This window comes from Sphingopyxis sp. C-1 (genome assembly GCF_001047015.1).
Classification (GTDB): domain Bacteria; phylum Pseudomonadota; class Alphaproteobacteria; order Sphingomonadales; family Sphingomonadaceae; genus Sphingopyxis.
Map to the genome: position 1 here is coordinate 1 of NZ_BBRO01000002.1, position 55975 is coordinate 55975.

56 protein-coding genes (1 of these 56 cut by a window edge) are annotated in these 55975 nt (G+C 63.8%); 19 read left to right on the top strand and 37 right to left on the bottom strand.

The genetic code is table 11. The features are described 5' to 3' along the window. Positions 1–380, top strand: a 380-nt coding sequence (locus tag SC1_RS14710) for a cytochrome c family protein (protein WP_062184259.1), incomplete at its 5' end; no start/stop codon positions are given. A gap of 87 nt (positions 381–467) precedes the next feature. Here SC1_RS14710 and SC1_RS14715 read toward each other — a convergent pair. After that, positions 468–1340, bottom strand: coding sequence for an LOG family protein (locus tag SC1_RS14715; protein WP_062184265.1), 873 nt, complete (start codon positions 1338–1340; stop codon positions 468–470). A gap of 49 nt (positions 1341–1389) precedes the next feature. Further along, positions 1390–2091: an extensin family protein gene (locus SC1_RS14720; RefSeq protein WP_062184268.1), complete on the bottom strand. Its 702-nt coding sequence runs from the start codon at positions 2089–2091 to the stop codon at positions 1390–1392. Between the two features lie 171 nt (positions 2092–2262). On the opposite strand from SC1_RS14720, the gene SC1_RS14725 reads away from it, so the two are divergent. From SC1_RS14725 to SC1_RS14735, 3 genes are all read left to right on the top strand, one after another. Beyond that, entirely contained in the window at positions 2263–3390 is a 1128-nt protein-coding gene (locus SC1_RS14725; RefSeq protein WP_062186767.1) for a phosphoserine transaminase, read from the top strand. A 107-nt stretch (positions 3391–3497) separates the two neighbouring features. Beyond that, on the top strand, positions 3498–5084 hold the full coding sequence (gene serA, locus SC1_RS14730) for a phosphoglycerate dehydrogenase (RefSeq protein ID WP_062184271.1): 1587 nt from the start codon (positions 3498–3500) through the stop codon (positions 5082–5084). Positions 5085–5137: 53 nt separating this feature from the next. Beyond that, complete coding sequence (locus SC1_RS14735; RefSeq protein ID WP_062184272.1) at positions 5138–6250, top strand: ATP phosphoribosyltransferase regulatory subunit; 1113 nt, start codon at positions 5138–5140, stop codon at positions 6248–6250. Here the strand turns inward: SC1_RS14735 and SC1_RS14740 are convergent. Together SC1_RS14740 and SC1_RS14745 are read right to left on the bottom strand one after the other, a co-directional pair. Next, positions 6247–6624 carry a DOPA 4,5-dioxygenase family protein gene (locus tag SC1_RS14740; protein ID WP_062184275.1) on the bottom strand — a complete coding sequence of 126 codons (378 nt, stop codon included), beginning with the start codon at positions 6622–6624 and terminating at the stop codon, positions 6247–6249. The two genes, SC1_RS14735 and SC1_RS14740, sit on opposite strands and share 4 nt — an antisense overlap. 9 nt (positions 6625–6633) lie before the next feature. Beyond that, a complete protein-coding gene (locus SC1_RS14745) occupies positions 6634–7590 on the bottom strand; it encodes an alpha/beta hydrolase (RefSeq protein ID WP_062184278.1) in 957 nt (318 codons plus the stop codon). 149 nt (positions 7591–7739) lie between these two features. Between SC1_RS14745 and SC1_RS14750 the strand changes: the two genes are divergently transcribed. Next, entirely contained in the window at positions 7740–9029 is a 1290-nt protein-coding gene (locus tag SC1_RS14750) for an adenylosuccinate synthase (RefSeq protein ID WP_062184281.1), read from the top strand. Here the strand turns inward: SC1_RS14750 and SC1_RS14755 are convergent. Further along, entirely contained in the window at positions 9019–9912 is an 894-nt protein-coding gene (locus tag SC1_RS14755; RefSeq protein ID WP_062186769.1) for a haloalkane dehalogenase, read from the bottom strand. The two genes, SC1_RS14750 and SC1_RS14755, sit on opposite strands and share 11 nt — an antisense overlap. Positions 9913–10000: 88 nt before the next feature. Here SC1_RS14755 and SC1_RS14760 point away from each other — a divergent pair, with 88 nt between their 5' ends. After that, entirely contained in the window at positions 10001–10501 is a 501-nt protein-coding gene (locus tag SC1_RS14760) for a murein L,D-transpeptidase family protein (RefSeq protein ID WP_062184285.1), read from the top strand. A gap of 9 nt (positions 10502–10510) precedes the next feature. Next, positions 10511–11101 (top strand): NADPH-dependent FMN reductase, encoded by a 591-nt coding sequence (locus SC1_RS14765; protein WP_062184288.1) that lies wholly within the window; start codon positions 10511–10513, stop codon positions 11099–11101. On the opposite strand, the gene SC1_RS14770 is transcribed toward SC1_RS14765, so the two are convergent. The 4 genes from SC1_RS14770 to SC1_RS14785 form a co-directional block, all read right to left on the bottom strand. Then, on the bottom strand, positions 11098–12402 hold the full coding sequence (locus tag SC1_RS14770; protein WP_083435940.1) for an MFS transporter: 1305 nt from the start codon (positions 12400–12402) through the stop codon (positions 11098–11100). The genes SC1_RS14765 and SC1_RS14770 overlap by 4 nt on opposite strands. 251 nt (positions 12403–12653) lie before the next feature. Next, positions 12654–13409, bottom strand: coding sequence for a class I SAM-dependent methyltransferase (locus SC1_RS14775; protein WP_062184291.1), 756 nt, complete (start codon positions 13407–13409; stop codon positions 12654–12656). An 85-nt stretch (positions 13410–13494) separates the two neighbouring features. Then, positions 13495–13974: a DUF2721 domain-containing protein gene (locus SC1_RS14780; RefSeq protein WP_062184293.1), complete on the bottom strand. Its 480-nt coding sequence runs from the start codon at positions 13972–13974 to the stop codon at positions 13495–13497. Then, entirely contained in the window at positions 13974–15188 is a 1215-nt protein-coding gene (locus tag SC1_RS14785; protein ID WP_058536696.1) for an LL-diaminopimelate aminotransferase, read from the bottom strand. The genes SC1_RS14780 and SC1_RS14785 overlap by 1 nt, the downstream gene beginning before the upstream one ends. Before the next feature lie 115 nt (positions 15189–15303). On the opposite strand from SC1_RS14785, the gene SC1_RS14790 reads away from it, so the two are divergent. From SC1_RS14790 to clpS, 3 genes are all read left to right on the top strand, one after another. Then, complete coding sequence (locus SC1_RS14790) at positions 15304–17082, top strand: alpha/beta hydrolase (RefSeq protein WP_062184295.1); 1779 nt, start codon at positions 15304–15306, stop codon at positions 17080–17082. A 123-nt stretch (positions 17083–17205) separates the two neighbouring features. Further along, entirely contained in the window at positions 17206–17943 is a 738-nt protein-coding gene (locus SC1_RS14795) for a phasin family protein (protein WP_062184298.1), read from the top strand. Positions 17944–18142: 199 nt separating this feature from the next. Further along, the gene (gene clpS / locus SC1_RS14800) at positions 18143–18505 is read left to right on the top strand and encodes an ATP-dependent Clp protease adapter ClpS (protein ID WP_370568768.1); all 363 of its coding nucleotides are present in this window, start codon (positions 18143–18145) and stop codon (positions 18503–18505) included. 1 nt (position 18506) lies between these two features. Here clpS and SC1_RS14805 read toward each other — a convergent pair whose 3' ends face one another. Continuing rightward, a complete protein-coding gene (locus SC1_RS14805; protein ID WP_238586735.1) occupies positions 18507–18977 on the bottom strand; it encodes a helix-turn-helix domain-containing protein in 471 nt (156 codons plus the stop codon). Between the two features lie 87 nt (positions 18978–19064). Between SC1_RS14805 and SC1_RS14810 the strand changes: the two genes are divergently transcribed. Both SC1_RS14810 and SC1_RS14815 read left to right on the top strand, forming a co-directional pair. Beyond that, entirely contained in the window at positions 19065–19796 is a 732-nt protein-coding gene (locus SC1_RS14810; protein ID WP_062184307.1) for an SDR family oxidoreductase, read from the top strand. Next, positions 19790–20392, top strand: coding sequence for a 2-hydroxychromene-2-carboxylate isomerase (locus SC1_RS14815; protein WP_062184310.1), 603 nt, complete (start codon positions 19790–19792; stop codon positions 20390–20392). The genes SC1_RS14810 and SC1_RS14815 overlap by 7 nt, the downstream gene beginning before the upstream one ends. 9 nt (positions 20393–20401) lie before the next feature. Here the strand turns inward: SC1_RS14815 and SC1_RS14820 are convergent, their stop codons facing one another. Together SC1_RS14820 and SC1_RS14825 are read right to left on the bottom strand one after the other, a co-directional pair. After that, on the bottom strand, positions 20402–21322 hold the full coding sequence (locus SC1_RS14820; protein WP_062184313.1) for a DMT family transporter: 921 nt from the start codon (positions 21320–21322) through the stop codon (positions 20402–20404). A gap of 60 nt (positions 21323–21382) precedes the next feature. After that, a complete protein-coding gene (locus SC1_RS14825) occupies positions 21383–22384 on the bottom strand; it encodes a DUF3011 domain-containing protein (protein ID WP_062184316.1) in 1002 nt (333 codons plus the stop codon). Positions 22385–22598: 214 nt separating this feature from the next. Between SC1_RS14825 and SC1_RS14830 the strand changes: the two genes are divergently transcribed. Together SC1_RS14830 and murA are read left to right on the top strand one after the other, a co-directional pair. Continuing rightward, positions 22599–23060: a hypothetical protein gene (locus SC1_RS14830; RefSeq protein ID WP_062184319.1), complete on the top strand. Its 462-nt coding sequence runs from the start codon at positions 22599–22601 to the stop codon at positions 23058–23060. A gap of 43 nt (positions 23061–23103) precedes the next feature. Continuing rightward, positions 23104–24390 carry a UDP-N-acetylglucosamine 1-carboxyvinyltransferase gene (gene murA / locus SC1_RS14835; RefSeq protein ID WP_062184322.1) on the top strand — a complete coding sequence of 429 codons (1287 nt, stop codon included), beginning with the start codon at positions 23104–23106 and terminating at the stop codon, positions 24388–24390. Here the strand turns inward: murA and SC1_RS14840 are convergent. From SC1_RS14840 to SC1_RS14870, 7 genes are all read right to left on the bottom strand, one after another. Then, positions 24377–25645, bottom strand: a complete 1269-nt coding sequence (locus SC1_RS14840) for a S9 family peptidase (protein ID WP_062184325.1) — start codon at positions 25643–25645, stop codon at positions 24377–24379. The genes murA and SC1_RS14840 overlap by 14 nt on opposite strands. Before the next feature lie 35 nt (positions 25646–25680). Further along, positions 25681–26589: a DMT family transporter gene (locus tag SC1_RS14845; RefSeq protein WP_083436050.1), complete on the bottom strand. Its 909-nt coding sequence runs from the start codon at positions 26587–26589 to the stop codon at positions 25681–25683. Between the two features lie 47 nt (positions 26590–26636). Continuing rightward, complete coding sequence (locus SC1_RS14850; protein WP_062184331.1) at positions 26637–27647, bottom strand: low specificity L-threonine aldolase; 1011 nt, start codon at positions 27645–27647, stop codon at positions 26637–26639. A gap of 41 nt (positions 27648–27688) precedes the next feature. After that, positions 27689–28465 (bottom strand): hypothetical protein, encoded by a 777-nt coding sequence (locus tag SC1_RS22280; protein ID WP_238586736.1) that lies wholly within the window; start codon positions 28463–28465, stop codon positions 27689–27691. Positions 28466–28510: 45 nt separating this feature from the next. Further along, positions 28511–28981, bottom strand: a complete 471-nt coding sequence (locus SC1_RS14860; RefSeq protein WP_062184334.1) for a hypothetical protein — start codon at positions 28979–28981, stop codon at positions 28511–28513. Between the two features lie 42 nt (positions 28982–29023). Continuing rightward, on the bottom strand, positions 29024–30241 hold the full coding sequence (locus SC1_RS14865) for an argininosuccinate synthase (RefSeq protein WP_062184337.1): 1218 nt from the start codon (positions 30239–30241) through the stop codon (positions 29024–29026). Between the two features lie 199 nt (positions 30242–30440). Continuing rightward, positions 30441–30992 (bottom strand): hypothetical protein, encoded by a 552-nt coding sequence (locus tag SC1_RS14870; protein WP_062184340.1) that lies wholly within the window; start codon positions 30990–30992, stop codon positions 30441–30443. Between the two features lie 83 nt (positions 30993–31075). Between SC1_RS14870 and SC1_RS14875 the strand changes: the two genes are divergently transcribed. Further along, a complete protein-coding gene (locus tag SC1_RS14875) occupies positions 31076–32035 on the top strand; it encodes a YafY family protein (RefSeq protein WP_062184343.1) in 960 nt (319 codons plus the stop codon). A gap of 51 nt (positions 32036–32086) precedes the next feature. Then, positions 32087–32524: a DUF1801 domain-containing protein gene (locus SC1_RS14880; protein ID WP_062184346.1), complete on the top strand. Its 438-nt coding sequence runs from the start codon at positions 32087–32089 to the stop codon at positions 32522–32524. Positions 32525–32581: 57 nt separating this feature from the next. On the opposite strand, the gene SC1_RS14885 is transcribed toward SC1_RS14880, so the two are convergent. The 3 genes from SC1_RS14885 to SC1_RS14895 are packed head-to-tail and all read right to left on the bottom strand — an operon-like array spanning position 32582 to position 34331. Beyond that, positions 32582–32986: a hypothetical protein gene (locus tag SC1_RS14885; protein ID WP_062184349.1), complete on the bottom strand. Its 405-nt coding sequence runs from the start codon at positions 32984–32986 to the stop codon at positions 32582–32584. Then, the gene (locus SC1_RS14890) at positions 32962–33777 is read right to left on the bottom strand and encodes a DUF1295 domain-containing protein (RefSeq protein ID WP_062184353.1); all 816 of its coding nucleotides are present in this window, start codon (positions 33775–33777) and stop codon (positions 32962–32964) included. Before SC1_RS14890 ends, SC1_RS14885 begins: the two co-directional genes overlap by 25 nt. Further along, complete coding sequence (locus SC1_RS14895) at positions 33774–34331, bottom strand: lysophospholipid acyltransferase family protein (RefSeq protein ID WP_062184356.1); 558 nt, start codon at positions 34329–34331, stop codon at positions 33774–33776. Before SC1_RS14895 ends, SC1_RS14890 begins: the two co-directional genes overlap by 4 nt. A 204-nt stretch (positions 34332–34535) precedes the next feature. Here SC1_RS14895 and SC1_RS14900 point away from each other — a divergent pair, with 204 nt between their 5' ends. After that, positions 34536–35948: a M20/M25/M40 family metallo-hydrolase gene (locus SC1_RS14900; RefSeq protein ID WP_083436051.1), complete on the top strand. Its 1413-nt coding sequence runs from the start codon at positions 34536–34538 to the stop codon at positions 35946–35948. 12 nt (positions 35949–35960) lie between these two features. Here SC1_RS14900 and SC1_RS14905 read toward each other — a convergent pair whose 3' ends face one another. Together SC1_RS14905 and SC1_RS14910 are read right to left on the bottom strand one after the other, a co-directional pair. After that, positions 35961–36776: a ferredoxin--NADP reductase gene (locus tag SC1_RS14905; protein WP_062184362.1), complete on the bottom strand. Its 816-nt coding sequence runs from the start codon at positions 36774–36776 to the stop codon at positions 35961–35963. Beyond that, on the bottom strand, positions 36776–37237 hold the full coding sequence (locus SC1_RS14910) for a hypothetical protein (protein ID WP_152682458.1): 462 nt from the start codon (positions 37235–37237) through the stop codon (positions 36776–36778). The genes SC1_RS14905 and SC1_RS14910 overlap by 1 nt, the downstream gene beginning before the upstream one ends. A 315-nt stretch (positions 37238–37552) precedes the next feature. On the opposite strand from SC1_RS14910, the gene SC1_RS14915 reads away from it, so the two are divergent. Then, entirely contained in the window at positions 37553–38443 is an 891-nt protein-coding gene (locus SC1_RS14915; RefSeq protein WP_062184367.1) for a hypothetical protein, read from the top strand. A gap of 308 nt (positions 38444–38751) precedes the next feature. Here the strand turns inward: SC1_RS14915 and pepN are convergent, their stop codons facing one another. Beyond that, positions 38752–41343 carry an aminopeptidase N gene (pepN, locus tag SC1_RS14920; RefSeq protein WP_062184370.1) on the bottom strand — a complete coding sequence of 864 codons (2592 nt, stop codon included), beginning with the start codon at positions 41341–41343 and terminating at the stop codon, positions 38752–38754. Between the two features lie 46 nt (positions 41344–41389). Between pepN and SC1_RS14925 the strand changes: the two genes are divergently transcribed. Beyond that, positions 41390–42181, top strand: coding sequence for an NAD(P)-dependent oxidoreductase (locus tag SC1_RS14925; RefSeq protein WP_062184373.1), 792 nt, complete (start codon positions 41390–41392; stop codon positions 42179–42181). Here the strand turns inward: SC1_RS14925 and SC1_RS14930 are convergent. From SC1_RS14930 to SC1_RS14985, 12 genes are all read right to left on the bottom strand, one after another. Next, positions 42178–43443 carry a DUF445 domain-containing protein gene (locus SC1_RS14930; RefSeq protein ID WP_062184376.1) on the bottom strand — a complete coding sequence of 422 codons (1266 nt, stop codon included), beginning with the start codon at positions 43441–43443 and terminating at the stop codon, positions 42178–42180. The two genes, SC1_RS14925 and SC1_RS14930, sit on opposite strands and share 4 nt — an antisense overlap. A gap of 70 nt (positions 43444–43513) precedes the next feature. After that, positions 43514–46930, bottom strand: a complete 3417-nt coding sequence (locus SC1_RS14935) for an efflux RND transporter permease subunit (protein ID WP_062184379.1) — start codon at positions 46928–46930, stop codon at positions 43514–43516. 48 nt (positions 46931–46978) lie between these two features. Continuing rightward, the gene (locus tag SC1_RS14940; protein WP_062184381.1) at positions 46979–48145 is read right to left on the bottom strand and encodes an efflux RND transporter periplasmic adaptor subunit; all 1167 of its coding nucleotides are present in this window, start codon (positions 48143–48145) and stop codon (positions 46979–46981) included. Between the two features lie 311 nt (positions 48146–48456). Next, on the bottom strand, positions 48457–48729 hold the full coding sequence (locus SC1_RS14945) for a GlsB/YeaQ/YmgE family stress response membrane protein (RefSeq protein WP_193749200.1): 273 nt from the start codon (positions 48727–48729) through the stop codon (positions 48457–48459). Between the two features lie 117 nt (positions 48730–48846). Further along, complete coding sequence (locus tag SC1_RS14950; protein ID WP_062184385.1) at positions 48847–49110, bottom strand: GlsB/YeaQ/YmgE family stress response membrane protein; 264 nt, start codon at positions 49108–49110, stop codon at positions 48847–48849. Positions 49111–50165: 1055 nt separating this feature from the next. Beyond that, the gene (locus SC1_RS21630) at positions 50166–51287 is read right to left on the bottom strand and encodes a DUF2853 family protein (protein ID WP_083435942.1); all 1122 of its coding nucleotides are present in this window, start codon (positions 51285–51287) and stop codon (positions 50166–50168) included. A 127-nt stretch (positions 51288–51414) separates the two neighbouring features. After that, complete coding sequence (gene nadA, locus SC1_RS14960) at positions 51415–52404, bottom strand: quinolinate synthase NadA (RefSeq protein ID WP_062184388.1); 990 nt, start codon at positions 52402–52404, stop codon at positions 51415–51417. Between the two features lie 71 nt (positions 52405–52475). Next, positions 52476–53186, bottom strand: coding sequence for a hypothetical protein (locus SC1_RS14965; protein WP_062184391.1), 711 nt, complete (start codon positions 53184–53186; stop codon positions 52476–52478). A gap of 66 nt (positions 53187–53252) precedes the next feature. Next, positions 53253–53888 (bottom strand): DUF4230 domain-containing protein, encoded by a 636-nt coding sequence (locus SC1_RS14970; RefSeq protein ID WP_062184394.1) that lies wholly within the window; start codon positions 53886–53888, stop codon positions 53253–53255. Further along, the gene (locus tag SC1_RS14975) at positions 53885–54670 is read right to left on the bottom strand and encodes a hypothetical protein (protein ID WP_062184397.1); all 786 of its coding nucleotides are present in this window, start codon (positions 54668–54670) and stop codon (positions 53885–53887) included. The genes SC1_RS14970 and SC1_RS14975 overlap by 4 nt, the downstream gene beginning before the upstream one ends. Next, the gene (locus tag SC1_RS14980; RefSeq protein ID WP_062186777.1) at positions 54655–55572 is read right to left on the bottom strand and encodes an MBL fold metallo-hydrolase; all 918 of its coding nucleotides are present in this window, start codon (positions 55570–55572) and stop codon (positions 54655–54657) included. The genes SC1_RS14975 and SC1_RS14980 overlap by 16 nt, the downstream gene beginning before the upstream one ends. A gap of 165 nt (positions 55573–55737) precedes the next feature. Further along, a protein-coding gene (locus tag SC1_RS14985) for a M56 family metallopeptidase (RefSeq protein ID WP_062184400.1) crosses the window boundary here: on the bottom strand, positions 55738–55975 show its 3' portion. The gene runs 1448 nt beyond the window's last position; only the last 238 of its 1686 coding nucleotides appear in the window; its start codon lies off the right edge, out of view — the gene reads right to left on this strand; its stop codon occupies positions 55738–55740.

A 55975-nucleotide genomic window follows, 5' to 3' on the forward strand; every position in this document is an offset into this window, starting at 1 on the left:
GTGGCAAGAGCGAAACGCCGGCCGAAGCACCGGCAGCGGGTGAGTCCGCTGTCGAAGCGCCGGCGGTCGAACCGACAGCGGCGATGGGCGAACAGATATTCCGCCGCTGCGTCGCGTGCCACACGATCGACAAGGGCGGCGCGAACGGGATCGGCCCTAATCTGCACGGCGTCGTCGGACGCGCGGTCGCATCGCATCCCGGCTTCTCCTATTCGGGCGCGATGAAAGCCAAGGGCGGCATCTGGGATGAAGCGGCGCTCGGCGCCTATCTCGAAGCGCCGATGAAGAATGTTCCGGGCACGCGCATGGCGTTCGCCGGGGTTATCGACGCCGCCGATCGCAAGGCGCTGATCCTCTATCTGGAAGCCCAGTCGAAATAATCTCGTCGCCCCCGCGCAAGCGGGGGCCGTTGTCGACCTGACTCAACGTCTCTCGCGGCCCCCGCCTGCGCGGGGGCAACGAGATTTTCAATGATGATCGAGTTTCGCGTAGAAATCCTGGATGATCTTCCACGCCTCGTCGGCGGTCTCGACGAATTTGAACAGGTCGAGGTCGCGCGCGCTGACGACGCCTTCCTCGACCAGCGCGTCAAAATTGACCACGCGCTGCCAGAATTCCTTGCCGAACAGCACGATCGGGATCGGCTTGATCTTGCCCGTCTGGATCAGCGTGAGCAGCTCGAACATCTCGTCGAAAGTGCCGAAGCCGCCGGGAAAGACCGCAACCGCGCGCGCGCGGAGAAGGAAGTGCATCTTGCGCAGCGCGAAATAGTGGAACTGGAAGCTTAGTGACGGCGTGACGAAGCGGTTGGGCGCCTGCTCGTGCGGGAGCACGATGTTGAGCCCGATCGATTCGCGGCCTTCGTCTTCGGCGCCGCGGTTTGCCGCTTCCATGATCGACGGCCCGCCGCCCGAACAGACGACGAAGTGGCGACAGCCATTGTCGTCGCACGGATATTGGCTCGCGAGCCGCGCCAGCGCGCGCGCCTCGTCATAATATTTCGCCTTGGCCTTGAGGTGGCGGGCAATGTTGCGCTGCGCATCGTCGGTCGCCGCGGTTTCGAGCGCATCCGCCTGCGAGGGTTCAGGAATGCGCGCCGAGCCATAGATGACCAGCGTCGATTCGATTCCTGCCTCGTCCAGCAGCAATTCGGGCTTGAGCAGCTCGAGCTGGAAACGAACGGGACGCAAATCCTCGCGCAGCAGGAAATCATTGTCCTGAAACGCCAGTTTGTAGGCGGGGTGCGCCGTTTGCGGGGTGGTTGTCGCCTGCTTGGCGAACTGCGCGTCGTCCTTGGCTTTATGGAAACGCGAACGATGGGGTTGTTTGTCTTCTGCCATTAGCGAGCGGCTACTCCCTTAGCGCGACTTTGCCAAGACGGAGGCGTGTTCAGCGGCAGTAGCCGTTGCCGCTCATGTCGAAATGGAAATGATTATAGTGCGCCGCGTTGTAATCGGGGCCAAGCACGGTGCCGAAACGGCGACAGCCCGATTTGTGCAGCGCGCGGAGAAAATCCTGCGACGGTTTGTCGCCCTTCCACCCGCCATCGAGCATGATGCGGCGGCCGTCAGCGAGCACAAAGCCCGACACGTCGATCGCATTCGAAAAAGCGTGCTGCGACATCCGGCCCGATCGGCCGCCATAGATGTTGCGGCAGCTATAGGTACCGAAAGTCTCGATCTTCACGACTTCCTGCCCGAAATATTGCCGCGCTGCGGGCTTCACCGCATATTGCGCCCATGCCGCGAAATTCTTTGCGAGCGGACAGGTCATCGCGCCGAGGCCCGATACCGGGGTACCGATATCGAGCAGCTTCACCGAATCGATCGATGTACAGCCGCCGCCATGATCCTGGTTCGGCAGGGGCGTGAAGCGGACGCCCGCCTGTTTAAGGTCGAACGCGCACTGCTGCGCTTCGGCGCTGGTGAAGGACGGTGTGCCGACGACCTGCGGCCGGCTCGGCTTGCTTGCGGTCGGACGCTTGCCGCCGCCGTTCTTCATTACCTCGGGAGAGCCGAAACAGGCAGATAGCGCCAGCGCCGCGCTGGCGGCGATCAGGATCCGGGGCTTTAGGAAAGTCGGGATCGGCATATCGTCAAAATACCGACGAAATGGTTAACAAGCTGTATACCTTTCCCTCCACTCGTCGAAAATTTCGCGCGGTCCGTGCAATTTGTTTGACAGCCCGCGCGACCGCCCTAAACGCGGCGCCGGGCCACGCGGTCCCAACGCCGCGCGAGCTCTCTGCAAGGAGAGACTATGATGAGTGAAGTGACGACGCCACAGGTGCGCCCGACGCGCCCCTATTTTTCTTCCGGACCCTGCGCCAAACCGCCGGTCTGGTCCCCTGAAAAACTAGCAACCGAATCGCTGGGCCGTTCGCATCGCGCGAAGATCGGCAAGACGCGGCTTGCCCTTTGCATCGACCTGATGCGCGAGATGCTGCAGCTTCCCGACACGCACCGCATCGGCATCGTTCCGGGATCGGACACCGGCGCCTTTGAAATGGCGATGTGGACCATGCTCGGCGCCAAGCCCGTCACGACGCTCGCATGGGAGAGCTTCGGCGAGGGCTGGGTCACCGATGCCGCGAAGCAGCTCAAGCTCGATCCGACCGTCATTCGCGCCGATTACGGCCAGCTTCCCGACCTGACGCAGGTCGACTGGTCGAACGACGTCCTCTTCACCTGGAACGGCACCACTTCGGGCGTCCGCGTCCCGAATGGCGACTGGATCCCCGACGACCGCGAAGGCCTGAGCTTCGCCGATGCGACCAGCGCGGTGTTCGCTTACGACCTGCCGTGGGACAAAATCGACGTCGCAACCTTCAGCTGGCAGAAAGTGCTCGGCGGCGAAGGCGGCCACGGCGTGCTGATCCTTGGGCCGCGCGCCGTCGAACGGCTCGAAAACCATACCCCCGCCTGGCCGCTGCCGAAGGTGTTCCGCCTCGTCAGCAAGGGCGCGCTTGCCGAGGGCGTGTTCAAGGGCGAAACGATCAACACCCCGTCGATGCTTGCAGTCGAGGACGCGATCTTCGCGCTCGAATGGGCGAAGTCGCTTGGCGGTCTCGACGGACTGAAGGCGCGCAGCGATGCGAATGCCGCGGCGCTCGACAAGATCGTCTCGGAACGCGAGTGGCTGAGCCACCTCGCCGCCGATCCCGCCAGCCGTTCGAAGACTTCGGTCTGCCTATCGGTCGCGGGCGCCGACGAAGCCTTCATCAAGAAGTTCGCCGGGCTGCTCGAAGCCGAAGGCGCGGCCTATGACATCGCGGGCTATCGCGACGCGCCTCCGGGCCTTCGCATCTGGTGCGGTGCGACCGTCGACACTGCCGATGTCGAAGCGCTCGGCCCGTGGCTCGACTGGGCCTACGAAACCCTCTCCGCCTAATCATTTTGTCGTCATCCCCGCGAAAGCGGGGACCCAGTTCTGACGTTGGCGATTTGCCGCACTGGGTTCCCGCTTTCGCGGGAATGACGAGGTTAAAGGAAAAACCAATGACCGCTCCCAAAGTTCTGATTTCCGACAAGATGGACCCCAAAGCCGCCGCGATCTTCAAGGAACGCGGAATCGACGTCGACGTCATCACCGGCAAGACCAAGGAAGAGCTGATCGCGATGATCGGCGACTATGACGGCCTTGCAATCCGTTCGGCGACGAAAGTCACCGCCGACGTGCTCGCCGCCGCGACCAATTTGAAGGTCGTCGGCCGCGCCGGCATCGGCGTCGACAATGTCGACATTCCCGAGGCGTCGAAGAAGGGCGTCATCGTGATGAACACGCCGTTCGGCAACAGCATCACGACCGCCGAACATGCGATCGCGATGATGTTCGCCCTCGCGCGCCAGATCCCGGAAGCCAACGCCGGAACCCAGGCGGGCAAATGGCCGAAGAATGACTTCATGGGCGTCGAGCTGACTTCGAAGACGCTCGGTCTGATCGGCTGCGGCAATATCGGCAGCATCGTCGCCGAACGCGCCCTCGGCCTCCGCATGAAAGTCGTCGCCTTCGACCCCTTCCTGACGCCCGAACGCGCGATCGAACTCGGCGTCGAAAAGGCCGATCTCGACACGCTGCTCGCCAAGGCCGATTTCATCACGCTGCACACGCCGCTGACCGACCAGACGCGCAATATCCTGTCGAAGGAAAATATCGCCAAGGCGAAAAAGGGCGTCCGGATCATCAACTGCGCGCGCGGCGGGCTGATCGATGAAGCGGCGCTCAAGGACGCACTCGATAGCGGCCATGTCGCGGGCGCCGCACTCGACGTGTTCCAGACCGAGCCCCCGGCCGCCGACCATCCGCTGTTCGGCGCGCCGAACTTCATCTGCACGCCGCACCTGGGCGCGTCGACCGACGAAGCACAGGTAAATGTCGCGATCCAGGTCGCCGAGCAGCTTTCGGATTATCTGCTGACCGGCGGGATCACCAATGCGCTTAACGTGCCCAGCCTGTCGGCCGAAGAAGCGCCGAAGCTGCGGCCCTATATGAGCCTCGCCGAAAAGCTCGGCAGCCTCGTCGGCCAGCTTGCGCACGACAATCTCACGACCATCTCGGTCGAGGTCGAAGGTGCCGCCGCCGAACTGAACCTCAAGCCGATCACCGCCGCCGTGCTCACCGGCCTGATGCGCCGCTATTCGGACAGCGTGAACATGGTCAACGCCCCGCATCTCGCACGCGAGCGCGGGCTTGATGTCCGGGAAGTTCGTCACGACCGCGACGGCGACTACCACACGCTCGTCCGCGTTACGGTGGCCACGGAACAAGGCGATCGCTCGGTCGCCGGCACCTTGTTCAGCAACGGCGACCCGCGCCTGGTCGAGATGTTCGGCATCAAGGTCGAGGCCGATCTCGACGGCCACATGCTCTACATCGTCAACGAGGACGCGCCGGGCTTCATCGGCCGCATCGGCACCGCGCTGGGCGAGGCCGGGCTCAACATCGGCACCTTCCACCTCGGCCGCCGCGCCGCAGGCGGCGAAGCGGTGCTGCTTTTGAGCCTCGACTCGCCGATGCCCGAACCGCTTCTGTGGCAACTTTGCCAACTTCCGGGCGTGAAGACCGTGAAAGGTCTGAAGTTCTGACCATTCGGCGGGAGCGGTTGAAACGCTCCCGCCACCCGCCTAAGGCCACCTCCATGACCAAGGCCCCTGCCCTGCTGCCCGAAGGGCTGCGCGATCGCCTTCCGCAACAGGCGGAGGCCGCGTCGCGCGTCACCCGCGCGCTCGTCGATGCGATGCGCGCGCATGGCTATGGCCGCGTCTCCCCGCCACTGGCCGAATTCCGCGAAACACTCGGCGGCGAAGATGATCGCACAACGCGCGACCTGCTCCGTTTCACCGACCCGGTGTCACAGCGCACGCTGGCGTTGCGCCCCGACATCACGCGGCAGGTCGGTCGCATCGCGACCTCGTTGCTCGCCAAGGCCCCACGCCCGCTGCGCCTCTGCTACGCCGGGCAGGTCGTCAAACTGCGCGCAAGCCAGCTCCGGCCCGCGCGCGAGATGCTGCAGGTCGGCGCCGAACTGATCGGCAGCGACAGCGTCGCTGCGGCGCGCGAGATCGTCACCGTCGCGATCGACGCGCTCGAAGCCGCTGGGATCGGCCCGGTCACGATCGACTTCACCCTGCCCGATGTCGTCGACCTGCTCGCGGGTGGCCCGCTGCCGGTCGATGCCGATATCCAGCAGCTGCGCGACGAACTCGATGCCAAGGATGCCGGCGCGCTTACGCGGCTTGGCGCCGAAGCCTATCTGCCTTTGCTCCGCGCAACCGGCCCGTTCGATCAGGCGGTTGCCGATCTACGCGCGTTCGATACGTCCGGCGTGCTCACCGCGCGGATCGATGCGCTCGAAGCCATCGCGGCGCCGATCCGCGACCGCGTCACGCTGACGCTCGATCCGACCGAACGCCACGGCTTTGCCTATCAAAGCTGGTTCGGTTTCCAGATTTTCGTGCCGGGACAGGGCGACGCGGTCGGCCGCGGCGGCGGTTATTCGATCCCGGTCGGTGAACAGGAAGAATCGGCAGTCGGCTTCTCGCTTTATCCCGATCCGCTGATCGACGCGGGCCTCGGCGCCGAAAATGATGCCGAGCGCCGCATTTTTCTGCCGCTCGGCCATGACCCCGCGCTCGCGGCCAGCCTGCGCGCCGACGACTGGCAGACGGTCGCGGCGCTGTCCGAAAACGACGATGCAAGGGCACTCGGCTGCGGGTTCATCCTCGGTCCCGACGGACCGGTCGAAGCCTAAAAGTCCGAAACACCGAAACGCGGGATGCCCTGGTTGACCCCGGGCGGGTCGAGCACTGTCACATCGAGTTCGACGGGTTCGCCAATCCACTGCGCCAGCGTCGTATGATCGGCAAGATCGTCGTCGGTCAGCGGATGCACCAGCGCGCGTAGCCCCGTCGCCTCGATCGCCGCGACCACGGCGTCCTGCGACCGGGCAAGGAAATGAACCTCATATTGCGCGATCGGATGCGGCCCTGCCGCACCGTCGGTCATGGCGCCGACGAACAGGATCGCGCGGTCTTCACTGAAGGCATCGCGTAACGCGACCGCGGCGGACCGCTCCGCAGGGTCGTAATAGATATGGGCGTGATAAGGCGCGTCGAGGTTCGTCATGACGTAACCCTATCGCAGCGATAAGCGCGCGAACAGCCGTTTCAGCCAGTCGTCGACCGCTGCCGTCGGCGCATAGGATGGATCGCCCAGCCGCCGGTTGATTTCGGCATGACCCTGCAGACCCTCACCAGGAAAACTGCCATGTTCGACAAGGCTGCCGCCCGCCGTCAGTGCATCGCCGAATGCTTTCGCCTGCCGCACGCCGTCGGGACGCTGAACATAGAGAAGCATGAATTGCGGCGCATTGGGCGCCGCCGCCTGCAAGGTCGGCGACAACGCTTTCTGTCGGACCGGATCAGTCCCGAATGCCTGTTTGTAGGTTGCCTGCATGATCGGTGGCCCGTCCCTCGTCTGCGCTGGCACATCATAGGCGGCGCCATCGATCGGGACGACACCGGCGATATTGGCGAACGACAGTCCGGCGCCTTTCAGATAGCGCTCGTCGGTGCCGACCAAGGCGGCAAGATGTGCGCCAGCGCTATGTCCCATCAGCACGATCCGCCGCCTGTCGATGCCGAGTGTATCCGCTCGATCCACCAGTGCCCTGACCGCCGACGCGACGTCCGCCGCCTGCTGTTCGACCGTTGCGCCCGGGACAAGGCGATAATCGATCGACGCAAAAGCATAGCCCTTTTCGGGATAATGCAGGGCTTTGAAGCGTCCCGTCGCATTGTCCTTGCTGCCGCGTTTCCAGCCGCCGCCATGGACAAAGACAATCAGCGGTGCGTGGGTGTCCGCCGCCTTCGCCCGCCAGACATCAAGGCGTTGGAGCGGATAGCGGCCATAAGCTATTGTCTCGCTCTCCGGCGCCTTCGGTCCCTCGTCGGCGCCCATCCGGCTGGCGAGCCGTTCGCGCAACCGGTCGCGCATCGTCTCGCGCGCATCGGCGAAGGGCGCGGGCACATTGACGCTCGCGACCACAAATGCCGCCAGCGCGGCATATCCAAACCAGCTTTGTTTCGTCATCGCGCGTCTCCACAGGGCCCGGCGCAAGCAATCTTGCCCGCAAATGTCGCAAAATCATCCCGCTTTGGGTTGCCTCTGCGGCCAAATCCGCTAAGGCCGCGCCGGGCCGGCGCTGGTCGTTTTGTGGCCCAGTTCAGCAGGACAGCATCATGGCAAATGTTACCGTCATCGGGTCGCAATGGGGCGACGAGGGCAAGGGCAAGATCGTCGACTGGCTCGCCAGCCGCGCCGACGCCGTGGTCCGCTTCCAGGGCGGTCACAATGCCGGCCATACGCTCGTCGTCGGTGAACAGGTCTACAAGCTGTCTTTGCTCCCCTCGGGAATCGTCACCGGTACGTTGTCGATCATCGGCAACGGCGTCGTGCTCGACCCCTGGGCGCTGCGTGACGAGATCACCAAGCTGCGCGGCCAGGGCGTTGCGATCAACCCCGAGAATTTCGCGATCGCCGACAATTGCGCGCTGATCCTTCCCTTCCACCGCGACCTAGATGCGCTGCGCGAAACGGCTGCGGGCGCGGGCAAGATCGGCACCACCGGCCGCGGTATCGGTCCCGCCTATGAAGATAAGGTCGGCCGCCGCGCGATCCGTGTTTGCGACCTTGCGCATCTCGACAAGCTCGAACCGCAGCTCGATCGTCTAACCGCACATCATGATGCGCTGCGTGCCGGCTTCGGCGAGCCGCCGATCGACCGCGAGCGCCTGATCGCCGACCTCACCGAAATTGCCGACTATGTGCTCGAATATGCGCAGCCCGTCTGGAAGCGCCTGAAAAAGGTCCGCAAGGCCGGCGCACGCATCCTGTTCGAAGGCGCGCAGGGCGTGCTGCTCGACGTCGATCACGGCACCTATCCCTTCGTCACCAGCTCGAACACGGTCAGCGGCACCGCCGCCAGCGGCTCGGGCCTCGGCCCCGGTGCTGTCGGCTTCGTGCTCGGCATCGCCAAGGCTTATACGACGCGCGTCGGCAGCGGCCCCTTCCCGACCGAGCTTGAGGACGAGATCGGCCAGCGGCTCGGGGAGCGCGGGCATGAATTCGGCACCGTCACGGGCCGCAAGCGCCGCTGCGGCTGGTTCGACGCGGTACTCGTGCGCCAGAGCTGCGCTGTGTCAGGCGTCACGGGCATCGCGCTTACCAAGCTCGACGTCCTCGACGGCTTCGACACGATCCGCATCTGCACCGGTTACCGGCTACGTGGAAAGATCCTCGACTATTTCCCGGCGCACGCCGCCGACCAGGCCGAAGTCGAGCCGATCTATGAGGAAATGGACGGCTGGCACGAATCGACCGCGGGCGCGCGGAGCTATGCGGACCTGCCCGCTCAGGCGATCAAATATATCCAGCGCGTGCAGGAACTGATCGAGACCCCGATCGCGCTCGTGTCCACGAGCCCCGAGCGCGAGGACACAATCCTGATCCGCGACCCGTTCAGCGATTGACGCCGGCAGCGGCGACGTCGCGGATCGCCGCGACGAAGCCCACCGGATCATCCTCCTGAATGAAGTGGCCGCCCGTCAGCGTGCGGTGCGACATGCCCTGCGTTCCGGGTACACGTCCGGTGAACAGCGCATCGCCGCCGCGCGTGATCGGATCGCCATCGGAGAAGCAGCAGAGGAACGGCTTGTCGAACGCCTGAAGCGCCGCCCACGTGCGTTTCTGATCGGGGACCGCGACATTGTCGCCGAGCGGAACGAATGAGGGATAGATGCGCGCCGCTACCTTTGATGCCCGCGTGGGGAATGGCGCATCATAGGCCGCGATTTCCGCATCGCTCAATTCGCGCTTGGCCCCCGCCTTGACGATCTTGCCGATCGGGAAGACCGGACTGTAGCGCGAGAAGGCGCGCCAGATCGCGAACGCGCGAGGTGCTGGCTGGCCTTCGGGAAGGCCGCCGTTCGAAAGCGCGACTCCGGCGAAGCGCTCGGGCATTTCGGCCACAAGGCGCAGCCCTATCAGCGAACCCCAGTCCTGGCATGCGAGCACGATATTTCGAAGGTCGAGCGCCTCGATCCATTGCCGCATCCACGCGACCTGCGCGGCATAGCTATAGGCATCGCGGTCCAGTGGCTTGTCCGAACGGCCGAAACCGATCAGGTCGGGCGCAACGACGCGGAAGCCCGACGCGGTCGCGGGGCCGATCATATGGCGCCAAAGATAGGACCAGGTCGGCTCGCCATGCAGCATCAGCACCGGCTGCGCATCGGTCGCGCCCTCATCGACATAATGGACGCGAAGACCGCCCTCGATCTCGAGATATTTCGGTGCATAGGGCCAGTCGGGCAGCCCTTCGAAGCGCGCGTCCGGCGTACGATATATGGTCATGATGTCGATCCCCCCAAAACCCACCTTAGCCCGCGGCGACGCACTGGCAACCACTTGCCGGACGCCCCCAAAGTCTTAGGGTTATACGATGCGTTTGACCGCCCTTTCCGCCTGCCTGTTCCTCGCCGCCTGCGGCGCCGCGAGTTCGCAGCCTGCGCTGCCCGCGGGCACCAAGGCCGACCGGCTGCTCGTCGACAAGAGCGATCGCGTGCTGATCGCCTATGCCGGGAACCGCGAGATCGTCCGTTACAAGAATATCCGCGTCGGTGACGCGCCGACTGGGCACAAGCAATTCGAAGGCGACGAGCGCACGCCCGAGGGGCGCTATACGATCAGCGGTCGCAACCCCGGGAGCGCCTATCATCTGTCGCTGCGCATATCCTACCCCAACCCCGCCGACGGCGCCTATGCAAAGTCGAAGGGGCGCTCGCCCGGCGGCGATATCTTCATCCACGGCCAGCCCAATGCCTGGCCCGGCCCGCCGATCGCGCGCGACTGGACCGATGGCTGTATCGCGCTGTCGAACGCGGAGATAAAGCAGCTATGGGATATCGTCCCCGACGGCATCCCGATCACCATCCGACCCTAGGAACCCACAATGTCCCGCCACATCCTCGTTTTTTATGGCAGCTATCGCCGCGACCGGCAGGGGCTGAAGCTCGTGAACTGGCTGGTCGATGCGATCAATACGCGCGGCGACCGCGCCGAACTGATCGACGCCAAGGCGGTCGACCTGCCGATGCTCGACCGCATGTACAAAGAATATCCGAAGGGCGAGGCACCGGCGGCGATGGAGGAACTCGCGGGCAAGATCCGCGCCGCCGACGGCTTCCTGTTCGTCACCGGCGAATATAATTGGGGCCCTCAGCCGGGCCTCAAGAACCTCACCGACCATTATCTGGAGGAATGGTTCTGGCGACCCGCGGCGATCGCCTGTTATTCCGCCGGCTCCTTTTCCGGGGTGCGCGCTATGATGGGGTGGCGCGACATTTTGGGCGAGATGGGAATGGCGGTGATCTCGTCGATCCTGCCTGTGGCGCGCATCGGCAAGCTTTTCGACGCCGACGGCCAGCCCACCGGCGACGATGCGAAGCAGCTCGAACGGCTGTTCCCGCGCTTCGCCGACGACCTTAATTGGTGGATCGACGCCGCCAAGGTCCAGCGCGCAAAGGTCGACCCGCCCTATTAACCGGACTTGAGTTCGGCATTGAGACGCAGGCTCGCGCGCCAAAAGAAGAAGGCGGGGATGAGACCGAGCCACGCCGCGCCATAAAGGACATAGCGCACACTCTCGACCCCGACCGAGGGCTTGAGCATTTCCGACGCAATGCCGAACAGCAGCGGCCCGAGCCCGAGCCCGATCAGATTCTGCAGGAACAGCATCACCGCACTTGCCATCGCGCGCGCCTGCGGCCGGACGAGGCCGTGGACGCATGCAAAGGTAGGCCCGTAATAAGCGGCATTGAGCACCGTCGGAATGAACAGCAGTGCGATGGCAATGTGCCATTCGTCGACCCAGTATCCGAGGAACAGGATCGGCGCGGCGATCGCCATGCCGACCGCAGGCGTCGTCAGCATATGCCGCCGGTCGACCTTGCCGAAACGGTCGGCAAGATAGCCGCCGAGCCAGGTACCAAAAATGCCCGCGATCCCGAGCGCGACGCCAAGCAACAGCCCCGTCTCGCCCGGACTGAGGCCATGCGAGCGCTGAAACAGGATCAGCGCCCACACACCCTTGCCATAACCAAGAAAGGCGGTGATCGAAGAGGCGATCGCGATGTAGAGAAAGGCGCGCGTGCCGAAGACTTCCTTGAGCGCGCCCGCGACGCTGAATTCCGTTGCCGGCGCGGGCGCGTCGGCCGGCGCCTTGTGACGGACTTCCTTGATCATCATCGGCAGAACCAGCGCCAGCAGGATTCCGGGAACGCCGACGACCATGAAAGCGACGCGCCAGCCCCATTCGTCGGCAATCAGGCCGCCGACGATCAGCCCGAGCAGACTGCCGATCGGAATGCCAAGACCGTAAAAGGCAATCGCTGACGCGCGCTTGGCGGGATCGACGCGGTCGGTGATCAGCGAATGCGCCGCGGGCGTGCAACCCGCCTCGCCCACCCCGACGCCGATCCGCGCGAGAAGCAATTGCACGAAATTTTGGGCCATGCCGCACAGCACGGTCATCCCCGACCATATCGCGAGCGAGACCGAGATCAGTCCGATGCGGTTCGTCGACGGCTTGTCGGCGTAACGCGCGATCGGAATGCCAAGAAAAGTATAAAAGAGCGCGAAGGCCAATCCGGTGAGAAGCCCGATATCGGCGTCCGAAAGCGACAGGTCACGCGCGATCGGTTCGGCGAGAATGTTGACGATCTGACGATCGAGAAAGTTCAGGATATAGACCGCGAGCAGCACCCACAGCATCCGCCGGACTGGTGTCGCCGCACTTCCCGCAGGCGCCGTCGCTGCGGCCGCCATCGCGTCATTCTGGCTCATCATTTTCTCCCGTACCGCCATGGGAGCAGACGCGCGCCCTTCATGTCAACGCCATTGCGCGGCCCTGCCATTCGCTGTTTGCAATTGCCGCTACGGCTGGCGGCGTGCAGCGCATGCAAAAAATTTCGCTGCTTGCCGCCGCCGCTTCCCGAGGTCGAGGGCAAGGACGCGGCGACGCTGCAGGCTGAAATGGAAAGCGGCATGCTGTACGACGGGCGCCGACCTATCGGGCCAGCACCGCGCCCTGATGCTCAAGCCGGCTTTTTGAACCGCATCATGAAGCGGTCGGTCTTACCGCGGATCGCGGGGTCGAACACATTCTTGCTGTGATCGTCGGCCGTGATGCGCAGCGCTCCACTGTCGCCGTCAAAGACGAAACCCGCGCGCTCCATGTCGGCGCGCACTTTCGCGGGGTCGATCCGGTGCAATTTCTCGACCAGCTCGCGCGTGTCGCCCGCCGGGCCGACATGGTCGACGACGATTATCGATCCGCCAGGCCGCACCGCGCTGAACCAGTTGACGAGCATCGCATCGACCTCGACGCGCGGGAATTTGAACTTTTCGCTCTGCCAGTAGAGGTCATGATAGGCGAGGTGGGTAAAAATCATGTCGACGCTCTTTGGCGCCAGCACGATCGTGTTCACCGGGCGCACCATCGGCGCGATGTTGGGATAGGCCTTTGTGATCGTGGCCCAGGTTTCCGGCTCATGGAAACCCGACGGGTTCATCGGGATGACGGTACCCTTGGGCCCGACGAGATCGGCCAGCATTTCGCTGTAATAGCCATTTCCGGCGAGCAGGTCGGCGACGGTCGAGCCGCGCTTGACCTGAGCGAAGGCGAGCACGTCGGCGGGGTGACGACCGTCGTCCAGCTTGCGATTTTCGGCGAGGCGGCTCTTGTCGGCGACCGCCGCGGCCACGGCCTTGTCGGGTGCGGCGGCGACGACGGGCACGGCTACCAGCATTGCAGCCCCGACGAGCGGCGTCAAAAGTCGATAGTTTCGCATGACATCTCTCCCCTGTCTCACCCCAAGGTGGCGGAGAAATGCGGCGCTGGCGAGCAAGCTTCGACCAGCCGCCGCCCTGTGTCTATCAGCGCCGGTCGCGCCGCTTCTTCCAGCCTTCTTCAAGCTCGAGCAATTCCATGGGCACGTGTATCGCGCGCACCGCCAGCCGGACCTCGACAAGGAAGAGGATCAGCGAAACGAGCAACAGCACCATCGCCAACGCAAAGGCCCACGACGCCGCGACACCAAGGTTGATGCCCGTAAAGGCCTGCGTGAACAGCAACGCGACGAGCAGACACACGACGATCCCGCACGCCACGGCGGAGAGAATCGAATTGTTGATGATCCCCATGCGCCGGTCGGCGATGCGCAGTTCGGCAACGATGCGCTCATGCTCAAGGCCCTCGGTCTCTGCCCAGCGCTCTATCAGATTGCGCGAACGGTCGACGACACGCGCCAACCGCCCGGCAATGACGTTGAGCAGGCTGCCGGTCGCCACCAGCAGAAACACCGGCGTGACCGAAAGCTGGATCGTCTGCGCAATCGCGCCGGCGTCGAGATCCATCATCCCCCGGCGGCAACCGACGGCGTGTTCACGCCATGCATCGCGAGGAATTTCCGGACATTGCGCGCCGCCTGCCGGATGCGCTGTTCATTCTCGACCATCGCGATACGAACATAGCCTTCGCCATCCTCGCCATAACCGACGCCCGGCGCGACCGCGACCTTGGCATGGGTGAGCAATTGCTTCGAAAATTCGAGGCTGCCCATTTCCTTGAGCGCCGGCGGCAGCGGCGCCCAAGCGAACATCGACGCCTTCGGGCTGGGAATGTCCCAGCCGGCGCGACCAAAGCTTTCGACCATCACATCGCGGCGCTTCTGGTAAAGATCGCGGTTCTTCTGGACGATATCCTGCGGGCCATTGAGCGCCGCGCAGGCGGCCGCCTGAATCGGGGTGAAGGCACCATAGTCGAGGTAGGATTTGACGCGCGTCATCGCTGCGATCAGCCGCTTGTTGCCGACCGCAAAACCCATGCGCCAGCCCGCCATCGAGTAGGTTTTCGACATCGAGGTGAATTCGATCGCGACGTCCTTCGCCCCCGGCACCTGCAGGATCGAGGGGGTCGGATTGCCATCGTAATAAAGCTCCGAATAGGCAAGGTCGCTGAGAACCCAGACCTTATTCTCCTTCGCCCAGGCGACCAGGCGCTCGTAGAAAGCAAGGTCGACGGCTTCGGCGGTCGGGTTCGACGGATAGTTGACGACAAGGATCGACGGCCGCGGCACGGTGAAGGCCATCGCGCGGTCGAGGGCACGCCAGTAATTCTCGTCGGGCGTCGTCGGGACACTGCGGATCGTCGCACCGGCGATAATGAAACCGAACGTGTGGATCGGATAGCTCGGGTTCGGTGCGAGCACGACGTCGCCGGGGCCGGTGATCGCGGTCGCCAGACTCGCGAGCCCTTCCTTCGACCCCATCGTCACGACGACTTCGGTTTCCGGATCAAGGTCGACGTTGAAGCGGCGGCCGTAATAATTGGCCTGCGCGCGGCGAAGGCCCGGAATGCCTTTTGACTGCGAATATCCGTGCGCGTCGGGCTTCATCGCCACTTCGCACAGCTTTTCGATCACATGCGCCGGCGGCGGCAGGTCGGGATTGCCCATCCCCAGGTCGATAATGTCCTCTCCCGCGGCGCGGGCGGCCGCACGCATCGCATTCACTTCAGCGATGACATAGGGCGGCAGGCGCTTGATGCGGTAGAATTCATCTTCGGACATGGGAAACTAGAACAACTCCTTTGCGTTACTTGTGGGTTGACGCGAGCGGCAGCCTCGCCAGCCGCATCGCGGCTTGTTATAGGCATATTATCCGCACTGACCAGCAGGAACGAGCATGAGCGATACGGGTAAAGACGACACGATCGAGACGCCGAATCCCTTCCTGCCATCCCCCGAAGACATGCAGCATTGGGCGAGCGTGATCGGCCGCGCACAGCAGATGATGCTCGATTATGCGCTGGGCCAGGTCAACGAAGGCAATACAAGCGCCGCCGCGCTGTTCGACCCCGCCAAATGGATCGACAATCCGGCGACGCAGATGTGGACGCAGCAATCGTCTAAGATGTGGGATCAGGGGGTCGCCTTCTGGACCTCTCTCGCCAGCATCGGTCAGCCGATCGCCCCCGACGCGCCGCCCACCGATGCGAAGGACCGCCGCTTCGCCGATCCCGACTGGACCGGCAATCCGGTGTTCGCGATGATCCGCCAGACCTATGGCCTGCTCGCCGAACAGATGCTCGCGACCACGCGCCAGCTCGACGGCCCCGATCCCGCCGCACGCGCGAAAATGGAATTTGCCGCAAAATCGATGGCTGACGCGATGGCACCCACCAACCTTGCCCTCACCAATCCAGAGGTGATCAAGCGCGCGGTGGAGACCCGGGGCGAGAGCCTGCTCAAGGGCCTGAAGCATATGCTCAACGATTTGTCGCGAGGGCAATTGAGCCATGTCGATCCCGACGCGTTCGAGGTCGGGGTCAATATCGCGACAACGCCGGGCAAGGTGATCCACGAAACCGACCTTTACCAGCTGATCCACTATGCGCCGACGACAAAGGACGTCTTTACCGTCCCGCTCATCATCTTCCCGCCGTGGATCAACCGCTTCTATATCCTCGATCTGAACCCCGCGAAGAGCTTCGTCGCCTGGGCGGTCGAACAGGGGCTCAGCGTATTCATGGTATCGTGGAAGTCGGCCGACGCGTCGATGAGCGAGATCGTCTGGGACGACTATATCGCAGGGCAGGTCGACGCGATCGACACGGTCCGCGAGCTTCTGGACGTGCCGCATGTCCACACGATCGGCTATTGCGTCGCGGGCACCACCCTCGCCGCCACGCTCGCGATGTTGGCGGCGCGCGGTGAAGCCGACAAGGTGAAGTCGGTGACCTTCTTTACTGCACAGGTCGATTTCGAACATGCCGGCGACCTCAAGATGTTCGTCGACGACAGCTATCTGGCGCTGCTCCAACAGCTATCGGCACCGGGATTCCTCGACGGGCGCTATATGGCGGCGACCTTCAACAGCTTGCGCGGGCGCGATCTGATCTGGAACTATGTCGTCAGCAATTATCTGCTCGGCAACGACTATCCGCCGTTCGACCTCCTCTACTGGAACGGCGACGTTACCAACCTGCCCGCCAAATGGCACCGCCAATATCTGGTGGACCTTTACCGCGACAATCGCATGGTAATCCCGAACAGCCTGTCGGTGATGGGCACCCCGGTCGACCTCAAGAAGATCGAGACCCCCGCGTTCATTCAGGCGGGACGCGAGGATCATATCGCCCCGCCCGCCAGCGTGTGGCGGTTGATGGATCATCTGTCGGGGCCAAAGACCTTTCTGCTCGCGGGCTCGGGCCATATCGCCGGCGTGGTCAACCCGCCCGCCGCGGGCAAATATCAATATTGGACCGGCGACAGCAACGCCGCAACGCTCGACGAATTTGTTGCAGGCGCCAGCGAGACCAAGGGTAGCTGGTGGCCGCACTGGATTGACTGGATTACGCAGCAGGACGGCGCAAAAACCCCCGCAAAGGGCGCGCGCATCCCCGGAAAGGGCGGCAGAAAAGCGATCGAGGATGCCCCCGGACGCTACGTCAAACAGCGGTAATATCTCGCGAATATAATCCCATCGGGCCGGCGCTCGGACTATTTTTGTGCACTGCACAAAATTTCTCTTGAAATCGCCGATCCGCTCCTATATTGTGCAGTGCAACATAAAGGAGTTGTTCCGATGGCTACCAAGATGGATAGTGCCGAAAAGGCTTTCGAAGCCGCAACGCTGGAAACCCCCGCCAAGCCGGCGGCGACTCCTGCGGCCCCGGTTGTTGCTGCTCCGGCAGCCGAAAAGACTGCGGCGCCCGTAAAGACCAAGACCGTCACGGCGAAGGCCAAGCCGGTCCAAAAGAAAGCCGCAAAGCCGGCAGCAAAAAAGGCCGCCCCCAAGGCGGCTGCCAAGACCATTGCCCCAAAGACCAAGGTTGCGCCGAAGCCGGTTGCTGCCGCCACCAAAGGATTCAAGACCATGAACGACACCGTCAAGAAGTTCGCCGACGAAGCGAAGACCCGCGCCGAAGCCCTGACCGCCGACTTCAACGAGAAGGCGAAGGAAGCGATGAGCAAGACCAGCAAGCTCGCTGAAGAAGCCGTCGAATTCAACAAGGCGAACGTCGAAGCGCTCGTCGAAGCCGGGAAGATCGCTGCCAAGGGCATCGAAACCCTGGGCCAGGAAGGCGTGACCTATGCTCGCAAGAGCTTCGAAGACACGACCGCTGCGCTGAAGGGCTACACCGCCGTCAAGACCCCGGCCGACTTCTTCAAGCTCTATGCCGAAAACAGCAAGAAGGCGTTCGACGCCGCTGTTGCGCAGACCTCGAAGACCAGCGAACTCGTCGTCAAGCTGACGAACGACAGCTTCGCGCCGATCTCGAACCGCGTTTCGGTTATCACTTCGAAGATGAAGGCCGCCTAAGCGACTTCACCTTCATTTCGTTGGCGCGGGCACTCTCCCCCTCCCCTCCCGTCTGCGCCGACACCCCAAGGCCGCTCGCTTCCTCCGGGAAGCGGGCGGTACTTGTTTGGGCGCCCCGATCCGGCTGGCGAACAAGAGGTTAAAATCCGCGACCGCACCTCTTGCGCTTCGCCCGCGGCTTGCGATATTCCTGAGCATGATGTTTTCAGTTTCGACCATGCATCCGGTCCGCGCCATGTCGGACAAGGACGACGGCTCGCCCGGCACCCCCGGCGTCGGGATCGCGACACGCACGCGCGCGAAGGCGAAAAAGCCTTCGATGTACAAAGTGCTGCTGCTCAACGACGATTACACGCCGATGGAATTCGTCGTGATGGTGCTCCAGCGTTTCTTCAACATGGATATCGAACAGGCGACGCAGGTAATGCTGCACGTCCATCAGCAGGGCGTCGGCGTGTGCGGCGTGTTCAGCTATGAGGTCGCCGAAACCAAGGTCAATCAGGTGATGGATGCCGCGCGGCAGAACCAGCACCCCCTGCAATGCACGCTGGAAAAAGCCTGACCTAGGCCGTTCGTGCGGCCTGTTCGGCCTTGAGCGCCGACGAAGGCTCGCCTTTCAGATCGCCGTAACCGAGTTCCGCGCCGCACCCCGGACAGATTTTCGCGGTCCCGACGTCAGCACCGCATGTCCGGTGAACATAGCGGATCGCGGGCCCGTCCTGGATTTCCCCCGCGGCATAGGCCCAGCGCTCGGACCAGTTGCGCATCGCGTACAGGACATCGAACAGCGCCTTGCCCTTGTCGGTCAGCCAATAATCATGGCGCAGCGGCCGTTCGCTGTACACGCGACGCTCGGCGACCCCTTCCGCAACGAGCATCTTGAGCCGCGCCGATACCAGTTGCGGTCCCAGCCCTGTGTTCGCCGCGATCAGTTCGAAGCGCCGACGCCCGAACAGCAACTCGCGCAGAATCAACAGCACCGCGCGATCGCCGAGAAGCTCGGCCGACCGGCCGACGGGACATAGGGTATCCAATAAATCCGCGCGTTTGGGCAAAGGTCACCTTTCCTCTTGTCACTATGATTATCATAGTTACTATGCCGCGCAAGAGGAGAGTCGCTCATGCCTAATCCCGCAGCCGTCATCATCGGAGCAGGCGACGCCACCGGCGGCGCCATCGCCCGCGCCTTTGCCGCCGAAGGACTGACGGCCTGCGTCAATCGTCGGACACGCAATGCCGACCAACTCGAAACGCTCGCGCAGTCGATCCGTGACGCGGGCCATCAGGCGCGCGCCTTCCCCGGCGACGCACGCGAAGAAGATGACATGATCGCACTGTTCGACCAGGTCGAAGCCGAGGTCGGCCCGATCGAAGTCGCGGTGTTCAACATCGGCGCGAATGTGAATTTCCCGATCACCGAAACGACGGTCCGCGTTTACACCAAAGTCTGGGAAATGGCGTGCCTCGGCGGTTTCCTGATGGGGCGCGAAGCGGCGAAACGCATGAGCCCACGCGGCCGCGGCACAATCATCTTCACCGGCGCGACCGCGTCCCTGCGCGGCGGATCGGGCTTTTCCGCTTTCTCGGGCGCGAAGGGCGCACTCCGCATGCTCGCCCAATCGATGGCGCGCGAACTGGGGCCGCAGGGCATCCATGTCGCGCACACGGTCATCGACGGCGCGATCGACACCGAATTCATCAAGGGCCGTCACCCCGATTTTGACAATGCCAAGGTGCAGGACCTCATTCTCAATCCGCAAGCCATCGCCGCCAATTATGTGATGCTCCACAAGCAGCCCAAAAGCGCGTGGACGCATGAACTCGACCTCCGCCCCTGGGGAGAAAAATGGTGACCAAGAGCCTCGAACTCATCTTCGATTTCGGCAGCCCCAACGCCTATCTTTGCATGAAGGCGCTGCCCGAACTGCTCGATCGCACCGGCGCCGATCTGGTCATCACGCCCTGCCTGCTGGGCGGCATCTTCAAGGCCACGGGCAACAAGGCGCCGATGATCCAATATGCCGACGCACCCGCAAAGCTGGCCTATGAAAATCTGGAGATGCGGCGCTTCATCGCCAAGCACGGCCTCGTCAAATTCCGCATCAATCCGCATTTCCCGGTGAACACGCTGACGATCATGCGCGGCGCGATCGTCGCCGACGACGAGGATAATCTCGACGATTATGTCGACGCGGTGAACCGCGCGATGTGGGAGGAGGGGCTGAAAATGGACGATCCCGAGGTCATTGCGACCTTCCTCTCGGCAAACGGTTTCGACGGCCCCGCGCTCCTGGCGCGCACGCAGGAACCCGCGATCAAGGCCAAGCTCGTCGCCAATACCGAGGCCGCGGTCGCGCGCGGCGTGTTCGGCATCCCGACCTTCTTCGTCGGCGGCGAGATGTTCTTCGGCAAAGACCGTCTTGCGCAGGTCGAGGAAGCGCTCGCCTAGGGCCTGACCCTAGCCTTGCTCGGCAGGCTGCGGGCGTCCGGCAACCAATATTCCGGCAACGATCAGGGCCAGCCCGGCGACGTGGAAAAGGTGCAGCTTCTCACCAAGGAAAAGCATCGCAAGCCCCGCCCCCATCAGCGGCATCACATTCATATATTGCCCCGTCGCCGCCGAACCGATCAACTCGACCCCGCGATTGAAGAAAAGATAGGCGAGAAACGAGGGAAAGATCGAGACATAGGCGATGGCGAGCGCGCTGCCGGTCGCCGGCACGATCAGCCGTCCCGACCACAGCTCATGCGCGTAAAAGGGTGCGATCACCGCGATACCGACCGCCATCGATGCGGCGAGAAAACTCAGAGGATGGACAGCAGGCCGGCGGCGGAGCAGCACCGAATAGAGTGCCCAGAGCAGCACCGCACCGCCGATGATCGCGTCGCCGATATTGAGCTGCAACCCCCACAGCATCGCCGCGTCACCGCGCGCGATGATCGCCAGCACGCCGGTAAGCGAAATCAGAACGCCCGCGATCTGACGCGGGGTTGTGCGGTCGCCCATCACCAGCGCGCCGACGACCAGCACGAGCGCCGGCAACGCCGATTGAATCAGCATCGAATTAAGCGCCGTCGTGCTTTGCAGGCCCGTGTAGAGCAGGATGTTGAACGACCCGATCGCCAATGCGCCAAGCAGCGCCACGATCTGCCAATTCGCGCGCAGCACCGGCCAGTCGCGTTTGAGGTGCGGCCAGGCAAGCGGAAGCAGCAAGGCGAGCGCGAAAGTCCAGCGCCAGAAGGACAAGGCGGCGGGCGGCACCAGATCGCGTGCCGCACGCCCGACGATCGAATTTCCGGCCCAGCAAAGCGCGGTCACCGTCAGCAGCGGGTAAGCCCGCGACCATAGCGCGGCGGCCGGACCGCCTTCCTTCATCATTCCGCTGCGCTCCGCTTTACTCGAAATTCGCCACCCGAATAGCGGACGCCCCTCCCCTGTCTAGGTAAAGTCGAGTTGGATGATGTCGGTCGGCGTCGCGCGGCAATACATTTCGATCTGCTTCGCGCCGTCAGGATAGGTCGCGGTCATCGCCGCGCGGATGCGCCAGCCGCCATTGCCCTGCTCGAGCGAGATCAGCTTGTCGTACGACAGCCGGGTGCCGCCCGTGATGCCGATCTGGCGGGCCGCATCGTTCATGCAGTTGAGCACCGAAGGCCGCGATGCGCTGGGCAGGCTATTGAGATTGGCGCTGAGCGTCGCCGGCCCCTTCGCCGGATGCGTCGTCGCGCTTTCCTCGGCCGCGCCGTCGGCCTTCTTCTTTTTCTGGCTCGCAAGCAGCGCAAGCAGCCCGCCCGCCACGACGATACCACCGATGATCAGCCCCGTGCTCGGTCCCTTGTCCTTATCCTTCTCGGGCGGGCGGACATTGCGATAGCCATAGCCGAATTCGGCGCGGCACCCCTTGTCGACCCAGATATAGTCGCTGGTGTAACCCCATTGGCGCCCGGCATTGCACTTGCCCGCAATCTTGCGCGTGAGTTCGACGCGATCATTCGTGCGGACGTTGCACTGTTGATAGCTATAGTTCCACGATTCGCAGTTTATCGTGCCTGCATAATCTTCGACAGGTTGCGGAAGCGGCGTCGGATAGCCGCCGTCATTGGCATAGCCATAAGCGAATTCGGCGCGGCAGCCACCCGACACCCATATCTGGTTGGCGGTGAACCCCCAATCGCGGCCCTTCGAACAACGTCCGCCGATGACGCGCTGCAGGTCGACACGATTGCTGGTGCGGACATTGCAACGCTGCATCTGATTGTTCCGCGATTCGCAGCGGATCGTCCCCGCATAACCATCGCCATAGCCGGGGCGCGGTGGCTGGATCTGCGGTCCGCCGGGCGGCGGGTACGGCAGCGTCGTCGCCTGCGGCATCGCAGGAACGGCAAGCTGGCTGGCAATAAAGGTGGCTGTGGTGACGATCGTGACGACATTGTTCCGCATGATCTTAACTCCCCTGTGAAAAGCCGCTTTCCGTTTACGCTGTGCTTGTTCGACCCCACTATCGGCGCGAATAGTTTCATATTTTCACCGCCAACGCCATGAAGAAAGCCGAGCGCCGCCAGCAACAACCTGACCATGCGCGCGGCTTCCCTTATTTCACCACATCGACTATTCTATTCCTTCCCCGGGTCGCACCACAGCAGGGGATCCAATCATGCCTACCTCGATCATCGACGGCCGCATCGAAGCTGCCGACCTCAGGCGCGCCAAGGGTGGCGCGACGATCTTTCGCAGCATTACCTTCCAACAGGATGGCGTCGGCACCCGTACGATCCGCAATGCCGTCGTAAAGGACAATGTCGCGGCCGAACTGGTACCCGGCGCAAGCGGCCGTTTCTATCTCTACAACGCGTTCGACCTGAAGGGCGTCCATGGCGTCCGCACCACGGGTGGCCGCGACGTTTATGGTTTTGCCGGCAACAATCAGAAGATTTTCCTGATCCTCGGCATCTTCAATATCATATGGATCATCTTCACGATCGCGGTGCGCGGCGGCGTCCCATTGCTCGGCGCCGCATTGCTGGTCCTGTCGATCGTCGGCTATATTTTCATGGGCAAGGGGCAGCGCGAGGCACAGGAACAGTTCGATGGCGACGCCGGCTATCGTTCCACATAGCTAGTCCGCTTGCGCGGTCCCGCGCATGCGCTAAAGACAGCCGATGGATCAGATCGTCATTCGCGGCGGCCAGCGACTCAAGGGCCGTATCCCCATCTCCGGCGCCAAGAATGCGGCGCTCACGCTGCTGCCCTGCGCGCTGCTCACCGACGAGCCGTTGACGCTGCGCAACCTGCCGCGGCTCGCCGATGTCGACGGGTTCGGCCACCTGCTCAACCAGCTCGGCTGCTCGACGACGATCGAAGGATCGCGGCCCGAGGATTTCGGCCGCGTGATGACCGCGCGCACGACGACGCTGACCTCGACCGTCGCGCCCTATGACATTGTGCGCAAGATGCGCGCATCGATCCTCGTGCTTGGACCGCTGCTCGCTCGCGCTGGCGAGGCGACGGTGTCGCTGCCCGGCGGCTGCGCGATCGGTAACCGCCCGATCGACCTGCACCTGAAGGCGCTCGAAGCCTTTGGCGCCGAGATCGAACTCGCGTCAGGCTATGTAAAGGCGAGTGCGCCCGGACGCGGACGCTTGCCCGGCGGCAAATTTACCTTCCCCGTCGTTTCGGTCGGCGCGACTGAAAATGCGCTGATGGCCGCGGTGCTCGCCAAGGGCACATGCGTGCTGGAAAATGCGGCGCGCGAGCCAGAGATCGTCGACCTCTGCAACTGCCTCGTCGCGATGGGCGCGCATATCGAGGGTATCGGCACCGAAACCCTGACGATCGAGGGCGTCGACCGGCTGCACGGCGCGACCTATCGCGTGATGGCCGATCGCATCGAGGCGGGTAGCTATGCCTGCGCTGCCGTCATTACCGAAGGCGATGTCGAACTGGTCGGCGCCAAGGCCGACGAGATGGAAGCGACGCTCGCCGCGCTACGACAGGCGGGCGCGACGGTCGAAGAGACCAAGGGTGGCATTCGCGTTGCCATGTCGGGCCGCGCCGAACCCGTCACGCTGTCGACCGCGCCCTATCCAGGCTTCGCGACCGACATGCAGGCGCAGTTCATGGCGATGGCAACGCTCGGCAAGGGCGCGTCGCTGTTCACCGAGACGATCTTCGAAAACCGCTACATGCATGTCCCCGAACTCGCGCGCATGGGCTGCGACATCGACGTGCGCGGCCGCAGCGCTGTGGTGCGCGGCGTCGACCATCTGGTCGGCGCGCCGGTGATGGCGACCGACCTCCGCGCTTCGATGAGCCTGATCATCGCCGGCCTCGCTGCGCAGGGCACGACCGAGGTCAACCGCGTCTATCACCTCGACCGCGGTTACGAGCGGCTGGAGGAAAAGCTGCAGGCGGTCGGCGCCGATATCGAGCGGATCAGCGCCGGGTAAGGCGTTCGGCGCGACCATAGGCGCCGCGCGCGTCGCCCTTGATCCAGTCGCCGAGCAATTTCAGATAGCCGTTGGTGATGCGCGTGACGTCGCGCGATCCGTCGGCGTTCGTGGTGAATTCGAACATGCCATGGTCGGTGTCGGGGAACAGGTAGACATCGACCGGCTTACCCGCTTTCGCCAGCCCGAGCAGCGCGCCGCGCGTCGTTTCGATCGGCGCTTCGCGATCCTCGCCCGCGAGCACCCAGAGCAGCGGCGTATCGAGCTTTCGGAGCGCCGCGACGGCGTCATAGTCCCAGATGAGTTCCAGATTGTCGACGCGCGCGCGGCCGATCCGCTTGAGTTCGTCGTTCGGCATGCGCGCGATGGCGCCGCTATATTCGCCTTCGACCTTCGTCGCCCACGGTTTGTCGCTCATCTCGGCGCGCACGGCGTCGAGCGCGTCATAGCCTGAGCGGAAATCGGACAGCAGCAAGCCTGCGGTCGCTTGCGACAGGCGGCTGACCAGTGCTTCGGCATCCTTGCCCAGCCCCGCCGCGCGAACTTCCGATACCATCTGCTCGCGATCTTCCTCGATCGGCGAGGCGACAAGGCCGAAACCGATGGCGACGAAATCGGCCTTTGTCCGCGTCGCGGCGAGCGGTGCGACCCAGCCGCCCTGGCTGCCGCCGAAAAAGCCTGCGCGTCCAAAGCGCGCCGTCGCCATGCCGCGTGCATGGTCGAGCGCCCTTGCCGCATCCTCGGCGAGCAGCTCGAAATTCTGGGTATATTCGCCCTCGGAACCGCCGGTGCCGCGCTTGTCGTACAGGAAGACCGAAATCCCCTGCGCCGCCACCGCATAGCCATAGACGCCCCCGATCGGCGAAGTGCGTTCGGACCCATGCACCATCACGACAAGCGGCCGCTTGACGTCGGGCGCACCCGGCGGCTCGATCAGCACGCCGTTCATTTTCGTGCCGACGCTATCAAAGGTCGCGGGCGTCTCCCGGAAGGCGATCGGCGTCCACGACTTGCCGTTCACCGTCACATCCTTGGCACCGCACGTCAGCGGAACGCCGGCGTCGCTCGTCGCGCCGCGGCGGCCGTCGCGAAACAAGTAACGCAGCCCCGGCGCCGCCACCGCCGGCGACTTCACCATCACGACGAAGTCGCCGTCGGGCGCGGCATAGGTGCCGGGTGTGCAGGCCGTCTGTGCAAAGGCCGGTGCCGCAGAGAGAGTGGAGAGGAGGGCGACTGCGCCGAGGAGATATTTCATACCGCTGTACTATCCAAACAATACAGCAATGGCAACTAGCTTTCGGGATCGACCGGTACCGACACCATATTGCCGCTGACCGACGGTCGTTCGGGCCGTTTCGCGACCGCGATCACCAGCCCGATCAGCGCGACGATACCGCCCGCAATCGACAGCGTCGCCCAGCGATAGCCCTCGAAAGCGGTCGAAAAGCCCATCGCGATGATCGGGATCAGGACGCTGGACCACGCCGCCTGCCCCGGCCCGACGGCACGGATGATGTTGAAATAAAGCGGGAAGGTCACGGCGCTGGCGATCACGCCAAGATAGAGCACACCGCCGATGTAGGTCGCGGTCGGCTCGATCGTCGGCGGTCCGGTCGTGATCCACGCGTAACTGCCGTCGGCGAGCGCCCCGAAAAGCATTGCCCACGCAATCATTACCACCATCGACTGCGCGCGTGCGATGCGCGTTCCCTGCATGACATTGGCGGTCGACGCGCTCATCACGCCGGCGAGAGTCAGCATGGTGCCCAGCAGCACCTCACCCGCATCCAATGCCGCGGCGCGATATTCGTGGAGGATCATCAGCCCGACGCCGATGATCGCGATGCCCGCGCCGGCAAGGAAACGCCCCTCGAGCGGCGTCTTGAGGAAGGCGCGGCCAAGCAATGTGTTGGGGACGATCAGCAGCGCGAAAAGCACGGCCACCAGGCCCGAGGTGATATGCTGCTCGGCGCGGTAGACGAAATTGAAGTTGAAGGTGAATTGCGCGACACCGAGCGCCACAGCAAAGGCCATCGCCCCCGGCTCAAGCCACAACCGCTCCCGCCGTATGATGGCAAAAGCGAACATCGCGATCGCCGCAACCGCAAAGCGATAGGTCACCGACCAGCTAGGCGGCACGACGCCGAGTTGTCCCGTGATGACGATCCAGGTCGACCCCCAGATCAACGTCACCAGCATGAAGGGCAGCAGCACCCTTGGGCTGAGCAGCGTCGGCTGCTCGCTGCTCACAGCGCGCCGATCGCGGCCGCCAGCGGCGCGACCGCCTCGGCGTCCTGATCCCAACTGACGACAAGGCGCGCCGCGCCTTCGCCCCAGTCATAGAAATCGAACCCGGCAGCGCGCAGTTTCGCGGCTTCCTCGACCGTCAGGCGGACGAACAGCTCGTTCGCCTCGACCGGATACATCAGCCTGCCGCCGCATGCCGCCGCCAGCTTGGCGGCACCGGCGTTGGCGGCACGCGCGTTGGTGAGCCACAGGTCGTTCGCCAGCATCGCGCGGATTTGCGCCGCAACGAAGCGCCCCTTGCTGAGCAAATGGCCGCCGCGTTTCTTGAGTTCGCGCACGCCCGGTCCGCCGCTGCCGCCGAAAAAGACGATCGCTTCGGCCATCATCGCACCATTTTTGGTGAAGCCGAACGACAACGCGTCGACCCCCGCGCGCCAGGTCACATCGGCGGGCGAACAACCCAGAAACGCAACGGCATTGGCAAAGCGCGCGCCGTCCATGTGAAGCTTCATGCCCGCGCCCTTGGCGATCTCGCTGATCTCGCCGACTTCGCCCGCGCGCCACGACAGGCCATATTCGGTCGCGTTGGTGATGCTGATCGCCGCGGGCTGGACCTGATGCACATCCTTCCGGATTCCGGCGATTCTTGTCTTCAGCGCCTGGGCATCGATCTTGGCCCCGCGGCCGGGCAAGGTCATCAGCTTGGCGCCGCCCGAATAGAAGGTCGGCGCGCCGCATTCGTCGACCTCGATATGCGCTTCCTGGTAACAGAGGATACCCTGCCACGGGCGCACGAAATGGGCGAGGATGATGCTGTTCGCCGCGGTTCCGGTGGGGATCCACACGACTTCGCAGTCGGTTTCGAACAGGTCGGAGAATGCGGCATCGAGCGACTGGCTGAGCGCGTCGCCGTCATAGGCTGTGTCGACATGATTGGCAGCCGCCAGCGCCTCCATCACCACGGGATGAACGGTTGCGGCATTATCGGAGAAGAAACGGGTCGCAGTCATGCACCGCGCCTTAGCGCAGGTGCGGGCCGCTTGCTAACCCCTCATTTCTGTTGCGCTTCGCCGGATACGTCTGCGGCTTCGTCGGGCGTCGATCCGCGGGCGAGACTAGCGCCGCCAGCAACGCCAAGGCCGCCCGCCATACCCATTCCGCCGCCACCCCCGCCACCGCGTCCACCGCCCCCGCCGGCCCCGCCGCGCGCCTCGTTGCTGCGGCCGCCGGCCTTGCCGCCGCCGCTCGACGGGCGTGTCGGGCCTTGGGCGGGGATGACGACGTCGGCCGGAACCGGATCCAGATCGAGCGCTTTGCGGATGAAGTCGCGCAGTTCGACCACAAGGTCGTGGACATGCACCGGTCGCCCCTCGGCAAGTTCCTGCGCCGCGCGGCTGGCAAGCCGTACCTGCGCCTCGGTGCCGAGCAGGATGATGTCGGAGAGCGCGGCCTCGACAGCGTCGCGAATGCGGCGCGGCCGGTCCGATTCGCCGGGCGCATCGTCATCCGGCGCGGCCTCGTCCGACAGGTCGACGGCCAGTTCGGCGCCGCTCGCCTGACGCTTGATGTCGCGCAGATGGCGCGGGTCGACCATCAGATCGCCGGTAAACGAGCCACCGAGCGTCTTGTATGCCGCCATCAATGTGCGGAGTCGCTCGTTGATCTGGCGATTCATCCGTTCGCGGCGCTGCTGGATCGTCATCATGACCATCAGCCGGATACCGACGCCGATCAGCGTCACCAGCGCGAGGCCCAGCAGCGTCGTCCCGACGCTTTGCCATGATGAAAAATCGAAGAAGCGCATGTCGGCGATTGTGCCGACGATCACCCGTTCGCGCCACCGATTTTCCGTACGGCGCGGCGGCGTCCAAAATCAGATGCCAAGACCATCCGAACAATCGAGCGCCGAAGCGAGCTTGCCGCGAAAACCGGAGGTGTCCGATCCCGTATCGACGAGCACCGCGTCGCCCGCATCGAGCCGCTCATGAAGCGCGATCGTCAGCGAATCCTCGCTGAACAGATCGCCGACGAAGCGGTTGTGCGCCACGAAGCGAAGACGCTGCGGCGAGGATTCGATCACCACCGCGCGCCATGCGGGGCCATAGCTCGACTTAGCCCACAGTTTCGCGCCCACGGGCAGCGCACGCGTCGGCTTGCCCGTCACGACCGCCACATTGATCATCGTGCGGTCGGCGTCGTTGAACGCCTGACGAATCTCGATCGAGCCAGTGCCGAAGCGTGCGACACATTCGCCCGCGGTGCGGTTCACATAGCCGAGGTCGGCATAGGAGGCGTCGTTGAACGCGGGCGTCAGGCTGGCGGCCGCCAGCAAAAGCGAGAACATGGACCAAGGCTCCTGTCGAAGTCGGGCCCGTGCCCGGCCGCTTTATTGACCCTGTTTTGCCAGCAATTTCAAGCGCAAGGCGTTCAATTTGATGAAGCCTGCCGCATCCTTTTGGTCGTAAGCGCCGGCGTCGTCCTCGAAGGTCACATGGCGTTCGCTGTAGAGGCTGAGCGGCGACTTGCGCCCGACGACGCTGGCATTGCCCTTGTAGAGCTTGAGGCGGACGGTGCCGGTGACATTCGTCTGGCTGTGATCGATCGCCGCCTGCAGCATCTCGCGCTCGGGCGCGAACCAGAAGCCGTTGTAGATGAGCTCGGCATATTTCGGCATCAGCTCGTCTTTCAGGTGCGCCGCGCCGCGATCGAGCGTGATGCTTTCGATGCCGCGGTGCGCACGCGCATAGATTTCGCCGCCGGGCGTTTCGTACATGCCGCGCGACTTCATGCCGACGAAGCGGTTTTCGACGAGATCGAGGCGGCCGATGCCGTGCTTGCGGCCAAGATCGTTGAGCGCTGCGAGCAGCGTCGCGGGCGACATCGCCTGCCCGTTCAGCGCGACGCCGTCGCCGCGTTCGAAATCGATCGTGATATATTCGGGCGCGTCAGGCGCGTCTTCCGGATTCACCGTGCGCGAATAGACATAGTCGGGGGTCTCTTCCCACGGATCCTCGAGCACCTTGCCTTCCGACGAGGTGTGCAGAAGATTGGCGTCGGTCGAAAACGGGCTTTCGCCGCGCTTGTCCTTCGGCACCGGGATCTGATTCTTCTCGGCAAAGTCGATCAGCGCGGTGCGGCTGGTCAGGTCCCATTCGCGCCAGGGGGCGATGACCTTGATGTCGGGGTTGAGCGCATAGGCCGAAAGTTCGAAGCGCACCTGGTCGTTGCCCTTGCCCGTCGCGCCATGCGCGACCGCATCGGCACCGGTTTCCTTGGCGATCTCGATCAGACGCTTCGAAATCAGCGGGCGGGCGATCGAGGTGCCGAGGAGGTAATCGCCCTCGTAGCGCGCATTGGCGCGCATCATCGGGAAGACGAAATCGCGGACGAATTCTTCGCGCACATCGTCGATATAGATATGCTCGGGCTTTACGCCCATCAGTTCGGCCTTGGCGCGCGCAGGCTCGATCTCTTCACCCTGCCCCAGGTCGGCGGTGAAGGTCACCACTTCGCAGCCATAGGTGACCTGCAGCCACTTCAGAATGACGCTGGTATCGAGGCCGCCCGAATAGGCGAGGACGACGCGCTTGAAGGACTCGGACATTTTGACACCTTTGGCGAGGGAAGGACGCGGGCGCGGCTAGCAGGCCAGCCTTGATCGCGCAATGCATGTGTATTGGCATACATGCACCGCGCCCCCGCGAAAGCAGGGGCCCATCTCCCATCGCCGCGAAGCAAATCAACGACCGCGTTCAGTCCTTAGTGTCGGTGCAGGCCACCTGCCTTCGCAGGGGCGCGGCATCTTATGAAACGCGCGTCCAATCCATGAACCAGCTATCGTCCCACGTCTTGCCGCCGTCGCGCGAAGTCCCCTGGAACCCGCGGCAGCTTTTCGGGGTGATCCGGTCCCATACGCCGCGATAGAGTTCGGGCCCCTCCGCACCCTCGCCTTCGGACAGAAAGGTGCCGGCGCCATCCTCGAATACGCCGAGTTGGCCGGGCACCGCGACGACGCCCGACTTGGCGTTGACCCAATGGTCGGACCAGATCTTCTTTTCGACATCGAGCAGGCGGAGCCCCATTCCCGAAAAGCCGCGCGCGGGGATGCGCAGTTCCTCGACGCTGGCGATGCCCCCGAGGATGCCGACGACGGTCGCTTCGCCGGGGAATTCGATCCACTTTTCGCCTTCGCGGAATTTATTATGGATGCGCCATTCGCCGGTGAGGAAATCGAAATCGCCGGGCTTGCCGACGGGGGCTGGATTGATCGCAGCGGATACCGCGGCGGGAATGACAGTGGACATAAGGGCTCCTGCGCTAAGGGCGATGACGGTGCGGCGGTCGATATTGGCCATGGGGTCCCTCCCTCGGTGACCAGCCCCTGCTACGCCCGCTATCCTGACATTCTCTGTCAGTTATTTTCTGCTACAGCGAAAAAATGCGCGCGAGCCGCCTCCTCTCGATCCTGATCCTGTTGCAACTGCGCCAGCGGCTGACGGCGGCCGATCTTGCCGCCGAGTTCGAGGTGTCCGAACGGACCATCTATCGCGACATCGATGCCCTGTCGGCGGCGGGGGTGCCGGTATATGGCGATCGCGGCCCAGGGGGCGGTTTCCAGTTGCTCGACGGCTATCACACGCGGCTGACGGGACTGTCGGCGGAAGAGGCCGAGGTGGCGACGATGATCGGCCTGCCCGGTCCCGCCGCCGAACTGGGACTTGGCGCGGCGACGAGCGCGGCGCGCGGCAAGTTGCTTGCTGCGATTCCGGGTGGCGGCGGGGCGGTCGCCGACCGGATGGCGGCGCGGTTTCACCTCGATCCGGCGGGCTGGTACCGAAGCCGCGAAAGCCTGCCGTCGCTGCCGACGATCGCGCGCGCCGTGTTCGACCAGCGCCTGCTCGCGATGCGATATGACAGCTGGCAGGGGCTGCGTGACTGGACGGTCGAACCGCTCGGCCTCGTGCTAAAGGCCGGCGTTTGGTATCTCGCGGCGCGCGGCGCGGGAAAGATCCGCGTCTTTCGCGTCTCGAACATTTTCGATCCCAAAGCGGACGAGGCGACGTTCGAATGGCCGAAGGATTTCCGGCTGCCGGCATGGTGGCAAGGCGAACAGGCGCGTTTCGAGGCCGAACTTTTTGCCACCGCCGCGACCGTTCGCGCATCGCCCGAAGGTTGCAAGCGGCTGGCTCAGCAATCGCCGCGCGGCGCGGATGCAGTGGCGACGGCAGGCGCACCCGATGAACGCGGCTGGCGCGAAATGACGTTGATGGTCGAGGATAGCGACCATGGCGCGCGCGAGATGATTGCGCTGGGCGCCGAGGTCGAAGTGGTGGTACCCGACAGCTTTCGTGCGCGCATCGGCACGCTGGCGCAGGCGATTGCGGTCATGCACGGCTGATTGCTTCGCGCCGTGGGCGCGCTATTCTCATCTCACGGCGGGAGAGAGGCGATGGGCAAGGATGAGATCAAGACCAAGGCGACCGAAGTGAGCGTCGCCGACTTCATTGCCGCCGTCCCCGACAGCCGGCGGCGCGACGAGGCAGCCGTGATCGACGCGATGCACCGCCGCGTCACCGGCCTCGAGCCCAGGATGTGGGGGCCGTCGATCATCGGTTATGGCAGTTACGACTATCTCTATGACAGCGGCCGGTCGGGGACGATGTGCCGCGCGGGCTTTTCGCCGCGCAAGGCTGCGATGACGCTTTATCTGATGGGCCATTACGAGAAGCGCCAGCCCGAGGCCGATGCCCTGCTCGCCAAGCTTGGCAAATATAAGAATGGCAAGTCCTGCCTCTACATCAACAAGCTTGCCGACGTCGATCTGGACGTGCTCGAAAAGCTGGTCGTGCTGAGCTGGGACGTCATGAACGAACGTTATCCGGGCTGATCGAATTCCACGTCGACGAGACGAGGATGGAGGGAGTCGCTCCCACGCGAAACCAGCCTATCGCTCCTCCCAAAAATCGAACACCGCCTGCTGCTGCTCGCGAATGAAGCGCGCCGCCGCGGCCCCCTCCCACGGTCCATCATAGCCGAGCAACAGCGCGGTCCCGCCGACCCACCAGCCTTGGCCGGGCAGACGGTCGCTCTCGCGCACCACCAGCACCGCCAGATCGGGTTCGCCGTCCAGCGCGCTGAGGCGGTCGACTTCCTCCAGCGTCCGGCACACCGCGCGCATCTTGGGCCGCGTGAAACGGAAGCCGAGGTCGCCCAGCAATTCGGAATAGCTGACGCTTCGCCCTGCGCGCGCAGCGGCAATCAGGATCGCGCGAATGCGCGGCGCGTCGCCCAGCGCCGACACATCGGCCGGGCTTTCCTCGCCGCCTAAGCCCCGGTCTTTGGCGGCCACGGAATGAATCCGGAAGTGCGCGCGACATAAGCGGCATAGTCGGGCCGCGTCTTGTGCAGCCCCTTTTCGAGCAGGGCCTTGCCCGACCATTTGGTGAGGGTGAAGGTCAGGAAGACAGGGCCGATCAAGCTCGCGAGCGCGGGCGCCCAGCCGATGTCGGCGACCACCAGCCAGATGCCCCACCAGGTCAGCGCGTCGCCGAAATAATTGGGGTGGCGCGTATAACGCCACAGACCGGTGTCGAGCACCTTGCCCTTGTTCGCCGGATTCTTGCGAAATGCGTCGAGCTGCGCATCGCCGATGCTCTCGAATGCGATCCCGGCGAGCGCCGCGGCGGCGCCTGCCCATCCAAGGATGCCGATGTCCTGCGGACCGAGCGCACTCGCCCAGATGCCAAGCTGTGCAGGCAGGCAGGTGACGAACAGCAACGGCGCCTGGGTCAGGAAAACCATGATCAATGCGGTCTTCGCCCAGCTCCATTTTCGTTTTTCGCCCGTGTAAGCGAGGATTTTCTTGTAGCGCGGATCTTCGCCATGGCCCGCCCAGCGGATCGTCAGATGGATCGCAAGCCGCAGACCCCAGAGCGTGGTCAGACCCAGCAGCAGCTTCGCATGCGGTGCCTCGACACCGACCTGCCAGGCGGTGCCCCATGCGAGCAGCACCATGCCGAACGCCCAGAAGGCGTCGATGAACGACACATCGCGGATCACGACCGAAATGCCCCACAGGACCAGAATTACGCCGAGCAACCCCGCGAAATTGGTCGCCAACAGCAAAAGGGCATCGATCATGCGCGCATATCCGGTTCCTCGTCGACACCGACTATATCATCGATCGACTGGACCGCGCGCTCGGGAAATTTGGGAATGCAATTTTTATAGGTTTCCAACACCTTCAGCATGTCGGCGCGAAAATCGCCGGTGGGCCAGATCAGCGGGCCGAGCCCACCCGTCTTCTTGCTGTAATCCATGAAGCCGACGACCAGCGGTACCTTCGCCGCAAGTGCAATCTGATAGAATCCGGTGCGCCATTTCTTCGTCTTGCCGCGCGTCCCTTCGGGCGCGACGGTCAGGATGAATTCGGTGCGGCGCGCGAACTCGCCTACCATCTGCTGCACGACGTTGGTGCCGCCGCGACGGTCGACCGCAATGCCGCCCATCTGTTTCATGAAGCCGGCGAGCGGCCAGCGGAACAGCGACAATTTGCCCATGAAATGCGGCTTGATACCCAAGTCGCCGGCAACGCCGAGGAAATTGACGAAGTCCCAATTGCTCGTATGCGGCGCGGCGATCAGCACGAAGCGGCGCGGTTCGGGCACGCTCCCGACCGCTGTCCAACCGCGCATCCGGTACAGCAAAAGCAATAATCGGCGCACGCCGCGCGCCACCAACCCCGGCGGGTGGTCATCTAGTCTCGTCACGCTGGCTCCTGTCCCCCACGGACACCCGATTGCGCGAAAGCCCTTCGCGGCGCAAGAGGCTGCGCATCGCGGCTTGCAGTCGCGCGGCCTTTCTGCTCCCTTCGGCGCAATCAAATGGGGGAAATAATGATGAAAAGACTGTCCGCGCTGCTGGCGTCCACCTTGTTCGTCGCGGCGCCCGCGATCGCCGCCGATGCGGCGCCGCGGCCTGATCAGCTCGCCTTCCGCGATCTCTATAAGGAGCTTGTGGAGACGAACACGACGCTGTCATCGGGCAGTTGCACGCTCGCCGCCGAACGCATGGCGGCGCGGCTCAAGGCGGCGGGCATCCCCGACAGCCAACTCACCCTTTTTGCGACACCCGAAAATCCCAAGGAAGGCGGCCTCGTCGCCGTCTATCCGGGGACCTCGAAAACCGCGAAGCCGATCCTGCTCGTCGCGCATATCGACGTGGTCGAGGCGAAACGCGCCGACTGGGAACGCGACCCCTTCGTCATGGTCGAGGAAAATGGCTATTTCTATGGCCGCGGCACCGCCGACGACAAGGCGCAGGCCGCGGTGTGGGTCGACACGCTGATCCGTTTCCAGCAGGCCGGATACAAGCCGAAGCGCGCGGTCAAGGTCGCGCTGACCTGCGGCGAGGAAACCAATGGCGCGTTCAACGGGGTCGAATGGCTCGCCGCGAACAAGCGCGACCTGATCGACGCCGAATTTGCGCTCAACGAAGGCGGCGGCGGCGACAGCGACGGCAAGGGCAAGGTCCTCGGCCAGTCGGTGCAGGTCGGCGAAAAGACCTTCGCCAATTTCCGCCTCGAAACGCGCAACCCCGGCGGCCATAGTTCGGCGCCCGTGCCCGACAATGCGATCTATGAACTTGCGCGCGCGCTGACGAAGATCGGCGATTATGACTTCCCGGTCGAAATGACCGACACGACCCGGCGCTTCTTTGCCGAGGCGGGCGCGGCACGCGGCGACGAGACGGGCCGGGCGATGGTCGCGCTCGCGAAGAACCCCGCCGACAAGGCGGCCGAGGCGATCGTGAACAAGGACCCATTCCTGCATAGCAATCTGCGCACGACCTGCGTCGCGACGCTGCTCGACGGCGGCCATGCGCCGAACGCGCTGCCGCAGCGCGCGGGCGCGAACATCAATTGCCGCATCTTTCCGGGCCACAGCATCGAATCGATCAAGGACGAGCTCGCAAAGGTCATCGGCGACCCGGGTGTCGCGATCACCCAGCTAGCCCCGAAACGCCCCGCCCCGCCCGCGCCGCCGCTCGACCCCAAGATCATCGGACCGATGCAGAAGCTTGTCGACAAATATTGGCCGGGACTGAAGGTCATCCCGTCGATGGCGAACGGCTATACCGATGCGACCTTCCTCGGCGCCGCCGGCATCCCCACCTATGGGATACCCGGCATGTGGGGCGATCCCGACGGCAACGGCGCCCACGGCCTCAACGAACGAATGGAAGTCAAATCGGTCTATGTCGGACGCGACTATATGTTCGATCTGGTAAAGGCCTACGCCGACAAGCCCTGACGGGATTTGGCCCTAACCGACGAACGCGCGCTCGATGACGAAATCGCCGGGCGCGGCGTTCGATCCTTCCTTGAAGCCCAGCCCCTCGAAACGGGCCTGCAGGTCGCGGATCATCGCCATGCTGCCGCACATCATGATGCGGTCGGTCGCCGGATCGAATTCGGTCGGGCCGGTCAACGGATGACCAAAGAGCGAACCATCGTCGATCAGCGCATCGATGCGGCCCGTCGTGCGGAACGGCTGGCGGGTCACCGTGGGCAGATAGTGGAACTGGAGCAGCGCCTGGTCCTGCACCAGCGGATCGCCCGCAAGCTGGCTTTCGAGTTCGTCGCGGAAGGCGAGGTCGCTGACCTGCCGCACGCAATGGACGATCACGATCTGGTTGAAGCGCTCATAAATGTCGGGATCGCGCGCAAGGCTTAGGAAGGGTGCGAGCCCCGTCCCGGTCGAGAGCATGAACAAACGCCGGCCGGGGGTCAGCGCATCGGCGACGAGCGTCCCCGTCGGCTTGCGGCCGAGATAGACCGGATCGCCGGGCTGAATCAGTTGGAGCCGCGAGGTAAGCGGGCCGTCGGGCACCTTGATCGACAGGAATTCGAGCTCGTCGGCATAGGCGGGGCTGGCGATCGAATAAGCGCGCAGCAGCGGGCGGCCCTCGCCCGGCAGGCCGATCATCACGAACTCGCCCGAGCGGAAGCGGAAGCTCGGCGGACGCGTGATCGTGAAGCTGAACAGATGCTCGTTCCAATGGCGCACCGACCTTACTTCCTCGACGGTCAACGAGGCGGAGGGGGCCAGCTTGGCGGCTTCGGCAATACGGTCACTCATCACTTTGAACTTTCCTGATGCGTCATGGAGCCGGCCGCGAGGGCCGGCATATCGAATCCCGCCGCGAGCAGCCGGTCGACCGCCGCGCCCATCGCCTTTGCGATCGGGCCGACGCTGTCTCCCTCGGCCATCAAGGCCAACGTCGCGCGGGCATTTGCGGCATCCCCAAGCGAAAAATCGCGCCAGAGTCCAAGCAGAATTGCTTCATCCTCTGAAATCTGGAGGCAGGGCATCGGTGCGAGCACCAGCGTTTCGACCGCGTCACCGCCGAGCAGCGCCATCGCGATATGGAAATCGGGAAGCGCCCCGGCGGCATCGACCGCCGCAAAACCGCGAAACAGCATCTGCGGCGGACATTGCCCCCGCTCCGCCGCTGAAACCCACCCGCGCATCGCCCAGAGCAGGAAACGACCGCCATTGCAGAGGTTTTCCACCGGCCGGTCGACAAAGGCGTACATCATATCCCTTTCCAGCGCGCACGACATGCCGCTGGCGGGCTTATATGTTATTGCGAGTCATTTGCAATTCAGATTTTCTTTGCGCCATGATTTTCGACAGCAAGAAACATCGCCCCGGGTCGCTGCCAAAATCCGCTTGCACGAACATTTCTAATCGGGCATTAATTTTCCTATTGGATAATTTGTTGCAGATGGGGATCATTCATGAAAAGCGCGAAGCGTCTGACTATTGCCGTGGCGGCCTTGACGATGGCTGCGCCCGTGGCGGCACAGGAAGCTCCGCGGTCGTTTCAGGGGCTCTCGCTATTGGGAGAGCCCATGTATACGGACGACGTCAATCCGACCAATGTCACCGATACCCAGACGCTGCTCTGGGCTGTCGCCGACGCAAAGGCTGCGGCAGAGCGCGAACCGACGATCGACAATATAGTCTGGTATGGCCGCATGCTCGGTTACCAGACGCTGGGCCGGGAAGCGGTTGCGGTGTTCACCGAAGGGCTCAAACGCTATCCGAACTCTGCCAAGCTCCTGCGCCACCGGGCGCACCGTTATTTCAATCTTCGCGAGTTCGATCTCTCGATCGCTGACGGTCTGAAGGCGGCGGCGCTATATGAAGGCCAGCCGCTGGAGCGCGAAAAGCTGGGGCCCAGCCAGTTTCCCGGCACGCCGGACATCGTCCAATTCTATCTATATTATCATCTCGGCGGCGCCTATTTCGCAAAGCGCGACTATCGGAATGCCGAAAAATGGTTCGACAGAGCCTATCAACTGATCCTGTTGACCGGAAACCCTCAGGACATCGCTGCCCCGCTATATTGGCGATATCTTGCGTTGATGAAGCTCGATCACACGATCGAGGCGGACGAATTGCTCGCACGGTATAAGTTCAGGGCCGAGGATCTATCGCCGACAGGCGAAGGGCCGTTCTATTTCAACGCCATTCAACTCTTTCGTGGAAATCGGTTTACCGAGGATTACTACACCGAAAGGGATTCAGGCCGGCCGTTCGGCGGAGCGGATGGCGCGAAATCCTCGTCGAGCTACACATTGGCCATGTACTGGCTGATGCGCGGCGAGAGGGAGAAGGCCAAACCCTGGCTTGCCCGCGCGATCGACATCAAGACTTGGGCCTATTTTCCGCGCATTCAGGCCGAGGTGGAATGGAAAAACCTTTATGGCGATGAAAAGCCTGTCGTGACTGTGCCTTGAATGATGAAGGGCGGATAACGACCGGGAGCTGCCCTCTCCATATCGTCACCCCGGACTTGATCCGGGGTCCCGCTTGAAGTCGAAGTCGGTGAGTGCGTCAAAAAGCGGGATCCCGGGTCAAGCCCGGGATGACGAAGTGGGGTGACGCAACGTCCGCTCTCCACCTCATATCCGCCGTTCACCGCCAATCTGGATGGAATGACGGGAACCGACCGATTGCCGCGCTATCTTTCCTCGTCATCCCGGGTCAAGCCCGGGATGACGGAAGTGGGGTAAACGCAAGACAGCTCCCCACCGCCTGCCGGACATCAACCCAAAAGGCTCTTCGACGCCTGTTCGGTCACGTCGCGCGACAGGCCGGGCTGCGCGAGGATGCGTTCGAGTTCGGCGCGCATCAGCGCCTGCCGCGCGTCGCCGAAACGTTTCCAGCGGCCGAGCGGGGGGATCATCTTTGCCGCGGTCTGCGGGTTCTTCGGATCGAGCGCGATGACGAGATCGGCGATCAACCGGTAGCCCGCACCATCGGCACGATGGAACGCCGCCTGATTGCCCGTCAGCGCACCATAGAGCGAGCGGACGCGGTTCGGGTTCGCCAACGTGAAATCGGGATGCTGCGCAAGGCCCTTCACCGCATCGACCGTGTCGGAACGCAGCGACCACGCCTGTACCTGGAACCATTTGTCGAGCACGAGCGGATTGTCGCGATAGCGTTGATAGAAGATGTCGAGCGCATGAGCACGCTCATCGCTGTCGCCGTGCGCGAGCGTCGCCAATGCCGCCTGCCGTTCGGTCATGCCGTCGGCATTGGAGAAGATGTCGAACGCAAGCGCGGGCGCATCGTCCGCCCCGGTGGCTGCGAGATAGGCAAGCGCAACGCCGCGCAGGCGGCGGCCGCCCTTGGCCTTGCGCGATAGGTCGGTCGCGGGCGGCGCCTTGCCGGCAAGGATGGACCGCCATTCGCTTTCGAGCGCGGTGCCGATCGCCGCCTGCAACGCGAGCCGTTCGCGGCGGATCGCGTCGGGATCGACGGTGAGCATCTGGTCGCCGATGAAAGCTTCGCTGGGCAGCAGCACCGCTTCGGCAACGAAAGCCGGATCGCTGGCCGCCCCCGCGAGCGTCTGCCCGACGGCGTCGATCACCGCGCGGCGGTCGCCCGCCTCACCCGATACCGCGGCGACAAGCGTGTCGAGCATGAGCTGCTGCAACGCTTCGTAGCGCGCGAACGGATCATCGTCATGCGCGGCCAGCCAGGCGAGTTCGCCGGGGCCACGTTCGAAATCGACGATGATCGGTGCGGAGAAAGTGCGGTTGACCGACAGCGCCGGGCGCGCCGCAAATTGTCCAAGCGTGACACGCTGTGTTGCGCCGGTTACCGTGACCAGCGTGTCGGCAAGCGCGTCGCCGCTGCCGTCCATCGCAAAGGCAGCCAGGCGCAGCGGCAGCATCATCGGCTGTTTCTCCGGCTGGCCGGGCGTCGGCGGCACCATCTGCACGATATCGAGCGACCAGTCGCCAGCCTCTTCGACCAGCGAAAGCTTCAGCCGCGGTGTCCCCGCCTGTTCGTACCAGCGGCGAAACTGCGCGAGGTCGATGTCCGCGCCGTCCTCGATCGCGCGCACGAAATCCTCGCACGTCGCTGCCTCGCCGTCGTGACGGTCGAAATAGAGGTCGGTGCCTTTGCGGAAGCGTTCGGGTCCGACCATCGTCGCCATCATGCGGATGATCTCGGCGCCCTTGTTATAGATGGTCGCGGTATAGAAATTCGAGATTTCCTGAAAGCTGTCGGGGCGGATCGGATGCGCGAGCGGCCCCGCATCCTCGGGGAATTGCGCGGCGCGGAGAAGGCGGACATCCTCGATCCGCTTGACCGGCGGCGAGCCCATATCGGCGGAGAAATTCTGGTCGCGAAAGACGGTGAAACCCTCTTTCAGGCTGAGCTGGAACCAGTCGCGACAGGTGACGCGATTGCCCGACCAATTGTGGAAATATTCGTGCGCGACGACGCCCTCGACACCATCATAATCGACGTCGGTCGCGGTGTCGGGGTCGGCAAGGATATAGCGGGTGTTGAAGATGTTGAGGCCCTTGTTCTCCATCGCCCCCATGTTGAAATCGCTGACCGCGACGATGTTGAACAGGTCGAGGTCATATTCGCGGCCATAGACCTCCTCGTCCCATTTCATGCTGTCCTTCAGCGCCTGCATCGCGTGGCCGGTGCGATCCTGATCGCCGCCGCGAACCCAGATGCCCAGTTCGACCTTGCGACCCGACATCGTCGTGAAGCTATCCTTGTTGACGACAAGGTCGCCGGCGACGAGCGCGAACAGATAGGAGGGTTTCGGCCAGGGGTCTTCCCACAGCGCCCAATGATCGCTCCCCGCTTCGCCCTGATCGATGCAATTTCCGTTCGACAGCAGGATCGGGAACGCCGCCTTGTCGCCCTGCATCCGCACCTTGTAGCGGCTGAGCACATCGGGGCGGTCGGGATGAAAAGTGATGCGGCGAAAGCCCTCGGCCTCGCACTGGGTGCAGAGCAGGCCGCCCGATGCATAAAGCCCCGAAAGCTGCGTATTCGATGCGGGGTCGATCACCGTATCGACCTCGACCGTCGCCGCGGTCCGTTCGCCGAGATCAACGACCAGGTCGCCGCCGTCCATCCGCCAGTCGTTCCATACCTCGCCATCGACGCGTACCGCCGCCGCAGTCAGCCCGTCGCCGCGCAGCAGCAGCGGCACCGGCGCATCGGCATCGCGCACCACCGACAGCGTCGCGCGGACCTTCGTCGCGTCGATCCCCAGCGCGAAATCGAGCGCGATGTCGGGGATCTGCCATTCGGGCGCGCGATAGTCGCTGCGATAGATGGTGACGGGAATGGCGGGCGTAGAGGAAGCGTCGGTCATCCGATCGATCTAGGCACAGCGCCGCCGACGCGCAATAAGGCGCGCGATGGGACAGATGCTGATTTTCGGAATGGGCTATGCCGCGAGCCACCTCGCCGGACGCTTGCGCGCGCGTGGCTGGGACGTGGCGGGGACGACACGCGACGGCCGCGAGGGCAGCATCGCGTTCGACAATGAGATCGCCGTGCGGCGTGCGGTTCGCGAGGCGACGCATATCCTGTCGTCGGTGCCGCCCGTCGAAGGGGTAGACCCCGTCCTCGCCCGCTATGGCGAGGCGATCGCCCTCTCCGCCTCGATATGGACCGGCTATCTCTCCTCGACCGGCGTCTATGGCGATACGGGTGGCGCGTGGGTCGACGAAAGCGCGCCGATCAAGGGCCGCCGCGCGGATCGCAATGCGGCAGACGCGGCATGGCGGGACTTGCGCAGCGACGTTCGCATATTTCGCCTTCCGGGCATCTACGGACCCGGCCGCTCGATCCTCGGGCGCATCGCCGAAGGCCGCGCGCACCGCATCGACGTGCCCAGCCAGGTCTTCAGCCGGATTCATATCGACGATATCGCGGGCGGCGTCATGGCGTCGTTCCGCGGGCAAGCGGGCGTCTATAACCTCGCCGACGACGAACCCTGCCATCAGAACCGGCTCGTCGAATGGGGCTGCACAATGCTCGGTGCGCCATTGCCGCCGCTGCAATCGCTCGGCGAAGCCGGCCTGTCGCCCGCCGCTCGCGCTTTCTATGCCGAGAATCGCCGTGTGGCGAACGGCAAGGCGAAGCGGCTGCTCGGCTGGGCGCCGCGCTATCCGACCTTTCGTGAGGGGCTGGCGGCGAGCGCCTAGATCAGCACGTCGACCGTGTGGATCAGCACGCCGACCAGGCCGCCGACGAGCGTGCCGTTGATACGGATATATTGCAGGTCGTCGCCGACAGCATTTTCAAGCCGGTCGGTGATCGTCTTCGCATCCCAGCCGCGGATCGTGTCCGACACCAGCTTGAGCGCGGTTTCGCCATAGCTGTCGACCATGCCGACGACGGCGCGGCGGGCGTAGCGGTTGAGCGTGCGCTTGATCCCCGCATCCTCGCCAAGCATCGCGCCGAACTGCGTGACGAGTTCGCCGATGCGGCCGGCGAGCATCGTGTCGGGGTTGCGCGCGGCCTTGAGCAGCGCGGTGCGGCCCTGTTCCCACAGGCCGTCGAGCCAGCGCTTGACCGCCTTGTTTTCGAGCAACTCGTCACGAACCTTCGCGACCTTCGCCTTCACTTCGGGGTCGTGCTGCAGGTCGAGCGCCATCTTGGCGAGCCCTTCCTCGACACGGATGCGCAGCGGGTGCGTTTCGTCGACCGCCATTTCGCTGAGCAGCTTCGACAGGCCCGCGACGATGCGGTTCGAGATGCTTTCGTCCAGCCCGGTGAAGCGCACGATCGCGTTCGAATTGTCGTGCACCATCTGGTGGATCAGATGCTCGTTGAGTTCGAGCGTCTTCGACCCCCATTTGACCATCGCATCCAAAAGCGGTTGATGCCGCCCCTCGGCCAGCGCCGCCTGCAGCGCCTGTCCAAGCAGGGGCGCGACGTCGAGTTCGCGCAAGCGATCGGCGATCGCCGATTTGACCATGCCGCCCAGACGCTGCTGATCGAGTGCGCCAAGGCCGTCGGCAATGATGCGCGACGCACCGAGGCGAAGCCGCCCGCCGCCCTCGCCCGGTTCGGACAGGAATTTGCCGACCGCGCCCGCGACGTCGACCGCTTGCATCTTGCGTGCAATCAGGCGCGGCAGCAGGAAATTGGTGAGCAGAAAGCGCGCGAGCGTGTCGCCGATGCGGTTCTTGTTGCGCGGAACGATGGCGGTGTGCGGGATCGGCAGCCCCATCGGGTGGCGGAACAGGGCGGTGACCGCGAACCAGTCGGCAAGCCCACCGACCATCGCCGCCTCGGCAAAGGCGCGGAGAAAGCCGATCGCCGGATTGACGTCCTGAAAATATTTCGCGCCGATGAAGACAAAGGCCATGACGACGAGCAAGCCCGTCGCAACGACGCGAATGTTCGATGCTCTGGCCGGAATGGCGACACCAATCGGCAGGGAGAGCGTGCGGTCGGTCATGCAAACCAAATGGCGAAATGCCGCAAAGGTTGCAACCGGCGCAGTGGCTTACCGCGCCGGCCGATCCCCATTACTCCGCCGGTTCGGGGGTCGGCGCCCCGTGCGGTTTCGTATCGTCGCCCTTCCGATAGGTGAGCAGGTTGCTCGAGAAGAAGCGGCCAAGGCGCTTTTCGATGCTGTCGGCAAGGCTGAAGCCCGCCGGAACGATGAGCAATGTGAGCATGGTCGACAGGATCAGGCCCCCGATCACGACGACGCCCATCGGCTGTCGCCAGGCACCGTCGCCCGACAGCGACAGCGCGGTCGGCACCATGCCCGCGACCATCGCGACCGTCGTCATGACGATCGGCTGCGCGCGCTTGCGCCCGGCATCGAGCAGCGCGGCATCCTTCTCGACGCCATGGTCCATCTCCTCGATCGCGAAATCGACGAGCAGGATCGAGTTTTTGGCGACGATACCGAGCAGCATGAGCAGGCCGATATAGACGGGCATCGAGACTTCCATGCCGGTGATCCAGAGGCCGAGCAGCCCGCCCAGCGGCGCGAGCAGCAACGACGACATGTTGACCAGCGGCGACAGGAATCGGCGATAGAGCAGCACTAGCGTCGAGAAGACGAGCAGGAGTCCGGAGACGACAGCGATCATGAAGTTGGTGATCAGTTCGGCCTGCCACTTGGCATCGCCCTGGATCACCTTGCGGATGCCCTGCGGCATCGTCTTGACCGCGGGCAGCGCATCGATCTTTTTCTGCGCGTCACCCGTCACCAGCCCCGGCGCCAGGTCGGCACCGATCACGATGCGCCGCGTCTGGTTGTACCGGCGCAGCTCGGTCGGCCCGGCACCGAAACCGATCACCGCGACCGATTTCAGCGGCACCGTCGTTCCGCGCGCAGTCGGCACGGGCAGATTCTCGATCGTCGCAAGGTTGCGGCGCGAATCTTCGGACAGCAGCACGCGGATCGGGATCTGGCGATCCGACAGCGAGAATTTCGCGGCGTTCTGATCGATGTCGCCGAGTGTCGCGATGCGGATCGTCTGACTGAGCGACGAGGTCGTCACGCCGAGTTCGGCAGCGAGATCGAGCCGGGGCGTCACGATGATTTCGGGACGCGGGATATCACCCTCGATCCGCGAACCGCGAAGTTCCTTCAACTTTTCCATCTGCGACACGATCAGGCGCGCATGTTTTTCGAGCGCGACCGGATCGTCGCCGCCGATCACGAAAGTGATGTCGCGTCCCGAGAAACCGCCCGACTGGCTCTGGAAATTCACGCGCGCGTCGGGGATCGCCGCCATTTTGGGCTGCAGGCTGCGTTCCCAATCTACACTGGTGACCTCGCGGTCCTTCTTCAGCGTGATATAGACACCGCCGTCGCCGACATTCACTTCGTAAAAGGCGTTTGCGACAGTCTTGTCCTTTGCCAGGATCGCGTTGATCTGGTTCGAGATATGCTCGCTCTGCGCCAGCGTCGAACCCGGCGGCAGTTCATAACGGATCTGGCTATAGTCGCTGTTGATCGTCGGCTGGAACTGCTGCGGCAGGATCATCAGCAACACAACGCTCAGCCCCAGCGACAGGACGCCGATGCCGACGATCCAGACGCGATGGTCGAACAGGCGCGCCCAGGCGCGCTGGACCATGAACTTCGCCCAGTTGGTGATGCCCGGCCCACGCACCCCCACCACCCAGGCAAGCGCACCGAGCAGGATGATGAGCAAGGCGACGCCCAGATAGGTCATGATTGCTTCGACCGGCGTCTTCAGCAGGAAGTACATCGCCGTATTGGGCTTGTCCTGCCCGATCGGCACCGGCTGGAAATAGGCATAGATTGCGTAGAGCACCGACAGCCCGGCAAGGATCAGCGGAACCGCCAGATAGGCAAGCTTCGTCGGGTGCGCCTCGTAACGCGCACGCACCGCATGATGCTTTCGATTGTCGAGCGTCCAGGCAAGGATGCGCTCATAACGGTCGACCCATGGGCCGGACGCATGGTCCTGCTCGCCCTGCGCCGACAGGAAATAGGCGGCGATCATCGGCGTGATCATACGCGCGACCGCAAGGCTGACGAGCACCGCGAATACGACGGTCAGGCCGAACTGGATGAAGAACTGGCCCGAAACCCCCGGCATCAATGCGACGGGCAGGAACACTGCGACGATCGACATCGTCGTCGCGACGACCGCCAGGCCGATTTCGTCGGCCGCGTCGATCGACGCCTGATAGGCGGTCTTGCCCATGCGCATGTGTCGGACGATATTCTCGATCTCGACGATCGCGTCGTCGACGAGCACGCCGGCCACCAAGCTCAATGCGAGCAGCGACAGCCCGTTCAGCGAAAAGCCCATCAGGTCCATGAACCAGAAGGTCGGGATTGCCGACAGCGGGATCGCGAGCGCGCTGATCAACGTCGCACGCCAGTCGCGCAGGAAGAGGAACACGACGACGACGGCGAGCACCGCGCCTTCGATCATCGCCAGCATCGAGCTGCGATATTGTTCCTTCGTATATTCGGTCCGCGTGAACAGGATCTTGAATTCGACCTGCGGGTTCGACTTCTTGATCTCGGCGAGTTTCTTCATCGTCTCGTCGTGGATCGTGACGTCCGACGAGCCCTTCGCCTTCTCGATCGAGAAAGAAAGCACCTGCTTGCCCTCGATCTTCGCAAGGTTGCGCTGCTCGGCATAGCCATCGGTGACCTTCGCGACATCGGCGAGGCGGATGGTGCGGCCGTTGCCGATCGAGATGCGCGTTTCGCCGAGCTGGAAAGCGTTTTCGGCGTTACCGAGCACGCGTACCGCCTGTTCGGAACCGGCGATTTCGGTGCGCCCACCCGCGGCATTGACGTTCACTTGCCGCAGTTGCTGGTTCAACTGACTCGCCGTCAGGCCATAGCTTTGCATGCGTGCGGGATCGAGGATGACGCGGATTTCGCGATTGACGCCGCCCGAACGGCTGACCTTCGCCATGCCGGGGATCGAAAGCAGTTCCTTCGCGACCGTGTTGTCGACGAACCAGCTCAATTGTTCGAGCGTCATGTCGGACGTTTCGACCGCGAAATAGGTAATCGGGCCGCCCGCGGCGTCGACGCGAACGACCTGCGGCTCAAGAATGCCTTCGGGCAGATCGCTGCGGATCTGCTGCACGGCCTGATTGACGTCGTTATAGGCGCGGTCGATCGGGGTACCGATTGCGAACTGCACCATCGTGCGGCTGTTGCCCTCACCCACATAGGATGAAAGTTCATCGACACCGCTGACGGCGCGTACCGCAGCCTCGATGCGCTGGGTAACCTGCGTCTCCAGCTCCGACGGCGCTGCGCCGGGCTGGACCACGACCACCTGCACCATCGGAAATTCGACGTCGGGATTGTCGTTCACGTCCATCCGGTTGAAGCTGACGACGCCCGCCAACAGCAACAGAATGAACATCACGATCGGCGGCACCGGATTGCGGATGCACCAGGCGGAAATGTTGCGAAAGCTCATGATCAAACGCCCTTGTGCACTAAATCTCTATGCGTGCCGTTCGGCCGATTATTGCGAGGTTTTCTGAACCACCGGCTTCACCTTGTCGCCAGGGTTGAGGAACGCGCCAGCCAGCGCCACGACCTTTTCGGTGCCCGTCAGGCCCGACGCGATCGACACGCCGCCATCGGTCACGGTGCCGACCTTCACCGGCTGCCGCTTGATGACGTTATTGGCATCGACGATCAGCACGAAATTGCCCTCGGGACCGCTCTGCACCGCGCTTTCGGGAAGCAGCGGAGCTTCGGCGGTTCCCGCGATCAGCCGCGCGTCGGCGAAACCGCCCGGACGCAAAGCCTCGCTGTACGGGACCGCGATGCGGACCGTGCCCTGACGGGTATCCATGTTGATCACCGGCGACTTCTGCCAGACCTGCCCGGCAATCTGAGCATCGGTGCCGACCGGCGTCACCGTCGCGCGCGTACCGACCTTGACGCGGGCCAGATCGGCCTCTGCCATTTGCGCCAGCATCTCCATCTCGCCGCCGCGCGCCATCCGGAACAGGATGCCGCTGCCGGCGCCGACGATCTGGCCCGGTTCAACCTGGCGCGTCAGCACCAGGCCTGCCGCGGGCGCGACGATGTTCAGGCGCTCGTTGCGTGCGGTGGCCTCGCCATATTGCGCCTGCGCGACACGGACGCGCGCATTGGCGGCATCGCGCGTTGCGCGCTTGCGATCCATGTCGGCTTTCGAGATGAAGCCGCGTCCGACAAGCGCCTGCGCGCGTTCCAGTTCGGCTTGCGCCAGATTGGCATCGGCCTGCGCAACGCGGATCGATGCCGCGAGGCTCGCCGCCTGCTGCGTCTGCACCGAGCGATCGATGACCGCCAGCGCCTGTCCCGCGCCGACCCACTGGCCGGGCTCGACGAGCACGCGAACGACCTGTCCGCCCTCGCCCGCGACGCCGACCGGCATTTCGCGACGTGCCGCGATCGTGCCGTTGGCGGAAATCACTGCTTCGACCGACACACGGCCGGGAATGACCACGGTGACATTCGGGATCGCCGCCGCGCCCTGCCCTCCGGCATCAGCCGCGCCCTTGCCGTGGGTAAAGGCGTAATAGGTGGCGCCGAGCGCGAGCGCGATCAACACCAGCGCCACGATCAGAAATGTCCGTTTGCGGCGGCTGTCGTCCGCCTCCTGATAATAGCTCTGCGTGCCCGCCAGGCTGTCCATCGCTTCCACTTTCCGCTCGTAGTTCACGCCTAATCCTCCCTGTCTCGCGCGGCATACCGGCGCGGCAGGCGCAACCGCGCCTGTCCCCTCAACCCCGCACGACAGGATCAAATCCCGTATGAGGTGTATTACCTAATTAAATCACCACTGGCAAGAGGCGAAACTTCGCCATCCCCCCGCGCCCCGGATCGCGGCTCATAGGCTTGTCTTCGTACAATTTCCAGCGTTTACAGGCGTGAAAAAGGGCGGCGCGCCTTGCGGCGGCCGCCCCTTTCATCGCGCCGATCGCTTGACGGACCGGCGGTTGGCGATCAGCGAACCCGGCCGCGCCTGATGAGGTTTACGATCGCGAGCAGGATGATCGCGCCAATGAAGGCCGTTACCAGCGTCCGCCAATCGAAAGCGTCGCCGCGCAGGTGACCGCCGCCGAAGACACCGCCGAGCAACAGCCGGCCGAGGATTGAACCGACGCAACCGACAATGATGTTCAGAAAGATGCCTTGCTGGGCATCGGTGCGCATCACGATGCTGGCAAGCCAGCCGATGACGCCGCCCATGACAAGTGCGATAATGAAATCAATCATGTTCTGACCCCCTACGATCATTATGGCGCCTGATAGAACAGGCCCAAGGATGCTAACTCAAATATCTGCAATCGCCTAGTGAAATGGCGAAAGCGGATTTCTCGACCGCCCTGCGTTTCAGCGAACGCTGCCACGGCGGAAAAGGTTGATTATACCCAAAAGCACCACCGCGCCGATGAAGGCCCAGAGCAATCCTATCGGACTGAAGGCGTCGAGGCTGGCGCCCATGCCGAAGAAGCTGCCGAGGAAATTTCCGAGGAATGCGCCGACGATCCCGACAACGATATTCAGAATGATGCCCTGTTGCGCGTCGGTGCGCATGACGATGCTCGCCAGCCAGCCAATGATGCCGCCGACGATCAATGTGATGATCAGACCCATGTTTTTCCCTTCCCTGGCCCGGCCGGGAACACGCCGGCGACGGGCGATTATCGAAACGTCCGGTCGTGCCTGGACAACGCCTGAGCGATATCGAGACAATGCCGTTCGGAAGCGAAAGGTTCCCAGCCGGCCCGTGTGAGCTCGGCCGGGAAAGGGGGATCGGTTCCTGATCGGGAACGTCTCCGGGTCGCAAGACGCCACTAAGCAGCCGCGTTTGACGCTGGTGTGACGAAAGTCACAGGGTCGAAAATAAATGGAGGGTCCAGGGCCAGGGCCTGGCAGGTTGCGGTTGCGGTTGCGGTTGCGGTTGCGGTTGCGGTTGCGGTTGCGGTTGCGGTTGCGGACCGTGATGCGCGGCGTTTGGCGCGATGCGCAAACGAAATGGGGGCCGGCATCGCTGCCAACCCCCACTATCCGGCTTTGCCCCACGCACTCCGCTCCACTTCATCCCGGTCCGCTTCTCTTTCGATCAGCAGCCCGCAAAACGATGCGTTGCGGCGCACGCCGGAACAATCCGGCGACGGTTTGGTCGGCCCCCTTTCGGGGGCCGGCCGCACCTGGAAAGCCCTTCATCATCTCTTCCTGCGTCTGCCGAAGCAGTCGCTGCCCAAGCGATGGACTGCATTTCCTGTATCCGATCGGGTTCGCATCAACTCGTGGGAATCGCTACGTTCCGTGACCAGACTATCGTTAGAGTTCCTCGTCAATCCGTCCGTTCTCTTCTGGCTAGTCTTGCAACTACCCTTGATGTCCCGGTGGTCTGTCGTCTCTGTCTTCCGATGATTTGAAGCTGACATGAAGCTTTCGGGTCGCCAACAAAAAATGCGCGAAAACCCAGCCCGAACCGCGTGCGCTTGTGGATAAGTCCGGCATTAGCAACAAGCGGATTCATCGCAGCATTTTTGTAACAGCGATGCAGCATTTTCGGATTCAAAATCGGGACCGACTCGCGAAGCGGGGGGCCCGGGCCGAGTCGATTTTCGGTCCTGCGAGTCGCGACTCAACAAAAAAAAACGGGACCCGCGGGCCCCGCTTTCTTCACGCTCGATGAGCGATCAGCCCTTCACGGTAACCTCGACACGGCGCGCCGCCGAATTATCGGTTCCCGTGGTCGTCGCCTCGGCCGGCTTTTCGAGCAAGACCCGGTCGGCCGCGAAGCCGAGCTTCTCGAGCGCGGCCTTGACGCTCTGGGCGCGATTCTTCGACAATTCGGCGTTGGCCGCCGCGTTGCCCGTCGGGTCATTATAACCCGACACCGCGATCGTCGCCGCCGGGTTGCCGTCGAGATAGGCCTTCACCGCCGATGCCGCGGTCGTCAGATCGTTCGACACCTCCGATTTGCCCGTATCGAAATAGACCGTCAGCATCGGTTTGCCCTCGCGGTCGGCCGCGACGACGCCGGAACCCTCGGGGATGGCAGCGACCGGGGCCGTTGCCGGTTCGGTGGGCGCGACGGTCTCGCTGATCGCGGCCTCGTCGGCGGCCGGGGCCACCGCGGCCTCCTGCTTCGAACAATAGCGCAGGCCAAAGAACAAAAGCGCCGCGAGCAACAGCAACAGCAAAAGCCATGGCAGCCACCCCAACCCACCCCCCTTCCCACTGTCTCCGTCTCCGCCCGAATAGGCTGTTTGCGGACTGGCTGCCGACGGAGCCGGAGCCGCCACCGACGGTGCGGGAGCAGGCGAAGCAGCGGGTGGCGGGGCCGCTGCAGCCGGAATGGCCGACGCACCGGCTAGACCCGCGGCGGCGAGCGGAACGGCCGATGTCGTGTCATCATCCTTGCCCGAATCGTCATCCGTACCGCCAACGGCTGCGAAGCCGGCAGCAGCGCCCGCCGCACCAGCCGCACCCGCAGCGCCGCCAAAGAGCGTGAGCAGGCCGAAATGTTGCGCGAGGAGATAATAGACGGTGACGCGGTTCTTGGTCCGGTCTTCCTTCATCCGTTCACCGACGCCTGCGATCGCTGCATCAAGCGTGGCATCGTCGTCGGTCAGCCCAAGCTTCTTTTTGAGGAAATTTTCGCGAACGCGGTCGGTTTCCTTTTTGTCGGAAAAGGAAACGAGCGAGGAGTCGCGGTTTCTGAGCGCTATGCCGAGATATTTGACGATCGCCGACACCACCGTCTCATCGGCGTCCGCGACATATTTCCTGACATCCGCCAGCCAATCTTCTGCCATGCGATTACCTCCTGCCAGACGCAAGAATTCGCCGTCAGACGCTCGCACGGGGGGCGAGACTCGCGCCTTAGGAGGCGGAACCTATATCATTTTTCGCGAATGCGACATCGCGGCCGGACATCGGAAGTTATCGCTTGCCGAGATCGCCCTTGCCGACCGTTCCCGAAGCCATTTCGAGCATCCGGTCGAGGCTCTTGCGCGCGGCGAGGCGGAGCCCTTCCTCCATCTCGATCTGCGGCTTGAGGTCGCGCAGCGCGATGTAGAGCTTTTCCATCGTGTTGAGCGCCATATAGGGGCAGATGTTGCAGTTGCAGTTGCCGTCGGCACCGGGGGCGCCGATGAAATTCTTCTCGGGCAACGCAAGTTCCATCTGGTGGATGATGTGCGGCTCGGTCGCGACGATCAGCGTGTCGCCGGGAAAGCTCTTCGCGAACTGCAGGATGCCGCTGGTCGATCCGACATAATCGGCGTGGTCGACGATGTGCGGCGGGCATTCGGGGTGCGCTGCAACCGGCGCGCCCGGATGCTGCGCCTTGAGCTTGATCAGTTCGGTTTCGCTGAACGCTTCGTGGACGATGCACACGCCCGGCCACAGCAGCATTTCGCGGCCGAACTTGCGGTTGAGATAGCCGCCGAGGTGCCGGTCGGGGCCGAAGATGATCGGCTGGTCCTCGGGAATCTGACTGATGATCGTCTCGGCGCTCGACGAGGTGACGATGATGTCGCTGAGTGCCTTCACCGCTGCCGAGCAGTTGATGTAGGTCAGCGCGATATGGTTCGGGTGCGCTTCGCGGAAACGCTTAAACTGTTCGGGAGGGCAGCTATCCTCGAGGCTGCACCCTGCATCCATGTCGGGCAGGATCACGGTCTTTTCGGGGCTGAGTATCTTCGCGGTCTCCGCCATGAACTTGACGCCGCAGAACGCGATGACGTCGGCGTCGGTGTCGGCCGCCTTGCGCGATAGTTCGAGCGAGTCACCGACGAAATCGGCCAGATCCTGAATCTCCGGCTTCTGGTAATAATGCGCGAGGATGACGGCGTTGCGCTCCTTGCGCAGGCGCTCGATTTCGGCGCGCAGGTCGAGGCCCGAGAGATTCTCGCGAACGGGAGCAGTCATCGCTTTTCCTTATATGGCTTCAGCCTTGGCGCACCCCCTACACCGCTGCCCGCCGCAGGGCAATTCGGCTATCAACCGGCCAGCCGCTCCGCGAGCGCAATGACGGGGGGTGTCATCGCCAGCACGTAGATGGTGACGCGGACCGCGATGATAATCGCCGCGATCGCCTTTGTCGCCGGATGGACGCGGCCAAGCGTGCGGCGATCGTAGAGCGCGATGATGCCGACGACGCCAAGCTGGATCAGTCCGATGGGAATATCCGACCAGCCGATCATCAGCGGCATCGGCAGGATGCGGCCGAGCGCGGGTTCGAGAATGACGATCGTCGCGCCGATCATCAGGCGCCGATGCCATGCAGTTGTGTGCCGACGGCGGACCGCCGCCCATACCATCAGGCCGAAGACCAGCGACTCCACGGCCGTCAATGCCAGGAAATAGGGCGGAGTGAAAAAGGGCGGAAAGCGACCCAGGACGAGCGACGCGACGCCGGTAAAAATGCCGAGACAGGTTATGAGCATCGCAAGCGCCGCGCCAGCCCAGCCGAGTTTGCGATGAAGCGCGAGATTATCGCGCGAGACGAGCGTCGGCTGGACGATCAGCAGCGCAAGCCATGTCAACATGGCGACCCCGTGCAGATGGACCCAGAAGGGCGCCGCGACCGGATCGACGAAGCCCCTCAGCGCAAATTGCAGGAAACCGAGAACGATGAAGATTGCGAGGCCGATCGCCATGCGATGCCAAAAAAGCTCGGCGCGCGCGGCGCCGCCTGCGGTGCTAGCCATGCGAGTTCCCCCTGCCCGACCCGGAGGGAGAATAACGCAGCGTTGAAACGACGGAAAGCCCGGGATTTACCCAGTCGGGGCTTCGGCGAAACGCGCGGTGACCTTTGCATCGATCCCCGCTGCCTTCAGCGGCATCGCAAAGCTTTGTTCGACCGCGGTGCGTGCCGCACCTTGCGCAAGCCGCATCGGCGTCGCGCCCTTCGCCTGCGCGATCAGTTCTTCCTGCGCGCGCTTGCGGTTCGCGGCGTCGAGCGTGCGTTCGGCATCGGTTAGCGTCAGCAATATCTCGCCGTCGCGATATTCGCTGATCGCGTCGATATCGATTTCGGGCCCTGCGAGCCGGAGCGGCGGCAAGGTCACGGTGAGCGCGCTGGTCGTAGCATCCCAGTCGAGATCGGACTGTTTGAGTTTGCCGAGGTCGAGTTCGTAGCGCACCGTCCCCGGCATGATCAGCGTCTTCTTCGCGCTCAGCCCCAGCCGGCTCTGCGTCGAGGTCACGACCGCGACATAGCGCGCGGTGAAGGGAACGAGGACATTCTGTTCCTGCAGTCCCTGCAGGCTCGCCGCGACGACGGTTTCGGGATCATAGCCCTTTTGCCAGTCCTGCCAGGCCGCGATCGCCCACCAGACGGCGACGAGCAGCATTGCCGCGGCGGCGAGCAGGATCAGGCGGGGGGCGAGGCGCGCGGGGGACGTGGTCATGGGGTCGTATAATCCGAACAATCGGGCGCCGGCCGGTCCATTTCATAGCGCGACGTCGCGGGGTTATAGCGCAGCGTGCGTTCGTAGCTGCACTCGGGGTCCTTCTCATGAACGAGGTCGGCCGCTTTGAGGCGCTGGCCGCTGTTGTCTTGCGACCGGCGCGATGTACGCGGATAGGCGGTCGCGACCGCACGATATGTCAATGCGGGAAGCTCGCCGGCCTCGGCCGGCCCGGCGGACAGTGCGCCGGTGAAATTATAATCGTCGTGGCACGCCTCGCGCCGGTCCTTCATATCCTGCTCCGAAAAGCAGGCGCGGATCATCAGCGAGCTGTCCCAAACGACATCGAGCACCTCGTCACCGAGGCGCGTGTTCGAAGGCGTCGTGTCAAGGCGAAGCAAGTGCAGCCGGCTGCCGTTGCCACCGCCGCCCGAATACATCGCGGTTGCGCTGACAAGAACGCCCATCAGATATTGGCGGGAATCCGGCGCCGCGCCCTCCGGCGAAGGCACCGCTATCAGATTCGGCCACAGGTTCAGCGTCTGTCCGTCGCCCCGGGCAAAGGGCAGCGCGAGATCGTCGCCTTCGCCATTGTCCGGCGCCGAGAGGACAAGGCTGCTGTCGCCCGCATCCGTGCCCGGCACATCGAGGCACAGGCTTTTGTCGGGAAGGCATTTCCGGTCACCCTCGCCCGCGACAAGCGCGATGACGATGGGATCGGACGCGGCGGCAGGCTGCGCGGCGGCGATCAAAAGCGGCAGCAGCATCAGGCGAGCATCCATTCGTCATTATCGTTGCGCACCGCGCCGCGCGTCTGGAGGTCGATCAGATGCGCGAGCACCGAGCGGCCGGCGGCACCGGTGAGCCGCGGATCCAGTCCCTTATACATATGCTTCACCATCTCCGGGATGACGCTTGTCCCCTTTTCGAGTTCCCGCAAGATTTGCCGCTCGCGCTGCTTGCGGTGGCCAAGCATGCCGCGCACCAGTTGTCGCGGCTTGGTCACCGCGGGGCCGTGTGCCGGGTAATAGACACGGTCGTCGCGGTCATAGAGCTTCGTCAGGCTCGCCATATAGGCCGCCATATCGCCGTCGGGTGGACTGACGACGCTTGTCGACCAGGCCATGACATGATCGCCCGTAAACAGCGCGCCGCTCTCTACCAGGCCGAAACAGAGGTGGTTCGAGGTATGCCCAGGGGTTGCCACTGCCTCCAACGTCCAGCCGTCGCCCGAAATGCGTTCGCCATCGGTGAGGATGCGATCGGGGGCATAGTCGGTGTCGAATGCCGAGTCCGCGCGCGGTCCGTCGTCGGACAGGGCAAGCGGCGCGCAGCCGATGATCGGCGCGCCCGTCGCCGCCTTCAGCGGCGCTGCCGCGGGACTATGATCGCGGTGGGTGTGGGTGCACAGGATCGCGGCGATGCGCTGGCCTGCGGTCGCGCGCAGGATCGCGTCGACATGCCCCACGCCGTTGATATCGGCGGGGTCGCCGATGCTGAGCCCCGATCCGGTCGGGCCGGGATCGATCACCGCGACGTCGCTGCCCGCCCCAACGATCCACGTCTGGGTTCCCGTGAAGGTATAGGGCGACGGGTTGGGCGCGAGCACGCGGCGGACCAGCGGCTCATGCTGTTCGCACTCGCCGGCGTGGATGCTGTCGGGCCAAGGCTTTTCTTCGCTCATGCCGCCCATGTGGCACCGCGCGCGACGAAGGAAAAGGGATGGGCGCGAAAAAGCGCACCCAAGAAGTGAGGGACGTGAAAAAGGGAGCGACATGGGCCGCCCCCTTTCCCGCCCCTGCCGCCGGCCCCACCGGGGAGCAAAGACCGGCGTAGAAGCTGCTCGAACCTAGTGGTCCGATTTCTCCATATCGGCGATCGCCTTGTCGAGGTCGGCTGCGACCTTGGCGCGCATGGCGTCAGACAGGTTGCTATTGCTCTCGCGGAAGCTTTCGCGCGCTTTCTTGAGTGCCGACAGATGCTGCGCCTTTGCCTCGGGACCATCGGAACATGTGATCATGACATAGCGGCTGCGCTTGCCGCCGATGACTTCTTCGCGGTCGACCGTCGGCGCCGCCTGCCCCGAA

Excerpts from the sequence above, each read along its gene's own strand:
- SC1_RS14715 (WP_062184265.1), bottom strand. The coding sequence starts at position 1,340 with ATGGCAGAAGACAAACAACCCCATCGTTCGCGTTTCCATAAAGCCAAG.
- SC1_RS14720 (WP_062184268.1), bottom strand. The coding sequence starts at position 2,091 with ATGCCGATCCCGACTTTCCTAAAGCCCCGGATCCTGATCGCCGCCAGC.
- SC1_RS14725 (WP_062186767.1), top strand. The coding sequence starts at position 2,263 with ATGAGTGAAGTGACGACGCCACAGGTGCGCCCGACGCGCCCCTATTTT.
- serA (WP_062184271.1), top strand. The coding sequence starts at position 3,498 with ATGACCGCTCCCAAAGTTCTGATTTCCGACAAGATGGACCCCAAAGCC.
- SC1_RS14735 (WP_062184272.1), top strand. The coding sequence starts at position 5,138 with ATGACCAAGGCCCCTGCCCTGCTGCCCGAAGGGCTGCGCGATCGCCTT.
- SC1_RS14740 (WP_062184275.1), bottom strand. The coding sequence starts at position 6,624 with ATGACGAACCTCGACGCGCCTTATCACGCCCATATCTATTACGACCCT.
- SC1_RS14745 (WP_062184278.1), bottom strand. The coding sequence starts at position 7,590 with ATGACGAAACAAAGCTGGTTTGGATATGCCGCGCTGGCGGCATTTGTG.
- SC1_RS14750 (WP_062184281.1), top strand. The coding sequence starts at position 7,740 with ATGGCAAATGTTACCGTCATCGGGTCGCAATGGGGCGACGAGGGCAAG.
- SC1_RS14755 (WP_062186769.1), bottom strand. The coding sequence starts at position 9,912 with ATGACCATATATCGTACGCCGGACGCGCGCTTCGAAGGGCTGCCCGAC.
- SC1_RS14760 (WP_062184285.1), top strand. The coding sequence starts at position 10,001 with ATGCGTTTGACCGCCCTTTCCGCCTGCCTGTTCCTCGCCGCCTGCGGC.
- SC1_RS14765 (WP_062184288.1), top strand. The coding sequence starts at position 10,511 with ATGTCCCGCCACATCCTCGTTTTTTATGGCAGCTATCGCCGCGACCGG.
- SC1_RS14770 (WP_083435940.1), bottom strand. The coding sequence starts at position 12,402 with ATGAGCCAGAATGACGCGATGGCGGCCGCAGCGACGGCGCCTGCGGGA.
- SC1_RS14775 (WP_062184291.1), bottom strand. The coding sequence starts at position 13,409 with ATGCGAAACTATCGACTTTTGACGCCGCTCGTCGGGGCTGCAATGCTG.
- SC1_RS14780 (WP_062184293.1), bottom strand. The coding sequence starts at position 13,974 with ATGGATCTCGACGCCGGCGCGATTGCGCAGACGATCCAGCTTTCGGTC.
- SC1_RS14785 (WP_058536696.1), bottom strand. The coding sequence starts at position 15,188 with ATGTCCGAAGATGAATTCTACCGCATCAAGCGCCTGCCGCCCTATGTC.
- SC1_RS14790 (WP_062184295.1), top strand. The coding sequence starts at position 15,304 with ATGAGCGATACGGGTAAAGACGACACGATCGAGACGCCGAATCCCTTC.
- SC1_RS14795 (WP_062184298.1), top strand. The coding sequence starts at position 17,206 with ATGGCTACCAAGATGGATAGTGCCGAAAAGGCTTTCGAAGCCGCAACG.
- clpS (WP_370568768.1), top strand. The coding sequence starts at position 18,143 with ATGTTTTCAGTTTCGACCATGCATCCGGTCCGCGCCATGTCGGACAAG.
- SC1_RS14810 (WP_062184307.1), top strand. The coding sequence starts at position 19,065 with ATGCCTAATCCCGCAGCCGTCATCATCGGAGCAGGCGACGCCACCGGC.
- SC1_RS14815 (WP_062184310.1), top strand. The coding sequence starts at position 19,790 with ATGGTGACCAAGAGCCTCGAACTCATCTTCGATTTCGGCAGCCCCAAC.
- SC1_RS14820 (WP_062184313.1), bottom strand. The coding sequence starts at position 21,322 with ATGATGAAGGAAGGCGGTCCGGCCGCCGCGCTATGGTCGCGGGCTTAC.
- SC1_RS14825 (WP_062184316.1), bottom strand. The coding sequence starts at position 22,384 with ATGCGGAACAATGTCGTCACGATCGTCACCACAGCCACCTTTATTGCC.
- SC1_RS14830 (WP_062184319.1), top strand. The coding sequence starts at position 22,599 with ATGCCTACCTCGATCATCGACGGCCGCATCGAAGCTGCCGACCTCAGG.
- murA (WP_062184322.1), top strand. The coding sequence starts at position 23,104 with ATGGATCAGATCGTCATTCGCGGCGGCCAGCGACTCAAGGGCCGTATC.
- SC1_RS14840 (WP_062184325.1), bottom strand. The coding sequence starts at position 25,645 with ATGAAATATCTCCTCGGCGCAGTCGCCCTCCTCTCCACTCTCTCTGCG.
- SC1_RS14845 (WP_083436050.1), bottom strand. The coding sequence starts at position 26,589 with ATGCTGGTGACGTTGATCTGGGGGTCGACCTGGATCGTCATCACGGGA.
- SC1_RS14850 (WP_062184331.1), bottom strand. The coding sequence starts at position 27,647 with ATGACTGCGACCCGTTTCTTCTCCGATAATGCCGCAACCGTTCATCCC.
- SC1_RS14860 (WP_062184334.1), bottom strand. The coding sequence starts at position 28,981 with ATGTTCTCGCTTTTGCTGGCGGCCGCCAGCCTGACGCCCGCGTTCAAC.
- SC1_RS14865 (WP_062184337.1), bottom strand. The coding sequence starts at position 30,241 with ATGTCCGAGTCCTTCAAGCGCGTCGTCCTCGCCTATTCGGGCGGCCTC.
- SC1_RS14870 (WP_062184340.1), bottom strand. The coding sequence starts at position 30,992 with ATGGCCAATATCGACCGCCGCACCGTCATCGCCCTTAGCGCAGGAGCC.
- SC1_RS14875 (WP_062184343.1), top strand. The coding sequence starts at position 31,076 with ATGCGCGCGAGCCGCCTCCTCTCGATCCTGATCCTGTTGCAACTGCGC.
- SC1_RS14880 (WP_062184346.1), top strand. The coding sequence starts at position 32,087 with ATGGGCAAGGATGAGATCAAGACCAAGGCGACCGAAGTGAGCGTCGCC.
- SC1_RS14890 (WP_062184353.1), bottom strand. The coding sequence starts at position 33,777 with ATGATCGATGCCCTTTTGCTGTTGGCGACCAATTTCGCGGGGTTGCTC.
- SC1_RS14895 (WP_062184356.1), bottom strand. The coding sequence starts at position 34,331 with ATGCGCGGTTGGACAGCGGTCGGGAGCGTGCCCGAACCGCGCCGCTTC.
- SC1_RS14900 (WP_083436051.1), top strand. The coding sequence starts at position 34,536 with ATGAAAAGACTGTCCGCGCTGCTGGCGTCCACCTTGTTCGTCGCGGCG.
- SC1_RS14905 (WP_062184362.1), bottom strand. The coding sequence starts at position 36,776 with ATGAGTGACCGTATTGCCGAAGCCGCCAAGCTGGCCCCCTCCGCCTCG.
- SC1_RS14910 (WP_152682458.1), bottom strand. The coding sequence starts at position 37,237 with ATGATGTACGCCTTTGTCGACCGGCCGGTGGAAAACCTCTGCAATGGC.
- SC1_RS14915 (WP_062184367.1), top strand. The coding sequence starts at position 37,553 with ATGTATACGGACGACGTCAATCCGACCAATGTCACCGATACCCAGACG.
- pepN (WP_062184370.1), bottom strand. The coding sequence starts at position 41,343 with ATGACCGACGCTTCCTCTACGCCCGCCATTCCCGTCACCATCTATCGC.
- SC1_RS14925 (WP_062184373.1), top strand. The coding sequence starts at position 41,390 with ATGGGACAGATGCTGATTTTCGGAATGGGCTATGCCGCGAGCCACCTC.
- SC1_RS14930 (WP_062184376.1), bottom strand. The coding sequence starts at position 43,443 with ATGACCGACCGCACGCTCTCCCTGCCGATTGGTGTCGCCATTCCGGCC.
- SC1_RS14935 (WP_062184379.1), bottom strand. The coding sequence starts at position 46,930 with ATGAGCTTTCGCAACATTTCCGCCTGGTGCATCCGCAATCCGGTGCCG.
- SC1_RS14940 (WP_062184381.1), bottom strand. The coding sequence starts at position 48,145 with ATGGACAGCCTGGCGGGCACGCAGAGCTATTATCAGGAGGCGGACGAC.
- SC1_RS14945 (WP_193749200.1), bottom strand. The coding sequence starts at position 48,729 with ATGATTGATTTCATTATCGCACTTGTCATGGGCGGCGTCATCGGCTGG.
- SC1_RS14950 (WP_062184385.1), bottom strand. The coding sequence starts at position 49,110 with ATGGGTCTGATCATCACATTGATCGTCGGCGGCATCATTGGCTGGCTG.
- SC1_RS21630 (WP_083435942.1), bottom strand. The coding sequence starts at position 51,287 with ATGGCAGAAGATTGGCTGGCGGATGTCAGGAAATATGTCGCGGACGCC.
- nadA (WP_062184388.1), bottom strand. The coding sequence starts at position 52,404 with ATGACTGCTCCCGTTCGCGAGAATCTCTCGGGCCTCGACCTGCGCGCC.
- SC1_RS14965 (WP_062184391.1), bottom strand. The coding sequence starts at position 53,186 with ATGGCTAGCACCGCAGGCGGCGCCGCGCGCGCCGAGCTTTTTTGGCAT.
- SC1_RS14970 (WP_062184394.1), bottom strand. The coding sequence starts at position 53,888 with ATGACCACGTCCCCCGCGCGCCTCGCCCCCCGCCTGATCCTGCTCGCC.
- SC1_RS14975 (WP_062184397.1), bottom strand. The coding sequence starts at position 54,670 with ATGGATGCTCGCCTGATGCTGCTGCCGCTTTTGATCGCCGCCGCGCAG.
- SC1_RS14980 (WP_062186777.1), bottom strand. The coding sequence starts at position 55,572 with ATGAGCGAAGAAAAGCCTTGGCCCGACAGCATCCACGCCGGCGAGTGC.